Here is a 57,671-nt window from a genome sequence, read left to right on the forward strand (position 1 = left end):
ATCATGCTGCTAATCGCCCTGATGCTTCAACTAACATGTTGGCTTGCGGGCGTTCATGCTCAGAAACAAGGTTGGGACAAGCACTTCCAGGCTAACACAGTCAGAAATCGAAACGTACTCTCAACAGTTCGCTTAGGCATGGAAGTTTTGCGGCATTCTGGCTACACAATAACAAGGGAAGACTTACTCGTGGCTGCAACCCTACTAGCTCAAAATTTATTCACACATGGTTACGCTTTGGGGAAATTATGAGGGGATCTCTCAGTGCATTGCCTCCAATTCCCATAATTTATTACGCCGATAATAACTTGGTGTAACCTTAAAAATGTACTTAAATCGACGTGTAAAAGATTGTTGGGAATCAAATTGATATTTTAATGCGATCTCAAGGATAGTTTTTTTCGTCAACCTCAACTCAACAGCCGCTTTCGTCAAACGACGAGCACGAATATAGCTAGCCAGTGTGACCCCTGTTACTTTTTTGAACAGCCGCTGAAAATACCACTTGGTATAACCCGCTTTATTCGCCACATCATCAAGCAGTAAAGACTGATCTAAATTATGTTCAATCCATAATAGAACATCTTTGATAACCGTTGTATGAAACTGCTTATCATCATATCTTAATTGGATGTTATTAGCTTTATTTTGATAGCGAGAATGCTGTTCAATATACATAAAATAACCTAAATGTTCTTAAGATTGTCACGACCACATCATCATGATACCATAAACATACTGACGGTATGTTATTTTAAATCTATCATGGAAAATAAAAATCATCAACAAGAAAATTTTAAGAGTACCTATCAATCACTGGTTAACTCAGCACGAATATTGTTTGTTGAAAAAGGCTATCAAGCTGTTTCAATAGATGAGATCTCGGGAAAAGCGTTGGTGACCAAAGGTGCCTTTTATCATCACTTTAAAAATAAAAAACAATTACTCAGTGCCTGTTATAAGCAGCAATTAATTATGATTGATGCCTACATCACAACAAAAACTGATTTAACAAATGGTTGGTCTGCCTTAGAAAGTATATTTGAACATTATCTTGATTATATTATTGATAATAATAAAAACCTTATCCCTATCCAAGAAGTGATGCCTATCATTGGTTGGAATGAACTTGAAAAAATTAGCCTTGAATACATTACTGGTAAGGTAAACGCCATTGTCAGCAAATTGATCCAAGAGAACCAACTTAAAGCTTATGATGATGATGTGCTTAAAAACTTACTCAATGGCTGGTTTATGCATATCGCAATACATGCGAAAAACCTAAAAGAGCTTGCCGATAAAAAAGGCCAATTTATTGCTATTTACCGCGGCTTTTTATTGAGCTTGAAAGATAAATAAAATAGATAGGTTTTATTTGAAGCTAAATCTTCTTTATCGTAAAAAATGCCCTCTTGGGTTATCAAGAGGGTCATTATATTTCGCGGAATAACATCATTTGGTGACGAAATAACTAAGCACTTGTCTCCTGTTTACTCCCCTGAGCTTGAGGGGTTAACATGAAGGTCATCGATAGCAGGATAATAATACAGTAAAACGCTAAACCAATAATCCAAATCCAGCCATCCCAAATTGGTAGTGAATGATTATAAATAACAGCAAACAGTAATGGGCCAATAACACCGGTTGCATTGTTAAGGCTCACCAATAATCCCTGTAAAGCACCTTGCTGATGACTCTTTGTTTGGATAGACATCACTCCCTGTAATGCAGGTAAAGCGATCCCACCACCAGCCAATAAAATTAAAACAGGGAAAACTAACCAACCTTCAGATATAAACGCTAAAAAGGCAAATGCACTACTATCTGCAATAAATCCGAGCAGTACTGCCGTTTTTTCGCCCCATTTAGTGGCTATTCTTCCTGCCACAAAGGCTTGGAATACTGAGTGTAAAAGACCAAGACCCGCTAATGAAAAGCCAACCATCATGCTATTCCATCCAAAACGATTTTCGGTAAATAGCACCCACACCGTTGCGGGAATTTGGCCTATCAATTGCGCTGAAAAATAAATAATCAACAAAATGGGCATCGTTTTAAATAAAGTGATGTATACCGAATTCGATTGCGTCTCAACCCCTACTTCGGTATCTGTATTATCACGTGTATTTTTGGTTTCACGGAACCAAAACATAACCACAAGGAAAGTGACAATATTTAGCAACGCAGCGATAAAAAAGGGACTATGCGGTGAAATCTCTCCTGCAAAACCACCAATAATAGGCCCCGCTATTAAACCAAGCCCAAAACTTGCCCCTAACCAACCGAACCACTTCACGCGTTGAGAAGCTGAGGTGGTATCGGCAATGACCGATGCCGCGACAGCCCCAGTAGCTCCTGTGATCCCTGAAAGCAAACGGCCTAAATACAGCATCCAAAGCGCACTTGAAAAAGCCAGCAATAAGTAATCCAGCGATGCGCCTATTAATGACAACAACAGCACTGGGCGCCGACCAAATCGGTCAGACATTTTTCCAAGCCAAGGAGCAAAGATAACCTGCATTAACGCATAAAGTGCAAGCAATACGCCAAAGTGGTTAGCGATATCTTCCGAAGCAATAAATTCACGTAATAACGTTGGCAAGACTGGCATGATAAGGCCAATCCCCATGGCATCGAGTAACGTAATTACCAATGCGATCTTTGTCGAACTATTCATTTCACTTTTCTCTATCACTGATAGGGAGTGGTAAAATAACTCTATCAATGATAGAGTGTCAACAAAAATTAGGAATTAATGATGTCTAGATTAGATAAAAGTAAAGTGATTAACAGCGCATTAGAGCTGCTTAATGAGGTCGGAATCGAAGGTTTAACAACCCGTAAACTCGCCCAGAAGCTAGGTGTAGAGCAGCCTACATTGTATTGGCATGTAAAAAATAAGCGGGCTTTGCTCGACGCCTTAGCCATTGAGATGTTAGATAGGCACCATACTCACTTTTGCCCTTTAGAAGGGGAAAGCTGGCAAGATTTTTTACGTAATAACGCTAAAAGTTTTAGATGTGCTTTACTAAGTCATCGCGATGGAGCAAAAGTACATTTAGGTACACGGCCTACAGAAAAACAGTATGAAACTCTCGAAAATCAATTAGCCTTTTTATGCCAACAAGGTTTTTCACTAGAGAATGCATTATATGCACTCAGCGCTGTGGGGCATTTTACTTTAGGTTGCGTATTGGAAGATCAAGAGCATCAAGTCGCTAAAGAAGAAAGGGAAACACCTACTACTGATAGTATGCCGCCATTATTACGACAAGCTATCGAATTATTTGATCACCAAGGTGCAGAGCCAGCCTTCTTATTCGGCCTTGAATTGATCATATGCGGATTAGAAAAACAACTTAAATGTGAAAGTGGGTCTTAAAAGCAGCATAACCTTTTTCCGTGATGGTAACTTCACGGTAACCAAGATGTCGAGTTAACCACCCTTTAGATTCATAAAGCGAAAATAATGCGGCTCCAACGTACCCACCTAAATGGAAACGGCGTTCACTCCAATCTAAACACGCACAACAGATTTTACGTGAATGTTTGGAAGGAACGTCAATTCCCATTTCATGAAAATATTGAATACCACTTAATGTGATCATTGAACCATTTTCAGTGATCCATTGCTGTTGACAAAGGGAATCATAGATCTTAACGGCAACTTCGCCAGCTAAATGATCATAGCAAGTACGTGCTTTTCGTAAATGCACTGGCGTGGAAACTTTGGCATGTACGCCATGGTTTAAGGAGATCCCCATCATACTTTCCATCAATTCAGCAATATCTTTTCCTGCTAGCCGAAAATAACGATGCTTGCCTTGAGCTACTACTGTGATTAGCTGGCAATCTAATAATTTAGATAAATGACTGCTCGCCGTTGAAGCTGATATATTCGCCACAGAACTTAGCTCAGTGGCCGTCCAAGCTCGCCCATCCATCAAAGCACTGAGTATTTTAACTCGTGAAATGTCAGACATAGCCGCCCCTATCGCGGCTATTGAGGACTCAAAGGTAACCTCTTTTCGTATTAAATTAGCCATCGCAAGTTCACTTTATTGCCCAAGGGAGCGTAACAGATGCAGCCATACTATCATTGTCCGTTATTAATATCAGTTGGTTAGCATGGTCACTGTATTGCACTAAAATATTAATGTTATTCTCCGCCAATACTCGTGCTATTTCGCCAAGTTCCCCCGGTTTTTCCTGTTTTAACTTACGAATTAATGGTGTCCGGATCGCAAGTACTAACAGTCCAGCTTGCTCTAGCGCTATTTTAGCTTCCTTTCCTTGTTCAACAAGAAAATGAGCATGGCATTCATCACCAACCGTAAATATCCCTCCCCCTTCCAATCCAATACCTTTATTACCTAATGTTTTTCCTAGTAATGCTAATTGTCCTATTTGATTATCTAAAACAACGTGAACATCAAACATTATCCTTGTCCTTTTTAAATGAATATTCGCGAGTAATATGAGCAATACTAATTTTGTAAAAATCAAATATTGACTCTCGCCCTTCTTGTTGAGCTTTCGCATGTAAAACATGATTTTTCCATTGCAGAACTGCGTATTCGTTTTCCCACCAAGATAGCGATAACATTTTTCCTTCTGTAGCTAGACTTTGAAAACGTTCAATTGAAATAAAACCAGCTACATGACTTAATAGTGGTCTTAACTCCTCAGCTAAAGTCAAATAGCGAGTTTGTTGGTCGGGTTGTATTTGCACCTCAAATATTACAGCAATCATATTTTTCTCCGTTATTAATCAACAAACAGAGTAATCCACCCGAAAATTAACACTTCGATAAGCAACGAAATATAGAAAGGTCATGCTGCTGTTTTATGTTGTATATCACACTTCTTTAAATTGCTCGGCCTGCGCTTATCATGTTCTCCTTCTCTTATAATTTTGTTTATTATTTATACTTTTTTATTTTTTGCTATCACCGAAAATAGTGCGGATCCCGCATGGTATTTAGGTTTACCCATCATTAAATACCATTGTTGTTATTTTAATCTTTTTAATATTTCATGATTAAGATCACACTAAAATTATGACCCTATTAACTAAAAGTTATGGATACCCTAATAAAACTCATTGTTAAAGATTAGTTAACCAAAGTAACTTCATTTTTCACTATTGTTAAATTGTTATAGTGAAAATTCTGGTAAACTAATAGAGGTAAAAAAATGATCCTAGATGCCAGTTATACATTATTAGTCGCATGTATCGCGCTACTCATAGGAATGTTTGTCGTAAAATTTACCCCGTTCCTACAAAAAAACCACATACCAGAAGCCGTCGTTGGTGGCTTTATTGTTGCAATTGTTCTGTTAATTATTGATAAAACATCAGGTTATTCGTTTACTTTTGATGCTTCATTGCAAAGTTTATTAATGCTCACATTCTTTTCCTCTATCGGGCTAAGTTCTGACTTTTCTCGACTGATTAAAGGAGGAAAGCCGTTAGTTCTATTAACTATTGCAGTAACGATCCTAATCGCCATTCAAAATACTGTCGGCATGAGTATGGCTGTCATGATGAATGAAAGTCCATTTATTGGCTTAATTGCAGGTTCAATTACTCTAACAGGTGGTCATGGTAATGCCGGAGCATGGGGCCCTATTCTCGCTGATAAATATGGTGTAACAGGCGCCGTTGAATTAGCGATGGCTTGTGCAACACTTGGATTAGTGTTGGGTGGTTTAGTTGGCGGCCCTGTTGCCCGTCATCTTTTGAAAAAGGTCTCTATTCCTAAAACAACCGAGCAAGAGCGCGACACTATCGTTGAAGCTTTTGAGCAACCAAGCGTCAAAAGAAAAATCAATGCAAATAACGTTATTGAAACCATTTCAATGCTGATTATCTGTATTGTTGTTGGTGGCTATATCAGTGCATTGTTTAAAGATACTTTTCTGCAACTGCCTACTTTTGTCTGGTGTTTATTTGTCGGTATTATTATCCGTAATACACTGACTCATGTATTTAAACACGAAGTGTTTGAGCCGACCGTCGATGTATTAGGTAGCGTTGCTTTATCGCTTTTCTTGGCAATGGCGTTAATGTCATTAAAATTTGGTCAATTGGCAAGCATGGCAGGGCCAGTATTAATTATCATTGCTGTACAAACTGTTGTCATGGTGCTATTTGCCTGCTTTATCACCTTCAAAATGATGGGCAAAGATTATGATGCTGTCGTGATCAGCGCGGGTCACTGTGGCTTTGGTATGGGAGCAACACCAACAGCAATTGCGAATATGCAAACAGTCACAAAAGCATTTGGACCATCACATAAAGCTTTCCTTGTCGTTCCTATGGTCGGTGCCTTTATTGTTGATATTTCAAACAGTATCTTAATTAAAATATTTATTGAAATTGGTACATACTTTACCTAATAGCTACACACTACTCGGCGTACTTCTCCTAACAATTTATTATAGGGCAGTATGCCGAGCCGCTTTCTTACCCCGTATATTCCCCTAGTCAATCTATTTAGCTTGCACGTTTACGAATTAATTCTCGTGACAACTAAACCAAAATTTGAATTATGACGAGTATATCTGATTATTTATACTTTATTCGTTAGAATAGTCCGTAGAAATAAATAATCAGTAGGCTACATGGAATGAAATTAAGACATCTCGATATCTTTTATGCTGTAATGACTTGTGGTTCCTTAACGCGTGCGGCTGAAGTTTTACATATTTCTCAACCCGCGGCGAGTAAAGCACTCAAACATGCTGAGCACTGAGAGATCCCCTCATAATTTCCCCAAAACGTAACCATGTGTGAATAGATTTTGAGTAAGCAGGGTTGCAGCCACGAGTGAGTCTTCCCTTGTTATTGTGTAGCCAGAATGCCGCAAAACTTCCATGCCTAAGCGAACTGTTGAGAGTACGTTTCGATTTCTGACTGTGTTAGCCTGGAAGTGCTTGTCCCAACCTTGTTTCTGAGCATGAACGCCCGCAAGCCAACATGTTAGTTGAAGCATCAGGGCGATTAGCAGCATGATATCAAAACGCTCTGAGCTGCTCGTTCGGCTATGGCGTAGGCCTAGTCCGTAGGCAGGACTTTTCAAGTCTCGGAAGGTTTCTTCAATCTGCATTCGCTTCGAATAGATATTAACAAGTTGTTTGGGTGTTCGAATTTCAACAGGTAAGTTAGTTGCTAGAATCCATGGCTCCTTTGCCGACGCTGAGTAGATTTTAGGTGACGGGTGGTGACAATGAGTCCGTGTCGAGCGCTGATTTTTTCGGCCTTTAGAGCGAGATTTATACAATAGAATTTGGCATGAGATTGGATTGCTTTTAGTCAGCCTCTTATAGCCTAAAGTCTTTGAGTGACTAGATGACATATCATGTAAGTTGCTGATAGGTTTCCAGTTTTCCGCTCCTAGGTCTGCATATTGTACTTTTCCTCTTACTCGACTTAACCAGTACCAACCCAGCTTCTCAACGGATTTATACCATGGCACTTTAAAGCCAGCATCACTGACAATGAGCGGTGTGGTGTTACTCGGTAGAATGCTCGCAAGGTCGGCTAGAAATTGGTCATGAGCTTTCTTTGAACATTGCTCTGAAAGCGGGAACGCTTTCTCATAAAGAGTAACAGAACGACCGTGTAGTGCGACTGAAGCTCGCAATACCATAAGCCGTTTTTGCTCACGGATATCAGACCAGTCAACAAGTACAATGGGCATCGTATTGCCCGAACAGATAAAGCTAGCATGCCAACGGTATACAGCGAGTCGCTCTTTGTGGAGGTGACGATTACCTAACAATCGGTCGATTCGTTTGATGTTATGTTTTGTTCTCGCTTTGGTTGGCAGGTTACGGCCAAGTTCGGTAAGAGTGAGAGTTTTACAGTCAAGTAAGGCGTGGCAAGCCAACGTTAAGCTGTTGAGTCGTTTTAAGTGTAATTCGGGGCAGAATTGGTAAAGAGAGTCGTGTAAAATATCGAGTTCGCACATTTTGTTGTCTGATTATTGATTTTTGGCGAAACCATTTGATCATATGACAAGATGTGTATCTACCTTAACTTAATGATTTTGATAAAAATCATTAGGGGATTCATCAGTGCTCAGCATAGTTTCTTCAACTACCAACAGTAGACCTGATTAGTTAAAATATCTCGATAAAAGGCGCATTCGAAAAGGCTTGTTTTACTGATTCATATATAAGATCTTCTTTATCTATCCTCGCTTCGATTTCGTCGAATTCTTCAGATATATGTTCCATTAACCATTGCTTTGTAACTGCCCAATTCATCAAAATCTGGCTTGGGGCATTGAGTGTCTGACTAACCCACTCGGCATTAAGTGAATCGATAGGAATTTCTTGCCAGTGTTCAACACGCCGTATATAAGTATCTCCGTCACAATTTTGGTTACTTTTAATACCAATAATTTCACCATCGTCATACCACTGTTGCGATTGTTCAGTAGTCATTTCTACTTGATTTTCCCACCTAAAACTTTCATCAATATCTGTTGCCTGACAAATTTCAATGTAATGGTATAACCTCGTATCTGAAACGAAATTTGCTAGTGGACGTAAAGCTCTTATTAAGTGATTTATTTCAGGTTCCCCTTCCTGATTAGCAACCGTAGTGTAAGCGCTAGTGAGGCAATTAGACTCGTTTTGGAGTTCTTTCATTTTTGGCGTCACATAATCGGTGTCAGTAAACCAAGTGTTGAGTAACTTCTTTTTTTGCGGATCGTACAAAATCGCGCCACAGAGACTATTTTGATCAGAAAAATGTCCAACTATTTCCTCCTTTGGCGGGAGCTCCGGTTGTGTGCCTGTTATTTTTCCTACCGACTCTACGGCCTTGCAGTAAGTTTGAATTGGATATTTAGCTAAAAATATAAGTGAACCTTCCATGAGGCGCTTTAATGCTGGAATGTGTTCTATCAGAGCGATGCTTAAAACTTTAGCTTTAGTAAGTTTTGAACCATCGAATTTTAACTCTTTAATGGTTACTGCACTTGTCGAAATCACTATTACACCCTCGACCTATCCGCGGTCTTCCAATGGCCTTGTACTTGATGTCTGGAAAAATTGAAAGCCTGATGAAATATTTCCTACTAACTCTTTCCAGACATCATGATCAATTTAAAAATAACACAAAAATCTCAACTAAGTGTCTGAATTATCATTTGTTTGTGTTCGATCCAGCTTTGTCTTTAATCTAATATTCAACTAGTTACCAGAATAGCTATCGTTCACACAATCAAATGCACTTAACGCAAATCAGATCACTAATGTCGGTAAAATAGTCTTCCAGTCTTTCGAAGGTGATGTTGCCTTGTCGTTCACTGTATTCAGACTTTTCAGATGCAAATTTGATCGCGCTCGAACCAAAACGACTACGCAAAGCGTCCATCGTAGAGTTGAGCTCCGGTTTGTTGTCACTGGTATCAAACAGCGAGAATTGTTTGTGCTCACAGTCAAGGAGGGCCGGCGCGCCAACTCCTACTTTATAAATCGGTTGTTCATGGAGCGAAGTTGGCAGTAAATCAACCAACCTCTCTCTAAACATTTTTATCGCGCTTGATGTATCACTGAGCCCATATTCCAGCGGTAACTCAATTTTCCGACTGAATGGTTTACACGCCTCGTGTTTACTCGTAGAGACAAAAGCACTGATTGTTATGGCCTCTGACTTTTGCGATCGGACTTTTCTAAAGACCTCTGCAGTGTGGTGCGCCAGCTCCGCAAACAAGTCGTCTTCATTGCGTAGTCGATCTCGATAAGAGGAGGTGCTCCATATCTGCTGCTTCTTGCCCCGCGACTCTGAAATGTCATAAATTGTAATACCATTCAATTCGTGAATGATATTCGCAACGTTGATTGAGTACTTACGTTGATAAACTTTGGGATCACAAACTTTGAGCTGGTATGCGTTAGTAATCCCTTCCATGGTTAGATGTCGGGTCAGTCTGGAGCCAATACCCCATGTTTTACCGATCGGCATTGCTTTCAATACCTGATCTATTTGCGACTGAGTGACTAAGACGCATTGACCGTTCATACCGGCCATGTTCTTTGCTGCCCAGCTTGCGGCTTTTGTCAGTAACAACGTTTTAGCTACACCAGCCCCCGTTGCTACGCCTGTTTCCTTGTAGACTTTGCGCCTCAACTGACTGATAAAATCTTCAATCGAAACACCAATCGAATACAGCTTCTCTATATTGACGAAAATTTCATCGACACTGTAGCGCAAAGTTGGGCAGTGTTGAACTTCTTGCTCAATGACAGTCATAAAGCGATCGCTTAGATAACTGAACGTATTAAAGTTTGCCCTGAAAACAGCGCCGGAATGCAGGCGCAGTCGATCAATTGAATCCCAAATTGGCTCGAATTTGTTTATCTGAAGCTGAGAAGCTCGGCGCGAATTGGCAATGGAAATACCTTGGCCAGCCGTAACCAATACCGGTGCATGTGCGAGCTTCGGCTTATAGATAACCGACGATGAAGCATAAAAGCGAGAGCCATCAATGATTGCCAGCATGAATACCTCGGATCAAACGTAGCGCATATCGAACGACACCATGCATTCGTAAGTAGTCTTTCTCTTGGTTTACTTTGTAGGGTTTAAAAGCAGCGTTGTCTGAATACAAAGTACTGCGCTCTACATCAATTCGCTTACACACTAACTCGTGATTTAAGGCAATTACACATACGTCACCACTGATTGGCGTCAAATGCCGTTCAAGGATCATAATGTCGTCATTGAAGATATAGGGCAGCATCGACTCACCTTTTGCACGACAAAGGACAGTTGAAAGCTCGCGCTCGATCAAAAATTGATGAATATCTAGCTCAACCAAATTCGCATGAACAGGCAGTGGTACCGGCTTGCGATAGTGATGCACCGATAACGAAATTACACCGAGTAAAATCGTCGGGTCGCAGTCTTCAAGACCCATTTGATGTTGTCGATATTTCTTGAACTCAACGACAAAAGTTTCGTCATGGTTTTCGACTAGCACCAAATCAGACATCAATGGTTGCAACGCGGCATCGACTAGCAACCAGTCACCCTTGCAGATCCCGTATTTTTCATAAGTGGCAGGGCTTGGTACCAACTGCATCGAGTGAGGGGAGTGTACGAAAACGTTATTCAAGTTGATCGCATTGTCTCGATGGACCAGTGTTGGGTTTTCAAATGCGCTAATTCCCGCACTCACAGTCAGATTGATCTGCATATTAGACTAAAAAACATACTGTTTATACATACAGTAATTATAGAGCAAGTCTCCATTATCCGTCCATAACACCAATTTCTGTTCGATTAGAAATCGTACAAACCTTTTCGCTTATACAGGCATATCTGATTTTTTATACATGCCAGGAGCAATCATGAAATCGAGCACACGGGAAGACGAGCTGAAAAAAGAAGCGCTGCATCATTTTGTTTTTAGTTTAGTGAGCTTCATGGGATTCATAGTGACACTTTTAATTGGGCCTCCCTTGGCCTCACTGCTTCTATTCGCAACCTGCGCCTATTGTTTTTATCTGGGATTAGACAAGGTCTTCTTCGAGATAGGCCGTCAAGAATACGGCATCCCGACGAGTAAGAAAGAGTGCTCATGTACAGAAAAGAGTGACACACACTCATGAACAAAGACCAGTTTGATACATACCAGCAAGGCTACAACGCCTACTTAGACGGCGCTGATGAAACTTCCAATCCCTATAATGGATTGTCATCGGAATTATGGAGTGATGGCTGGCAAGACGCAGAAGAAGATGAGCAACGTTTCGTTTAAAGGTGCTGCTATGCAAAAAATTTCAAAAGAACTCAGCCTGATATTGGATTTTCTATTAAGCGTACTGATTCTATTAACGGTCTCATCACCCGTTTTAAAGCTGTTCTGTCTTGGATATTTCGCTTCTTGTGGGTACCAATTGTCCAAATTCTATATGGTTCGTAATAAGTCCTAGCCTAGAGCACGCGAAGGTTGGGATTAAATGTAAGGAAATTGATATGGGATACATCGGGAAATTCGGAAGTAAAGACGTTGCACCAGAGTTCCACTGCAGTCACTACGGTACGCCGAGTTGGTCTGGTTTGCATGAATCTAAGGTGACTTCAGAAATTGAGCAAGACATTAAAGCTTTTGTCAGCGTTGAGGCTAGACGTAAGGGCAACAATGATTTCGTACAAAACTGTATGAACGAAAACCAAGCATTTTTCCATCCAGGATATTTAGGGGGATGGGTTCACGAAATGTGGCTGGAATATTACAAACAGGGCGTTGAAGAAGCAAAACAGCGCTTAGGGCGTTAATTGGAGATACGGATGACGAACGAGACACTCGACCCAGGTTACTATATGGAATGCACTGTTTCTCAGACTTGCTTAGACAACCTCTTTAGGCAGATAGAGATTCAGTATGGGGCACTGAACAAAGAAGCTAAAGCTATGATGCGGCACGTAGCAGGCTTCACTGAGATGGTCAGCGATTCAGCTCTGACTAGCACTGAAATTGACTACTTATGGTCATGCATCAACAACCCGATTAGCCACCTCAAATTACAGATTGAAATCTACAAACGTGCTTACAAGACACTAAATATGAATGGTGTTTTGGACTTGATCCGCGCAGACAGTGGGTACAAGCGATACCGAATCGGTTGGTTAAAAGGGGATTCTGATGCTCAATATGTTTGGGCAAAAGGCAACCTCACATTCTTAATTTGCTATCTACAGCTGCGACTTGAAGAGAACATCCATTACGACAAAGTGGATCTTCAATTTACTCCCGATATCGTTTCAACGATGTTGGTATCCAGCTTTGATGTGTGCAGCGCACGACCATCGGACAATGCCTTAGATGTCTCAATTCACGACTCAAGAGAGTTGAACATTAACACTCTAGAGTATCGAGAATGGTTAACTTCAATGGAAGGAGTTCTACCAGATAAACACACAATTCTTGGTCGACTAGGGCCGCAGGCTTTCGACATTGTTGTTTAGGGCTCATCAAAAGGGTAACTGGATGAAGATCAAGATATCAGGCAACGTAGGCAGACAAGAGATCCTTGAAATCGTCTCTGCAGCACTCAAGGAACTAGAGGACGCAGGTGTTGAAGAGTACAAAGCAGTCAACCTTTTCTTCACTCCATACGTTTCACAGGAAAAGGTGGTACCACGAATCAACGGTCAAGAATTTGATTGGACTGTTCCAAGTCTAAAATCACATATAACGTACTCGCGTGATAATAAGGGCGAAATTGTCATGAGTTATCAGAAAGGATTAAATGCAGATTTGATTCTAGACAATAAGATTACGGTGGATGAACACATTGAGCTGGTCACTCAAAAAGTTCATGACCGCCAAGAAACCGAAAGAGCACATAACAAAAGTATGCTTAATCAGTTTACCAATGAGTACAGAGCAAGAGATTAATCTAGTGTGTGAACCCACTAATATTAACGTACCGCAGCTACTGAGTTATTTATTTAAGACCGGCTGGGTAGAGTCGGATACATACCCGAACCATTACACTAAAGGTGGTACTAGAGGGTTAGTCGCCATCGAAAACACAACAGGCCAAGCATTTATCGTTGAGTTTGTAGGTGACGTCCCTTGGTCCAAAATACAGTCATTTGAACAATTTGAAAGGGACGTATCCCATTTACAATAAAGAATCAGTAGGGCCACCGAAATGATTTAACCAAGCTGTATAGTCGAACTGACAGGTAGTAAAGTCGTCGCAGCTTAAAGTCTCCAAGAAAGTGCAAAAAGACACCATCAATCTCTTTACGACTTAGATTGTGCAAATCTTGATACTGCAGAAGTACATCATGAACAAGCGAAGCATAATATGTGATGGGCTTGCCGGTTTTTGGGTCAATCAACCCATCAGGAGTACCTATTATGAACAGGTCAAAGACATTGAACTTAGGGGAACAACCATCCCACGCGTAGCCGGTACACTGCTTGCCATTGATTTGTATTGTCTGAGCATCAACAATCTCGAAAAATCCATCCAATGAGCAACAAGGTGACGAATTTACCGTTACAGGAACCGTTATCCTCGCATTCGTGCGTAATCGAAACTTATAGTTGGTTACTGAGTTGATAGGTTCGATTTTACATTCATTCATACTCTAGCCACGCTCCTTGTTATCCCAAAGGTTTTGTAGTGCCGATGCAGATTTGGCATCGAGTTGTTGAATCAATAGATCAAGCTCTTGAGCACTGTTGATCTCATTCATTTTCTCAGTGAGTGAGTTCGGTACATTAACCTGAGCTATAACAGTTGGTCTAGAACCAAAGTCGGGATATAGGCAAAGAATCAGATAATTACGGCAACGCTTAGTTGATTGTTGGAATGCTTCTATCGCATAACTCTCAGTTTGAGCTCTAGGAAATGATCGCGGCTTTAAGCCCCAAGCAAGCTCCCAGCCACCATCACTGTTCTGTTTGTAGATTTGTAGGTTCATAAGGACTCCAAGTAGAAGTTTGTCTATCTGTAGAAGAACTCTAACAACACTCATGTTCCCGACAAAAGAAAAGCCCATCTTAGTACTCAGCAGGCTGAGTTTTAGATGGGCTTTTTAATTAAAAACATGAGAAAAGGATATTATCAAAGCTTAGATACTATCTAACTGACACGTTTTAATGGCACTCGCAGGATTCTTCCAATTTGAGTCCATCGAACCAGAGTCGAATCATTTCAAAAAACATTGATTGCATGCCAGAAATCAACGCTTCTTTACTCGGCGCTTCTCGCGTAAGCAATTGGACCAACGGTTCGGTCGATAAACTTGGCACCATATCACTCCAACCGTGATCACCAGCTACAAAGGGAACGTATTTGTTTGCAGGTGGTAAGCCTAGTGAGAATAGGGCTTCATCAACACTATCATGGCAACCATTTGCTGCGATGATGATAGGCCGTTCTCCAACGAGAGTTTCAAGCATCAACACATTTTTGCCATTGGTAACAGCAACAATAATGAGAGGCCTAAAATCACTTTCTAGCAACGTCATAGCAAGATAAGTAATCCAAGAACTTTGATTGTCTGAAAAGGCCTTTGTAAGCCCTTTCTCTGTGGGTGTCATCCGCAAGCAAGAAAGGTCAGCAAGTTTGCTCTTACAGCTTTCTACTGCGGAATCTAATCTATTTTTCATTGGGGGTAGTCTCCATGGTTAATTGCCGTTAGGCGGGTAAAAACCTTGGATTGCTGGTGGAGAAACCAGTCACTAATGAAATTTTTAAGACTAATACGGTGGGTAAACTTTAATCTAATACATTTCAGGCGAAAACTAAAGTCCATTTTTTATCATCGTTAGAACGGTAATACTGTCCAACATTTCGCGACGTGCTAGGGTAGAAACCGCAATACCTGTTAAAGAGAACAATTCGTCAATAGGTATCATAAAGGATGCGATATTCCCTTTTTGAATGATTTGAACATTAAGCCCTTTAGATTGCTCAGCGGTAAATTTTAACGTCTTTCCATTGTGAAAAGGTATTTCATACACTGTGTCAGTTCTGACAATGAGGAATCGACACAGTGAAGTCAGCTCTTTTGCTGACAACTGGAAAATTGGTGAATTGGTAAAATCCACCTTACCGTCACGCTTAGGCGCTATCTGGAATCGAAGAGTGAGAAGCTGACCTGACTCTTTAATACAAGATTGAACATGCAAGCAATGGCTTCGATTAAAAAAACGTCGATAGTTCTCGGCACAGAATTGCTCCTTAGATATCATCATTTGCTTAACTCCTTTGTCGCGATGGGAGCACCTTTTAGAAGCCCTTTAAAGCGATAATAAATATCCAAAGGCTCTACAATTAAGGTGTAGTCCGAGGCATTTTTAGTCTTTGGGTTGGTTAGTTTTCTTTCGTCACGATTTTTAAGCTCTTGCTGTAGATCAATATGCTTTTCGGGCACAAACCCTGCTTTTTTTACCTTCTTGCCGATCACAAATAGTGGGGTGTGGGCGCGAAGGTTTTTACGTTCAATAACATCATCACTGTTTCGCCAGCGAACGCTTTGAACAGGTTGTATTTTGATGTCCTTAACCACAACATACTGAATGTTAGGGGTGTAATTCAACGTTAGAACGTCAGCGTATTTTTTACACTCCTCCGTAGTCAACCTCGAATCTAGTACGTAATTTTTGGCATCATCTAGCCCCTCAAAGGGGTGCGTTGAGAGCGCAAGTGGAGTCCAACTGAATGTAGTAGAAGCGATATCGTAAACACTGAAGTTTATCTGGCGTTCAATGGTTTTAATCCAGTAAGTCTTTAACTTCGGATGTTTACGGTAGAACTTACGACGCTGTGCTTCTGTAGCAAACTTGCTATCAATGAGATCTCTATAAGCCTTCTTCAGTCGATTAATTTCGTCAAACTTATCAATGATATTGGTTTCTAATTCAGAATCACCTGCAATCTCAACAAAGCCCAATAAGCGATTATTACCCTCAGAGTTATCTTTACGCTTTGTCGGTAAAAGATTCGATTTGATAGCTTTAATCGTTTCGTCTTTACACTTTGGTGCGACAATTGAAGGTTTCAAATCTAACCGAGTTATTTGGTCACCGTTCTGATCAATAAGGTAAGGCACGACAGCAGTTTGAAGCTGCACCTTCCCAAAATCAGCTTGTTCTAAAAGTATCATTAACTCTTCAACAGCGTTTTCTATGTTAGACACTGTTTGACCGTAATCGTCATCAAATTCCAACAAATCCATATATCAATCCCAATTAGGCTTTAGTAACCATTGTCGACTTAGACTGTTACCCGACAAACCAAAAATATAATACTTAAATCCCCATATAGACGTTGCTACTGAGGATGATATTTCACACTACACAAAGCAAGAGTACCGCGTATCAAATGGTGTAAAGCGCGGAAGTGGGGTAGTAGTAACAGAAACCAAAACTGTTACTACCTCCAAAGCACAATACGGCTAACCCATTAGAGCCGGTATTCGATGGGCAATGTCATTTGGGTCCAGACCATTTGTTTCCTTTTCACGAGTGAGCCAACCTGCGAGCCAATCCTTTCTCGCCCATGCTAACTCTGGAGTATCGGGGTAGGGGTTAAATGATTCATCAAGATTGTTGGCGTGTACCTGATAGCCGTTTTGGAAAGGCAATGACTTTTTCATCTAAAGACTCCTTTGTTGAGGTTCACTACTATTAGCGAAACACTCAAGCAACGTTATGCCACTCTACTCTTACCGAAATAGGTATAAGGATCAGGCAGCCTCAGTCTTCATTTGCATGATTAACTCTTGAAGATCACTCTTCTTCTTACTCACGTATTTGGCTGTAGTATTGACATCGCGGTGACCTAATAAAGCCTGAACTTGAACCAGATTTGCTCCATTAAGCTCAACCATGCTTGTAGCAAAATACTTACGCCAGCTGTGAGTACCCGTCTCTTTGAATCCCAAGTCAGGATGGTCAACGTGAAGCCGTTTTAACAGCCTGTTGGCATATTGGATTGAGATTGGATTTCCACCACTAAATGCATGCTCCGAGGCAAACAGAAATTGAGAATCGATATGGCCATTCAATTCTTCTACTTCATCAATTACTTCCCGAATCCTGTCGTTCGTGAATATGGTCAAAATAGCTTCGTTACGCGCTTTGGCTTCGATATCTTCACTTGAACTGTTGTTCTTGTCTTTATTTTTAATCCGATCAAGAGCTAGGCTATAAGTCTTTAATGGAGTGAACTCAAAATGGGGCTTAAAGTTCCCAGTCACTTCGTCATAGAAGTCATTTCGAATAAGCGTTGAGGCATCACTGTATCTAAGGCCAGTTAGAGATTGCATTTCGAACAGAAGAGAAAGGACTGGGTTGTACAGGTAAATGGTGTCCAGCATCTTTCTGTAATGTTTAAAGCTAGGAGCTTCACTTAACGCACTGCGCTTCTTCAATGCCTTTTCGTTGGCATTCTTGCTTATGCCATCAGCACGACGCACGACCCTATTTTTAAAAGGGTTGCTCTTCTTCAAATTCGTCATTTTGAGCCCTTCAAATTGTAAGCAGTCAACTGACCAATAAAAACAGCAAAAACAAAGACTTAGTAAAAAACAGCCATATTTGCTTTGGGTTATTTTAGTTTCAAAAAGGTGAATTTTTGAAACTAACTATGCCTGTAAGTCTATACAGCAACCTGATATGCTTCAACTCTTAATTTTTCGTAATAATTACAGTGTAACTTTGATCCAATTTGGATCTTTTAAGTTACGCCGTAACTCAATCCGTTTGTCGGTTAACGGAACAATGGTAAAACAGAGCAGGGCAACAGCTTAGAGCACGCAAATGATGAAAGAGCAATTCACGGTAAGACAGGCAAAAAACCAGGAGTCAGTTTTCAAATCTGCGCTATGGCATCTAGAAAGCAAAGGCTATTTTCTTACCATTGCTGAATTAAAGGTCAAGTTAGCTAGGAAAACGGACAATGAAGAATGGATTGATAATACAATAGAAAAGCTATTGGACCTCGTAATAATTAAGAGTGATGAGCAATTCGCTATTGAATATATTGAAAGATCATTTTTTGCAGATTATGGATCTTTGAAAATATCCAAAATACTAAAGAAAAAGATGATTCCTGATGAGGTTATTAGCTCTAGCCTGTCATCGGTTATTTTAGAAAAATCTATCAATGAGCAATCAATTATTAACGCCTACTTAAACAGTTACTACCATGAGTTTGGTATCACCAAAGAAAAACTGATTCGAAATATAGTCAAGCGTGGGTTTAGTAGTAAACAGGCAGAAGAGGCAATTAAGCAACATCCCAAGGCTCATACGCTCAAAACTGATAGGCAGGTAAAGGCTGAGAAGACAGACGTACGAAAAGAGCTTATTAAATATTGTCGAAAAGGCAAAGGGTTACGTTGGATCAGAATGGAGCTTCGATCCAAAGGAGTCAACGTTGACAACATCGATTCTGTAGCATATTCAATGGCTCAATCTGGCGAAATTGATTTCTACTTAAGTTGCGAGAAAGCTTTAGATAAAAAGAGCTTCGACTTATCAGATTATAAAGAGAAGAACAAAGCATACGCCTACTTAAGTGGTAGAGGGTTTAATACAGATGAGATTAAAGAAGCATTAGACAATCAATTTTCTTCTAATTAATTTGTAGTATTTTTCATTAACAATACTTGTCGGCAAGGTTAACACTGTTATTTTCGGTTTGCTTTGACTTTTCAGAAGTAAAATTTTCTACTTTTGAAAATTCATCTATAAAAGTAACCACTTTAATTATGGAGTTGACCTACATGGACAAATGGAAGTATTTGGCTGTTTTGCTGCTTATTGCCTTTAACTCAAAAGCAGACATTGAACTGTACTCTGACGAAACCAAATCAGTTTCAATGATGGGTGAAGTTGATGTATTTGCCGATTTATTCAATAAGCATACTTCGGAATTACCAGAACTCAACAAGGATGAGGATTTCGAGGTGTCGCTCGAAGCTTTTGTTGAGTTTCAGTACACTCATCAACTCAGAGACGGGCTAAATACATTTGCTGCTTTTGAAATTTATAGCTACGAAGACCGCGACAACGAACGACAAACTGAGTTTGATGATATCTATGTCGGTTTAGAGGGAAAATACGGCACACTATTCATTGGCGAGGCAGAAGATAGTGTCGATGTAGTAGGCATTTTAACAGACATTAGTAACGATGGTGTGTATGCCTTGGACTCTCTATATGAGGAAGAAGGAAAAGGAATACGTTACGAATACATCTATTCTGACACCTATCTAGTTTCAGCAGATATGCAGTCTTCAGGTGAAGATAACGTAGACAAAGAGTATTCAATCGCGGCTTCTTACCAGACAGATTATGTAAATCTATCGGCCATGTACACGGAAGCGGGTAAGCGCATGGGGTTAGACCTTAACGCTTATGCCATCGGCGTGGGATTGCGTAATGAAACCTACTACTTTGCAGCCCTGTTCAGTAGCTATGAGGGGCCTTACTCTCAGGGAAATGGATACTTCAATAGTGGAAAGCTTTGGAGTGCAGCAGCGAGCTATACCTGGAATGCATTTCGTGTTTACGCGACTTCCGTCTTCGATTCGGATGATCAGTCTGACAACTCAGCGATTGCCTATACAACAGGTGTCGATTACCTTGTGAATGAGGATATGCTCATTTTTGGTGAATACACCGGTTCTGAGCATGACATGGATAACTGGAAGACAAGCGCCGCCGTTCTTGGGTTGTTTTACAAGTTCTAAGATCTAAAGTTCCATTTGTTTCTATAATAAATTAGGGACTATCTTTAGGTAAGTGATATGGAAATTGAATCAGCAACAAGACGTCTTTCATCTTGGTTGAGTACTGGTAAAGAGTTTAATCTTACGACTGGCCTACCAAAACACCCTGAGTTTTTGTTCCGAATCTCAGGTGAATGGAAGGGATGGAACAATTTTCTCAATATCTCGAATAAACATCCCAATTATATAAGTAATATAGATCAAGATGTTATTGATTACCTAGCTTGGCAGATTTATAGAAGTCGATATGCTCCTTGAGCATTTAAGATGCCTCGATTAAAAAAATATTAGTTTGTTTGCAAACATAGAAACACCGACTATGATTAGAAATGAGCGGTCACATTCCTGCCGAATAGGCAGCTAAGACAATACTGCTGAATAAGTAGCTGATAATACACATTGACATAAAGCCCTAGTGACCGTTCAAACGGCTGTTAATGTCCCTGCTGTGGCTGGAACCATAAGATGACATTTTAGACACAACTGCTGTCATTTTGGACAGATAAGTTGTCATGGTCTACTTTTAGGTTGTAAATTTACTACTTAAGGCTAGGCCATGTACCCGCATACCATTAATAAGCCGCACGCTAAGAAAAATATCTTCAAATTCATTAGTGTGAAATGCAATGCCATCATCATGTGTGAATCATCGCTTGAATTTGATGCATGTTTTCACCTTGAATACCATCCTGACGTTGTCTCTTTTGAGAGTCAGCCGTTTTGCTTAGAATACCAATTAGAAGATGGACCACATAGTTACACTCCTGATTTTCTTGTAACGTTGAAAGATGGTAAGAGATATCTACAAGAAGTTAAAAACTCCAAGTTATCTCTTACGCCTGAATATCTTCATGTTTTCGAAGCAATGCAAAAAGGTAGTAAAGATATTGGACTTCCTCTTCATCTCGTCACAGAAAGACAAATTCGTAAAGGCTTTATCGTAGATAACCTCAAGTTGATACACCGTTATGCAGGTTCAAAGCACATTTGTTCCTTCAAACAATCACTTTTAGAAGTCATTCAAAACCAAGGGTTGTCATCATCAGAAAAGCTCGCTGGTATATTTAATAAGTCCATAGGGTTTATAAACCGAGAATTGTTAGAACTAATTAGTCTTGGCCTTGTTTCTGCTCATCTTGAAGCTTCCATGTTCGATGAGAGCACTACAATTTGGTTGAGGGAATAAGCATGAAAGGGCCATTTGATGACGAATCTAGCGGTGAATTGTTTGATAATGTGGAAAGTGCTTTAGAAACAGATGTAAATATTGGTGATGTAACTAGAGGAGGTTCTGAGCTTTGCTACCAACCCCTAAATGCTGTAACCGTTTACGAACGAGACTTAGACAGTTTCCCTGAAGAGCGCAAAAATGAAGCTTTGCAGCGACTAAAGCTTTTGTCACTCATAGGTAAAGAGCTTGATGGCCCTTGGCCAATTAAGCAGATACAAGCGTTAATCGAAAAGTACAAAGATGACGTTGCTATTCCAACTCCTAGCCCAAGAACGGTTCAGCGTTGGAGGGAGCGTTATGAGAAGAGCAACGGCGATTTAAAATCTCTTGTTGTTAGAAATTATGCTAAAGGTAATCGTAAACCAAAAATCATAGGTGATGAATATTACTTTGATCTAGCCGTGCAAAGTTGGCTCGCCGCTGAAAGACCGAACATTACCCGTGCTTATGAACGTTACTGTGACTCAATTGAAGTGGCTAATGAATCAATTGTTGTTGGTAAAATACCTAGCGCTAGCTACAAATCATTCTCAAGGCGACTTAAACAGCTTCCCCCCTATGCTGTTGCTCTACAAAGACATGGAAAATATTTTGCTGATCTTTGGTTCAGACACAACGCTAAGCACAAACCGCCTACACGTATTCTGGAGCGAGTTGAAATAGATCATACACAATTGGATTTGATGTTACTCCATGATGAGTATCTCGTTCCTATTGGACGCCCCTGCTTGACGATGCTTATCGATGTATTTAGCGGTTGTATTATTGGCTTTCATCTTGGGTTTCACGCACCGGGATATGCAACGGTAGCGAAGGCATTGTTAAATGCAATGAAGTCTAAAGACTACGTAAAAGATTTACCTATAGAGTTAAGCAATGAATGGCTTTGTGAGGGAAAAATTGAAACATTGGTCATGGACAATGGAGCTGAGTTCTGGTCAAAAAGTATTGACGATGCCTGTAAAGAACTCAACATTGCTGTTCAATACAATCCAGTTAAAAAGCCTTGGTTAAAACCCTTTATTGAAAGGTCATTCGGTATTCTAAACAAAACGTTACTCGCCACTATTCCGGGAAAGACGTTTTCAAATGTTCTGGAAAAGGGGGACTATGATGCAGCCAATAAAGCTGTAATGAAGTTCTCTACGTTTGTTGAAGAACTGCATCGTTGGATCATCGATGTTCACAACGCCAAACCTGACTCGAGAAACAATCGCTTGCCTAACTTATACTGGAGCCAAGGTGTCAAGACACTTCCTCCAGCTAGACTCCCGGTTAAAGACAGTGAACAACTGTCTATTATTATGGGCATATTAGTGAAGCGAAAACTCACGGAGAAAGGTATTCAGTACGAAGACTTATTCTATCGAAGTCAAGCCCTTGCCGATTATCGCGCAAGATTTCCACAGACGAAAGAATCAGCGATAAAAACCATTAAAGTAGATCCCGATGATCTGTCCAGAATTTTTATCTTTTTGGAGGAGATTAACGGGTATATCAAAGTTCCCTGTGATGACCCCGAAGGATACACAAAACATCTTTCACTTCATGAACACATCATTATCAAACGAGCTCATAAACAGTATATAAAAGGACAAGTTGATACTCTTTCGCTTGCGAAAGCACGTCTCGCTTTAGCAGCGCGAATGGAAGATGAAACAGAAGAGCTGCGTTCTTTCAAGAGAAAGCGTAACCCCCCAAAAAACATTAAAAAGATGGCTGAGTTTTCGGGAATAAGTAGTGCAGCCTATAAATCGAAGTCACCAGCTTTGGAAAAAGGGTCATTGAAAAAGAGTAAAGCTGCAGAGTCAAAGGATAGTGCTAATTTCTTGGATGATTGGGAATCGATACTTGGAGATTTAAGTGAGGATGAGTAACTCTGTGGAGATTCAGCGCCTTGTTTCCGACTTTAACCAGTCTTTTGCACTGTTTCCTCCATTCGATGCAATTCTTAGTGATCTGGAAAAACTACGAATTAAAAGTTCAAGAGCTGGATTTAAACCATCGATGTTGGTCTTTGGCGATACAGGTGCAGGTAAGTCGGCATTACTTGAACATTTCACTAGGGCAAGCCAATTTAAAACAGGTCGTAAGGTGCTTAGGACAAGAGTTAGGCCTTCATTGCAAGAGACTCTTAGCTGGATACTTCATAGTCTTAATCCCAACCGGAGAAATAATCGATTTGTAAAAAAAGCCTCTGAAATTGGTTTAACCGACATGGTCATTCGCGAACTTACTCAAGCAGATATAGGCATGATGATTATTGACGAATGCCAAGAGTTTGTGGAAATCCGTTCGAATGATGACAAGAAAGAAATCAGTAATCGATTGAAGATGATAAGTGAAGAAGCTTCTGTCTCAATGGTATTTGTTGGAATGCCTTGGTCAAAAGAAATCACCAGAGACAGTCAGTGGGAGTCCAGGTTACGTTTAGTTCGAGAAATCCCTTACTTTAAAGTGATCAATGAGGATGGTAGTAATAACAAAGCAGAGATGAAGCGACTTGCCCTGTGTTTAAAGGCGATATCAAAGCTGATGCCATTAGATAAACAACCTCAGTTAGAGCTTCCTGAGTTCAGTTTACCACTTTTGGCTTACTCACGGGGAGAGATGCGAGCACTAAAAGATATTTTATCCGATGCACTTGAAACAGCTCTTAACGAAGGCGCAAAGGAACTAACCAAGCGCCATTTACAAGAGGCTGCCAACTTTTCTGTCGAAGGGGAAAATCCATTCGATGTAAAAGTCGACACGATTAAAATTCAGACGATTCAGCAGTACACACGTTTTGAGCTAGATGAACAAACTGGCAGAAGAGAGAGGTTTGACCGTGCTTTTACTGCGTTGCAGCATATTCCTATCAAAAAGTTACTAAGTAAACGCTAGCTTTCGCCATATGCCCCCAACTTTGCTATCAACTTTGCTTTATCCTCATCACTTAGTTTATCTACCAAGCATGCTAGCTCGGCACTTAATTCGTTACGACAGAAAAAGTAGTTCAGCGGTACATCTAACGCTTCGGCCATACGTTCAAGGGTACCGATATCTGGTACATGCCGCCCTTTTTCATAGTGGTTCATTCGTCCACTCGCTGAACTTGGTTCCATACCTATTTTCACCCCTAAATCTTTTTGGGTGATTTGGGCTTTTTTACGCGCAGCTTTAAGCCTCTCTGGGATTGGGTTGTGGTTTTGCACTTGCTCATTTCTAACAAACCTATCGATAACTTAGATTGTCTAAGTTTTACTGATTTTTGTATACTTAGCAATCCTAAGTTTTTATTGATTGTTATAGCCAAATGAACAGAATCACCAAAATTAACCCACACATGTTTAACTTATTGATTGATAGAGGAATGGATCATTTCTCTGTAACAGAAGCTAGGGATGCGTTACTTGAAAGTGGTGTAATGTTTCCAAGCAAAGAAGAAGCTCGAAAGTATGTGTATAAGCAACTTCTATCATTTGAAGGTAAAGGATGGCTATTAGCAGATGGGGTGCGCCGGGATAAGCGCTATCACGTTACTGCGGAGTTTAAATCGTTAACAGTAGAGCCCCAAGTCCTCAGTGGTAAAAAAAGGAAAGTGAATTCAAACGCCCAGCTTATGGAATCTGATCTAAATGTGTTAGTGCAAGAGAAGAAGATGTATGAAGGGGAGTTAGCGATTACTTTGGGCGAGGTTGAAGAATATCAATCGTTGTTATCCCGGTTTCCAAGTAGCCAGACAGATCTGCTGCCCCTCTATGATGCAGCAAAAGAACGATCGGCAAAGCTATTGGGAAAAGTCAATGCGCTAAACAACTATGTACATATCGCAAAAGATAAGGCGCAAAAGAAATGCTAAGGGTTTGGCAAAGTGAGTGTGTAACTCAAGTTCTGAAAAAGTTTACGTCTACCAGCCATTCCCATTTTTTTTGTCAAGCGACTCCAGGAGCTGGCAAAACAGTTATGGCGGCAGAGGTTGCAAAGCGATTATTTGAAAATGACATGATTGATTTGGTCCTTTGTTTTTCGCCATCGCTCTCTGTTGCTGAAGGAATGAGAAGTACATTTTCCTAGGCACTAGAATGCTCTTTCAATGGAGGGTTGGGGTCTTTGGGAGGATCTTATACTTACCAATCCATTCGATACTTGGATGATAATTTTTGGAAAACAGTCAGGAAGTATCGAGTACTAGTCGTATTTGACGAGATTCATCATTGCTCATTTGATGAAGATGGCCGTTCAAATTCTTGGGGATTAGAAATTGTATCAAAGATACAAGGGCTGGCACGTTACACGCTGGCGCTGTCTGGTACCCCTTGGCGTTCAGATAAACTGCCAATTGTAATGGCAGAATATTCTGATCCAGATGGTATGGTTGTTTGTGACTATCAATATGGTTTACAGCACGCCGTTGTTGATGGGGTTTGCCGCCGCCCTAAAATCGTTTTAATAGACAACGAGCATCTGAGCATTAATACTGGCAATGAAAATCAACACTTTGCGTCTATTCTTGATTGTCTGAAACAATCTGATCTCTCCTATCAAAGCGTCATTCACAACGATCGTGCTATGAATTACATATTGGATAGTGGTTGCCAAAAGCTAGCGCAGCTCAGGAAAGAGTCACCAAATGCAGGTGGCTTAGTGGTAGCAGCTTCTATTAAGCATGCGAAAGACATTCAAAAGAGACTTGTTGAACAGTTTAATCAATCAGCCTGCATTGTGACTTATCACCATCACAATCCGTTACACGAAATTGAATCCTTTCGTCATTCAGACGTTCAGTGGATAGTCAGTGTTGGGATGATAAGTGAAGGTACCGATATACCAAGATTACAAGTATGTTGTCATTTGAGCGCGGTTAAGACCGAACTCTACTTTAGACAAGTTCTTGGCCGAATACTGAGAGTCAATGACTCAGCTAATCAAGAAGCATGGCTCTATACCTTTGCCGAAGAGAGCTTGATAGGATTCGCTGAAAGAATTGAGCAAGATATTCCTGATAGCTGTGTACTCTCCAAACAGGAGATTAATGTGCAGAGTGTTGTTGATGAACAGCTCGCTCCATCAAGCCCATTAGGTGAAAATGTTCAATCTAAGCATTCCCATTTATCTATACTTGATTGGGAAAATGCTTCAACTGTTGATAAATCAGGCAATCGGGTATCTTCATTAATATTTGACGAACTGCGATTGGGGCACTTTAAACAGCGGGTTATTGCTGCGTTTCTCTAAATTGACTCTGTTTCAATCTTTTCAGGTTTTTTCCAGAAGTGTTTTTCCTGCAATCGGCTCTACTTCAAGGGTAACCAAGTAGAGTCGCTGGCTTGAGGAAGCACTAGCAAACAGAATATCTTCAGTTGCGACAAAGTGAAGGTCTAAAGGAGCTAAAATACCTTTATATTCAAGGCTATTACGTATTTTGTGTAGCCTATGGATAAACTATAAACTAGGTTGAGTTGTGTTCCTCTTGCAATAATCTTTCGCTTTCTAACAAAAGCTATGGGTTAAATACTATAGAACTGAATAAAAATAGCACTTTTATTCATGATTAATTCGGATTTATGTGCATTGATGAATAACCTGAGCTAAATCACAGCTTGCTTCAAAGAGTTTGATTTTACGAGGCTAAAAGTGATAGAAAAACTTAGATATTCTAAGTTTTGTGGTGACATGTGAAGACGGACATTCAACTTTACCCAGACGAGTCTCTTGAAAGTTTTTTATTGCGCTTATCGCAAGATCAAGGGCATGAGCGATTTTCTCATTTTGCTGAAAGCATCTGGTTTGACACAATGAACCAGCATGAAGCGATTCCAGGTGCTTTTCCTCTCGAGCTCAACAGAGTCAATATTTACCACGCACAAACAACCAGTCAAATGCGAGTGCGGGTTCTTATCCATCTTGAGCAACAGTTAAAGCTCAATAAATCCGACGTTTTGCGATTAGTGCTATCTCACTCAAAATCTCAATTTTCTCCTGTATATAAAGCCGTTCATCGTTTCGGTTCTGATTTCCCTTATGCCTTTGTTCGTAAGCGCTTCACTCCCATTTGCCCTCAATGTATCGGTGATGCCCCATACATACGTCAGCAATGGCACTTTATTTCCCACCAAGCCTGTGAGCACCACGGATGTAAGCTGATACATCACTGCCCAGAATGTAAATCGAGGCTTGAGTATCAAGATACTGAGAGTATCAGCCAATGTGAATGTGGTTTTGACCTAAGAAACGCACAGATTGAAGCTGCTGCAGAGTCGGAGTTATTAGTCGCTCGTTGGTTGTCAGGATATGACTCAAACCCCTTGGGATTTTTGAAAGCAGAAGTGAAGTTGTCGGAACGTTATGGCTTTTTACTTTGGTATGTAAACCGCTATGGCAATATTGATGATCTTAGCTTTAAATCATTCGTTGAATATTGTAATGAGTGGCCAAATGCGTTGTGGCGTGAGCTTGATGCATTGAAGGATAAAACTGAGGTTGTCCGAGTCAAAGAGTGGAAGCAACTGTTTTTTAGTGAAGCCTTTGGTGGTTTGTTACTCGAGTGCCGGCAACTTCCAAGCCGGCAGTTAAGTCAAAATACAGTTTTAACTCAAGTACTAGCCTATTTCATAAATCTAATTAGAGATACTCCTGTACAGCTTAAGGGAAACATAAGCGACGTGCTATTGAGCCCGTTGGAAGCTTCTACATTGCTTTCTTGTACGACAGATGAAATATATCGGTTGTATGAGTTTGGTGAGATAAAAGCAGCCATCAGGCCGAAAATACATGCAAAGCTTGCTACCCATGAAGCTGCCTTTACATTACGAAGTGTTATAGAAACGAAGTTGACTCGAATGTGTTCAGAGACCGATGGTTTAAGTGTGTATCTTCCAGAGTGGTAAGCATGACGAAATTAAGCGATTTATTAGCAATAGAAGACGCGAACGTAAAGCAAGCAACGTTAAAGAAGATGTTTATGCCTTACACAGAGAATGTCAGTATCGATGGGTTTGAAAAAGAAGCTCTGACGATTTTACTCAATCTAAGTTCAAGTTATCAAGCTGATAGGTGTTCGAATTGGTTGGATGTTGCCCGTGCTAAAAACTATCTCCAAAACATTGATAATCTGGATGCATCTCTTGCTGAAATCAAATGGTTTCATACTCATAATCTCAAGTTCCCGGATTGTCGCGTCAAAGGACAACGGATAATAGCAAAGGCTCTTTCTACATCTGAGTCATTTATCTCAAGTGTAGGGTTAGATAATGGTTGGGGCTGGTCACATAACTCTGCGTTCTATCGTCACCCGATCTGGTTGTTGAACCCCTTTAGCTGGCGATCAAAGTCAGTGAGTGTCCTGTCTCTCATTCAAGAAGAAAATCAGGATTGGTTATCACTTTTACAAGAGTTTGGTTTAACCGTAACGCAACTGGCTCACATTCAAAACTCATTGTTAGTTGAACTGCGTGATGAGATCTTTCCTAACAGTGTAAGTGCATATAGCAAGCAACTAAGATTCCCATGGAGGGGGGATTACGTATCAATAACCCCAGTAGTGAGTCATGCAATGCAAAGAGAGTTAGAACTTAGATCGCGTAATAAAGAGAGTAAGTTACGGTTTGTATCCTCGTCTTTACCAAACTCTGCGAGCATTGGCAACTTGTGCGGCAGTTTAGGCGGACATATAAAAGTGTTGGATTATCCTTTAGGAGTAAAATCTAACCTAAACAAAACATTAAATGTAAATCGTCAAAAGAGTGGGCGATATTTTGATGACTATCAGGTAACGAACTCTAGGATCTGTCAGGTACTGAATCATCTAATCGGAGTTAGACCACTTAAAACAAAAAAGCAAAGAGAGCGGGCGCGATTGGTTCAGAGTAGGATATTACGAAAGCAAATAGCATTATGGATGTTACCGCTACTTGAATTAAGGGATATTCAGGATGCAGTGCCCAATCGGCAACAATTAAAGCATGATGATTCACTTGCTCAAGCGTTTTTGACATTGCCTGCGTCAGAATTTCCGTCATTAGCTAACGATTTTAACCGACATCTACATTTCGTTTTTCAGGAAAACAGGTTTACAGCTAAGTTTGCGTATCACCCTAATCTTATGAGCGTAGCCAAAGCGCAGATCAGTTGGTTGCTAGAAGAACTTAGTCAACCAAGCGAACCCCAAGAACTAGAACCAGCTGAACAATACATCTACCTATCATTTTTTCGAGTGCAAGATGCTATTGCAATGAGTAGTCCTTATTTATCGGGTATCCCGTCGATGGCGGCCTTTTGGGGGTTCATGCACCAATATCAAAGAGAATTCAATCAGCTTGTTGGCGGTGATTGTAAATTTGAATTCTCAAGTTTTTCGCTTTATGTTCGAAGTGAGAATATAAAGCCTTCAGCAAAACTTAGCGAACCTAACTCAGTCGCCAAAAAGCGAGTTATTTCTAATGCCAAGAGACCAACAATTCTCGGTCAACGGTTGTCTGATTTAGAGATAGATCTGATCATACGAGTTGAAAGTCAAAATAGAATTTCAGATTTTTTGTCGGAGCTTAAAGCTGCGCTTCCAGTAGTCTTAGCGGGAGGTTCAGTCTTTCAACCACTTATTTCATCACAGATTGACTGGCTCAAAACCTTCAGTAGTAAAAGTGAGCTATTTCATGTTTTAAAAGGCGAGCCGGCAAACGGGCGTTGGTTATTTCCAAGCGAAACGCAGCCACAAAGTTTTGACGAACTTGAACAGTTATTAAGTGGAGACTCAAATCGCATTCCCATTTCAATTGGCTACCATTTGTTAGAGTATCCAACAGCGCGTGATAATTCATTAACTGAAAGACATGCTTATGCAGAGAATGCTTTAGGTATTGCTAAGCGTTTGAATCCAATAGATGTTCGTTTTGGTGGACGAGATCACTTTTTTAACCATGCCTTTTGGTCGTTAGAATACAGTGGAGAAGCTATCCTAATAAAAAAATTAAGGGATTAGTTGCTTATGGAGCTCTGCAATCAACTCAGCTATTTACGTTCGCTTTCTACTGGCAAAGCATATTTCTATTCTTTATCCAATGAAGGGACGATGTGCCCAATTGAAATAGACAGAACCCGATTAAGGGCTCCCAAAGGTGGTTACTCAGAAGCATACAAAGGTAACAACTTTTCACCGAAAAATGTTGCCCCTCAAGACTTGTCATATGCAAACCCTCAATATATTGAAGAATGTTACGTTAAGCCAGGTGTGGATGATATCTATTGTGCTTTTTCTCTACGCATCAGTGCCAACTCATTAGGTCCCCAAATATGTAGTGATGATGAAGTGCGTAATAAGTTATCTATGCTTGCCAAAGCCTACAAAAAGGCAGGTGGTTACTCTGAACTTGCACATCGCTACGCTAAAAATATTCTACTTGGTACATGGCTTTGGCGTAATCGAGACGCTCGAAATGTACAGATAGAGATTACGACGAGTGACTCTAATGTATTCGTTATTGAAAATGTTCTTAAGCTTTCCTGGTATGGAAAGTGGGATAAAAAGTCGACTGATATTTTGGAACAACTAACTGACTTTTTGGTTAGAGCATTGTCCGAACCCAAGGCATATTTCTATATGGATGTTAAAGCAAAAATGGCTGTCGGGTGGGGAGATGAAATCTATCCAAGCCAAAAATTTTTGGATAGTAAGGAAAATGATGTTCCTAAAAAGCAGTTAGCAACCGTTGAGATTGAGGGTGGAAGGGAAACGGCCGCACTCCATGGGCAGAAAGTTGGGGCGGCTTTACAGTTAATTGATGATTGGTGGCACGACGAAGCAGATAAGCCCCTAAGAGTTAATGAATATGGTGCAGATAGAGAATATGTTATTGCCCGTCGACATCCTAAGCTGAAAAATGATTTTTATCAGTTACTCCGAAATACCGAGATTTGGATTGAAAGTATGACATCGTCTAAAACTATACCTGACGATGTTCACTTTGTTATGTCTGTCCTGATTAAAGGCGGTCTGTTCAATTGCTCCAAAGCTTAAGTAAGGGTTCCGTTATGGCAAAAAGGTTCTATCTCCTCATACGTTACTTACCAGTCCACGCTGACTATGAACTCCTAGCGGGCCGGTGCATTTCGCAAATGCACTTATTTATGGTTAATAACCAACAAGTTATGAATAAAATTGGGGTGAGCTTTCCTAATTGGGGGGCATCGTCAGTTGGTCAATCCATTGCTTTTGTAGCAGAAGACAAAGACGTGATGATAGGGCTTTCTTATCAGCCTTATTTTTCTTTGATGGTGAAAGAAGGCTTGTTTGAGTTGTCTAGTGTACTCGAAGTACCTGAAACAGTCGGTGAGGTAAGGTTTGTTCGCAACCAAAATGTTGCTAAAAGTTTTTTAGGCTCAAAGAAGCGAAGAATAAAACGCAGTATGGCTAGAGCGGAGTTATCTGGTCGTGAACAAGCTTTACCTGTCGCTAAAGAAGAGCGTGCAATTGGGCACTTTCATAGAGTACCTATTTCTAGTAGTTCATCAGGGCAGGATTACATTTTATATACACAAAAGGAACTTGTTAATAAACGCTCTACAGCAGACTTTAATAGTTATGGATTGTCAACCAACCAAGGAAGAAGGGGAACCGTCCCAGACTTTAACTTTTAACCCTTTTTGGGGAGAGTATTTTTAACTTCATAAAAACAATGTCTTAGCTGTTGGTTTTGTAAAAGGGTATTTTGAGGTTTTGTGACTTAAAGCAATCAAAATCAGAAGGTTAGTTATTATAGTTGATAGTGTCCTGCCGTATAGGCAGCTAGGAAAACTATTGGTACTCGAATGGTTAAGCGTTCTCCGTGTCCTGCCGTGTAGGCAGCTAGGAAATCTATCCTTGAGGAACAAATTTTAGATTTAGAGTGTCCTGCCGCATAGGCAGTTAAGAAAATGTTTAAGAATTACTCAGGTTAAACACCAGATAATCCTGCCGAAGAGGCAGTTAACTTAACTGAACGAAAGAGCTCTCTATTTTTGAGAGCTCTTTATATTTTTTGAAGCCTTATACTCTGATAACACAGAGTATAAGTCTTCAGCACGATTCGACCTCTTTAACTTTCTTTTTACCAAGTATTTTTGGTATTGAGGCTCAAAAATTTATGGTACGCCTGATTAATCGGTACCTTTGCTATTTGAAGCGAATTGAACTGACAAACCATATTCATGACCTTTACCAATCGTGAAATTGCCATTGACCTTGGCAGTTAATGAAGTACTTAAGGGCGAGCTAAGTTCTGGATTTTAATTTTCATAAAGATCGCCAAGGTTGTCCGAACTATTTACTATCTAGCTTGAAAGGATAATGCCCACAATAGTCAATTTCTATAGTAGGCATTTTTAATTTTTCTTTAATTCAGATTATTTTATTAACCCAAAAGCACGCGGCATACTTAAGCTTATTTCAGGGACAAATGTAATAAGTAGTAGAGTTATTATCAGCACCGCGCAAAAGGGCAGGATTGATTTAATAACATGCTCTATTTTCGCTCCACTAACACTACACCCAACAAACAGTGCCGTGCCTACTGGTGGTGTTGCAATCCCGATGCATAAGTTGAATATGATCATCATAGCAAAATGAATAGGGTGCATACCTAGTTGAGTGGCGATAGGCATAAATATAGGAGTAAAGATTAATACTGCTGGCGTGAGGTCCATGAACATACCAACGATTAGAAGTATTATATTCATGAGGATCAAAATGATAATCGGGTTGTCTGAAATAGAAAGCATCCAATCGCTGATTAAGCTTGGTAAACCAGTAAAAGCCATGGCCCAAGACATAATTGTCGAAGCTCCAATTAAAAACAACATAATTCCAGTAATCTCTGCTGTCTCAATACAAATGGTACGTAGTGCAGAAAGACCTAGCGAGCGATAAGCAAGAGACAAAAACAAAGAGTAAAGTACCGCGATACACGCGCCCTCTGTTGCTGTAAACACACCTCCTATAATCCCTCCAATAACAACCAAAACCAGTCCAAGGCTAGGTATCGCTCTCCAGGTGATAGCTAATGCTTCAGGCAATGTCGTGCGGGTTGCTACGCTTTTATACCCTTTTTTCTTAGCAATAAAGTACGCAACGATCATACAGCTTATGCCCATTAAGATCCCGGGAACGTAACCAGCTATAAATAGAGCGGCAATGGATGTTCCACCACTCACTACAGAAAACACAATCAGTGAGTTACTTGGTGGAATAAGTAATCCCGCAGGGCAGGAAGCCACGTTGACAGCAGTAGAAAATGATTTGCTATAGCCTTCTTTCTCTAGTTCTGGTTCTAATGTTTTACCTACGGCTGCCGCTGCCGCTACGGCTGAACCCGATACAGAGCCAAAAAGCATATTTGCAATAACATTTACATGTGACAGTGAACCCGGAAGCCGTCCAACTAATAGCTTCGCGAAATCAACGAGTCGCTGAGCTATTCCACCCCTGTTCATGATGTTACCAGCCAGTATAAAAAAAGGTATTGCAAGTAAACTAAAGCTGTCGATACCGGTTACTATTTTTTGCCCAGCGGTCATAAGTGCAATATCAAATGGCATGATGGTGCACATGATGACAAGAGAAGATAAAGCAATAGCAATCGCGATTGGAATACTAAAAGAGATCAGCAGCATAAATAGACACAATAGCCAAAAGCCGACGGAGATATCCATACAACTATCCTCTCTCATTGGAAGGTGTTGCCAGTAAATTGGCGATATTAAATAATATGTAAATACACATCAGTGAACCAGCTAAGGGCAATATAAAGTATACGTAGGACATTGGTATTTGTAGTGCTGGTGAAAATTGCATAGTGGTTCTACCCATCAGTTGAATTCCACCTTTTATCATCGCCAGAAAAACAAATGATAATGATGTTAAGTGTATTAATATATAACTAGGTTTTTGGTATTTTCTACCAATCGAATGTATGAATAATGTAATGGCTAAATGACCATTCTTACCAAATAAGTAACTAGCACCCAATAGTCCAAACCAGATCATAAGGTAACGCGCAAGTTCATCTGTAAAGGAACTTGGGTCATTCAAAACATAACGACTAAACACTTGCCAGGTAACTGAAGTTACTAAGAGAAAGAGAGCAATACTACAGAACGATAGAATTATTTTATCTAATAGGTTCTTAAACTTTGTTATATGAACGTCCATTTTGATATCCAGAGTATGTGTTTCTATAAATATGAACTTAATAAGAATATCTATAACTATTGTTTTAAATATTGCGACTTAATAATTATGTTTAACTGGGATTACCAAGTCGCTAATTTATCTTTTTATTAAGATTAGAGCTTTTGTATCGCCTCAACGTAGTAGCTCAAGTTAGAGTCTTTTTGAGCTTCTTCAATCATTGGTTGCACTTTATCTCGGAACTTAGACTTATCTACTTCGACAAATTTCACGTCGAGTTTTTTAGCAATGGCCATATTTTTACTGTCAGTTTCTGCCCAGATTTTAATTTCTTCTTCTCTCGACTCGTTAGCAGCTTCTTTTATGATTTTTCTCTCTTCGTTGGACAAGCTATTCCAGGTTGATTCAGAGATCATTATCAAGTCAGGAGTCATCATATGCTGGTCCATTGAATAGTACTTAGCCACTTCGGAGTGCTTCATTTCCACAAGGCTAGAGATATTGTTTTCTGCAGCATCAATGACACCTTGCTGTAGAGCGGTATAGACCTCGGTGAACGGAACAGGAGTAGGCTTAGCCCCTAGTAAACGAACCATTTCCATCATCGTAGGTGATTCTGGTACGCGTACCTTAAGTCCTGCTAAATCGTCTGGAGTCTCAATAGGTTTCGCACTGTAAAAACTGCGAGAACCAGAGTCATAAAATGTAACGCCTATAAATCCTTTCCCTTTGCTAGAAAGCAGTAACTTTTCTGCAGTTTCACTACGCATGAATTCATGCATATGAGTAGAGTCTCTAAACAAGAATGGGATTGAAATAGCCTTAAAGGTAGGTTCGAACGATTCAGCAAGAGAGCCATTTATCTTAGCCATATCGATAGCGCCAGTGACTACTTGCTCAGCTTGATCTCTCTCTGAACCTAACACGCCATTAGGGAAAATCTTGACGTTCATTTCTCCGTTAGACTTTTCGTTCACTTTTTCCGCAAAGATTTTCATGCCAGCATGTGCAGCACTTTCAATATTCATCGCATGACCTAGCATTAGAGTCTTTGCGTTGATAGAAAACGTCATCATCACAGAGGCAGCTGCTAGCGTAATTAATTGTTTTTTCATGTTCTTCTCCAGAATCGTTGTCATTTTTCCAAGGTATAGGCAGGATGAAAGGCAGTTATCAATCCTGAACATAATTTGTACGCCTCGTTTATTTATCATACAATAATTTAATACCTCAAATGTGGCTATCTCCACAAATTATGAAATGAAATGTGTAAGCGGTGTGATGAACTTCGCTTTAGAGAATCATGCGCATCAATATGCTGCCAGGGTTAAAGATTTTGGCCTAAGCAGTTTGTTTCTTAACTGGCCGAGATAACAACTTGCATAAGGGCGCAGGGAGCGGAAGCTGAGGTGGAGAGAGGCGACTGGTTCGGTGGCACTGACAATACTCGAAGTACGTTGTTGCGCTATTTTAAGTTCTAGATCAAGTCGTATAAGTAGCGAAGAGCCGCGTAGTGCGGCTCTTTTCACGTGGTTAATAGCTTATTTGAATCTGATTATGACAATTAGTCACTACCTAGCATGTCTGCAATTTCGAAATTGGTGTCATGTCTAGCTGCTTGAATATACTTATCGCATTCTTCTGTGCTAATCGACCATGAGCCATTTTGGGTTCTAGAAACTACTTGCCGCAAAAACTCTGATTGGCCAGATTTATAATTCCACGCCAAGTCACTACCATACTGCTTACATAACTCGACTTCACTTAAGTTTGAAGCATCTGTTGATGCATAAGTTGATAGTGCGAATAGACATGTACTGAGTAAAATTATTCCTCTCATCTTAGACCTCCTCATGTTCAGTCTACAAACTAAGAATAGTTTCATTTGATGAAAGGGCACTGCTCTTTACATTACTTTGAATTAGGTTTGCCTTACTTTACGTCTGGTTGTTGTGTCTGTTATTAGAAGTAGAATTGAACGAGTCAACGGCTTAACGGTTGATTATGACAAGCCGAGTGTATGACGATTTAGAAGGGAGGAGCTTTGATAGATTTAATATACAAAAAACGCGGCCTTAGAATGGCCGCGCTTTTATAGAGAGAAATTATTAGCTTTCTGTAACTGGTTCAGAGGCTTGCTCAGCACTTGAATCTACGGCTTTAACAAGTAGTAGACCAACACCACCGACAATAGCACCACATAGGATAAAGACTAAGCGACCCCACATTGGGTTAGGTAGTAGAGCCATGAACATCACACCTACGCCTGCTACTGCGATCAGCTTACCAAGCATTTGACGCTGTTTGTTATCTAGTTTCTTCTGTGCTGCAGATTCTGCAACAAGAGGAGTTGATAGGTTGTCAAAGAACTTGTCTACATCTGCTTGACGTTTCTCTGTTAGAGGCTTGTAGAACATAGTCGATAGCATGAAGAAGCCACCAGTCAGAACAATGTGTCCTACTAGACCAAGCGCCACTTTAACATCGGACCATTCACGTTTAGTTAATTCTTCAAGACCGAATGTTGAAGACACCATGTCAGCTGTGATAACAAAGCCAACAACATAAGATACGATACCACCTACAATCAGAGTGCCCCAACCAGCCCAGTCTGGAGTCTTCTTAATAAAGAAGCCTAAGAATGCTGGAATTGTCATTGGGAAGCCGATAAGTGCACCGACATACATCATTGTGTCGAACAGGCTCAAACCTTTCAGAGAGTTAATGAACTGCGCAATTAAGATGATTGCGATACCAAAAACAGCTGAGGTGATTTTAGATACAGTAACCAGCTCTTTCTCAGATGCCTGGCCTTTACGTATAACTGGTTCGTAGAAGTTCTTAACAAAGATACCTGAGTTACGGTTAAGGCCTGAGTCCATTGATGACATCGTTGCTGCAAACATAGCGGCAACTAACAGACCGACCATACCAGCTGGCATGTATTGTTCTACAAAGTAAAGGTATGCGAAGTCACCGGCTTTGCTGCCCGCTTCCGGGTAAGCTGCGGCTAAATCGACACCTTGGCCTGCAATGTACCAAGACGGCATAAACCAAATAAACACACCACCTAGCATCAGAACACACGCAAGCAACGCTGCTTTTTTCGCATTCTTTGAGTCTTTTGCTGCAAGGTAACGGTAAGAGTTCAGCATATTGTTAGTAATAGAGAACTGCTTAACAAAGATAAAGAATGCCCAGATGCTGAAAATGCTTAGGTAGTTTAGGTTGTTACCCGCTACAAAAGAACCGCCTTCTGCTACAGGGAAGTTTGAAATGATTTCACCAACACCACCGCCTTGAACTACTGCAACGACAGCACAGGTAACGGTTACTGCCATGATGATGACCATCTGCATAAAATCAGAGGCAATTACTGCCCATGAGCCACCAGTAACTGACATAGCAAGAACAACCAAACCTGTAATCCAGATAGTTGCTGTCATGTCGAAACCGAAAATGCCAGATGCGATGATAGCCAAAGCGTTTAGCCATACACCTGCTGAAACAACACTGTTTGGCATAGAAGACCAAGTAAATACTTGTTCGTTCGTAGTACCAAAACGCATGCGGATTGCTTCGATTACGGTTACAACACGTAGTTGGCGGAACTTAGGAGCAAAGTACGCAAAGTTCATGAAGTAACCAAATGCGTTTGCCAGGAAGATCATAGCGACCGCGAAACCGTCGTTATATGCTTTACCTGCCGCACCAGTAAATGTCCAAGCGGAGAACTGCGTCATAAATGCAGTTGCGCCCACCATCCACCAAAGCATATTACCGCCGCCTCGGAAGTAATCACTAGTGGTACTTGTGAAAGTTCTGAACATCCAGCCTATTGCGATTAAGAATAGAAAGTAGATGCCTACAATAATAGTATTGAGTTCCATCTTTAGACCTTTTGATAGTTGTTTAATGTCTGTGTGGTAATAGTAACTATCACTGGGTTTTATTTGTAGTACAATAACTCAAAATCGTGACCGGTGATACGGAATAAGAGGCTTAATTAATCATACAAGTGATCATTGTCGGATATTGAATCTTGATTTCTCCAATGAGGCCTTACAAATTAAAGGATTGAGGGAGGTTGTGGCAGATGTAGAATCTTGTTTTTAACTTTGATTCTAATCAAGCTTACATTGAGAATCTTAACATTATTAGCTTTGCTCTGACAAATTGTATGATTTATTTGTAAAAAAAAGCCCACACAAGCCTGTAATGTGTGGGCGAAAACGGCAAGGTTACCGTCTGAGCTAAGAGCTCTGTTGGTTGGCAATAGAACAGTTAAACGAGGTTTGGGTATCACAAGGCAATGCTCGAGGGTGCTTTGTCTTGCGTGGCTGTTCACGTTGCACTGTAAGATCTTCGACAATCATTGCCAATCAGCAGAAACAGGCTCAGTAATGTGTAGTTATGATATGGGAGCAACAAAATTTTATTCAGCTTCTCATGCTAATACTCACTTATTCGGTAAGAACAGCAATAAAACTAAATTGATAGTATTGTAGTACAAATAAATGTAAATGTTTGAAGTCTCAAAGTGTGAAACGAATCATGATTTGTTGTGGCGAATAAATGGCGTGTGTCCTAATTTTGAATTAGTGCAACCATATCAGTAAGTTGCATTTGCTTGGTTTATTTGATCTAAGGTGTATCTACACGCTTATATAAACCCGCATTGGGATAGTTGCTGCTCATCGTGTAAAGGCGCAATATTTTATGATAGCCAGCGACACCACTGGCTATTTATTTAGCAGATACTAGCTTTCTACAATGTACTCCTTACGCTTACTCACTTTTCTTTTCGAAAGCTTTTTCCAGTTGACTGGCATCATGGGAAGGACAATTAAGACTATACCCAGAGCGGTAAATAGATCGGGTATTTCGTCAAACCACATCACACCAAATAGTGTCACAAATGCGAGTCCAGAGTATTCAGCTAGTGCAATTTGACTGGCAGGTGCGCGTTTAAACGCTTTGACCACTAAGGCATGGTAAGACAAAACAAATACATTAATGGCAATAATCCACAGTAAATGTTGCCAAGTGATAGCTGTCCATTGCTGATAGGCCAATAATAACGCAATTGGTAAGGTCATTAACGTTGTCCAGAATAATGTACCAACTAATGGTTGTTCTTTTGGCATACGACGAATCAGAATGTTCCCAACTCCAATCGCTAAAGCGCTGCCTAGGGCAATGATTGCTGCCCAATGAAATTGCTCTGGACGTAATACTATTAGAACACCGCCAAAGCCAAGTACGGTACCCAGTACTTTTCCTTTTGAAGGCGTTTCTCCTAAAAATATTACCGAGAGAGGTAACACCAATAAAGGGCCAACGTAAAAAATAGCATTCGCTGTTGCTAACGGTAAGTGAGTAATTGCTACCATCGCGCAAGCACTGCCAAGCAAAATGAGCTGTGCGCGCCAGAAAGTAATCCAATCACAGCCCATAAGGCGTTGAGGTTTTTCTAATCGCAGCCAAATAGGCAGCAAAAATAATAAGCTGATCAGTTGTCGGATTAAAACGTACTGAAAAGTGGGAACTTCTCCATTCAACATTTTCAGAGACACATCCGACAGCGACGCGACCAGATTCGCCGCGACCAAGAGGAAGATCGCGGTAGAAACATCAGATTTTTTCATAACAGAATACTTTGTGGTTTAAATACTCAGACGGTAAAGGGTACCTATAGTCGTCTTGGCTTGAGGAGTGATGCGGGTTTGTTGAGCGAGTAATAATTCAGCGGTGGCAACTGCGTCTGCAAGTGCGTTATGACCGTTGTATGCAGGGAGTCCATAACGTGCTCTTGTCGCGGATAGTGTCACATCATATCCATCAGGGGAGTTGATCGCTTTTTGTAACCGCTTTTCAATACACAATGTGTCAATCCAAAGCAGAGGTGGTGTATCGATGTTGAATACGCTTAGCAGATACTGGTTGATGAAGTTTGCTTCGACCAGGCATCCGTGTGCAACAATCAGTTTTCCTTCTGCCACTTTAAAAAATGACCTCATCGCTTCATGGATAGAAACACCATCGACGAGCATTTGTTGCGTAATATGATTAACGACAGCGGTTTCTGGCTTAATTTTCGAGTCGCTGTGAACGTACATGTGCTTACTTGTAGATAAGTCAATGTGGCCGTGTTTAACTTCAACCCAACCAATCGACAAAATCACTTCTTCTTCACTATCTAGACCTGTAGTTTCTAAATCCAAAACAACAAATTCTGTCTCCGAGGCAAGTTGGCTTACGCGCAATTGTGGGGAACGTAATAGATTCTTTAAATATGTAGGGAGCCCTCGTTTTTTAGCGTAACTTACTCGTTTACGATTCATTCGCTCAAAAGGGTGGAGGTACTCAACTAAACGTTTCATTAACAACTCCCAAAGCGAACTTTTGCTGCTTCTTGTAAATCGGCAATGATACGAAATGCATCTTTTAAGTGTTTACGCTCAAAGCTACCAAACGAATTTGGATCGATATGGTTATTAGGTTCTTTGCCATTCTTTAAAGCGTCCAATTGGTGTGCAAATCGGAACGAAAGGATGAACTGGTATGCATTGGTAATGTTCTTATAGGAATCATCGCTTAGCATGCCTTTTTCATTAGCGGCCTTAAATCGTTCGTCAGTGGCTGTAAGATCGCACTCTACGGCCAGACCATAGATCCGAGCTAGATCAATGATTAGAGTGATTGCATATTTTTTTATATCTAGCGTTTTTTTGTCTTCACCGGATTTTTGCAATACCAAGCTGTTAAAAATACCCAGTGGCGGGTTCGTATTTACCGCATCATTAACTAGCATAGAAAGAAACTCCCTGTTTCCTCTAATATTTGAGTGCAATTCGTCACGTAATATGCGTTCAAACTCTTTGTTTCCGTACACGGTACGAATTTCCAAAAAGACGCTTATATTGAGTAGTCGTTCATATTCCGGGCTGGCTACCCACTTCTTATAGTATTTTTTCCACACAGTCAGTGTTTGGCACCACTTAGGGGTAGCTGCCATGAACTTGCCTGGACATAACGGATAATTACATTTGTCCAAACCATTACTCACCATCATGGCGAGATGTTTGAAATAGATGCGATCGTTATCTGTTGCTTTTTCTTCTAACACGATTGCACTGTCTTGATCAGATAACATGTGTACTTCATTACGGGCATGAGAACCTGCCACAATCCAAGAGAAATCACAGGGTGGAGTACCTAACTTATCAATGGCGATTTCTATTAAGCGTCGGGTATAAGCGTCCATAATCATTGTCATTACTTTTCCAATGATTTCTGGTGAAACGCGTCCCTCAACTAAAGCTTCAAATATGGCTTGACGCTCTGAAGTGAAACTAGAAAGCGCCTTTACACTGCCGGCATACTTAATTTTTTCGATTAGAAATATCGCTTGAACACGATGATTCTGAACTAAGTGTGTTGTGGTTAAAACGCCAACAACCTTATTGTCTTTAACAAGTGGCAGATTTCGAATGTTATGTTGCATCATAATAGAAGCAGCATGCAGCACTAGATCATCAGGGTGAATAGTTTGGGGATCTGGTGACATAACTTCAGAAATTGGGTTCGTGATGCTTAAACCTTTCGCAATGACTCGTTTGGTCATATCCCGGTCGGTAATCAGGCCTGCAATTTTATCGTCTTGGTATACAACTGCGCAGGGAGAACACTTATCTAACATCTCGTTCGCAACAGCTTGAATAGATTGATCTGCGGTGACAATCGCCACTCGACCACTGGCGATATCTTCTACACGACGAATAAAAAGTCCTTTTTCTTTATTGGACCAGACAACATCTAGTGCTGATTTCAATCTGACTTGAGCTTGAGATGCAAAGTGCTCTGCGCATTCAGGGTAGGCGGTACAAAGCTTTTGAAGTGCCGAGTTGGGTATGACGTAAACCAGTGAATTTTCAATAGCAATCGCTTGGTATTCTTTGCCGTTTTCTACTTCATTACCTAAAAAGGTAAATCCAAATAGATCTTCCGGGCCTAGTTTAGCTCTCAGTACACCATCGGATTTACGTTGTTCGATGGACCCTGTTCGAATGATGTAAAGCGACTTTTCACGTTTGGAAGCTCCCTGATCAACGACTTCACCTTTACTGAGATAAGTAATCTGAACGCAAGACGCCAGTTCACGAAGTGCCGTTTTAGGAATTTTGTCAAATGGGTCTATCTGACTGATGAACTGTAGGATGTTGGGAAGCAATGAATCGGTCATACTACAACGCTATCGAAAGTTAATTTGTATTACTATATATCAAAATATTGGTAAGGTATCACCCATAAATGGAAATAAGTTTCGAATAGTCATAAAAAAAGCACGCTTTAATGCGTGCTTAGTGTGTCTACGTGATTGCTCTTTAAGCTTGAGGTTTAGCTCGCTGCTGGAAGGCGGTGCTTAGACTCAAGTAAGTGGTTAGCAGATGCTTGACGAGCTTTGTCTGCATTGCCAGCCATAATTGCTTCGTAAATTTCACGGTGTTCATTGATACACGTATTGCCTTCTTCAGAGGAGTGAGCAATAAAGTTGATAAACATCGTTGTTAGAACGTGACCAAACGGCAAGAAAAAGTCGTTTCCAGTTGAGTTAAAAATGATGCTATGGAAACGGATATCAACATCCATCCAACGTTTCTTATCCAATTCGTCTTCTTTTGCTACTTCTAACATATCTTGAAATGCTTCAGAAAGTTGGATTCGTTGCTCAGCCGTTGCATTCTTCGCGGCGAGAGCACAAGCCTCAGGCTCTATCGCACGTCGCAAACCTAAAAACTGGTGGCAGAATTGATCGATCTCTGTAAGACCATCCATCCATTCTATTAATTGAGGATCTAAGAAATTCCAGTACGCGCGGTTTATCACCCGAGTACCAACCTTCGGGCGTGACTCTAATAAACCTTTAGAGGTTAATAGTTTTACCGCTTCGCGTAATGCAGTACGACTGATGCCAAACTGCTCGCAAAGTGCCATTTCTCCTGGGAGGATAGACCCTTGAGGAATCTTACCTGACAAAATGCTACGCGCAATTTCGCGAGCTACTTGCACGTGAAGGCTTCGTTTAGAACCTGAAATAGAATGAAATTCGCCAGACATAAAATCACTTAATTTAGTCAAATATGTATTATTTAAGTCGCACTATACCACTCCTAGTGTAGCTCACCAAGCAGATGTTGGCGTAATAGTAGAAGGGCTCACATATGAAACTGAACTATTTATAATGTCATTGTTAGTTGATTACTCATTTATGACTAAGGCTGCTGTCAGAACGCAACAATTTCTCCAAGTTTTTAGAACATAACGGTTACCCAAATAATCAATGATAGTGATTGTCCACACAAAAATTTAAGTGAATATGCCAAATTTAGTTTCGAGTATAGAAAGTACAGTATAAGTGCTTTTACTGAAATTAATGTTATTGTATGATTTATTGGTGGTGTTGGATAGAAACTGCACCACTGATTAATTTCGTTCCAAACGACGAATATACTGACCTTAAAAAATGCCAGTGTCGTCTGGTCTTTTTATTTTTTGGTCATATTAGTCGTGAATGACATAGGTGCATTGCAATGAGGAGCGTAAATGGCAGAGTTTTCACTTGTAGGGAATTCTAACCACAAGATACATGTACAAGTGGCTAGACAGATCGCTCGTAAAATATTATCAGAAGAACTGGGTCAAAATGAAAAACTCCCAAGTGAATTGGAGTTATGCAAATTATTTGGAGTGAGTCGTACTGCGCTACGCGAGTCGACCAAACTGCTTTCTGCAAAAGGGTTAATTCTATCCAAACCGAAAGTAGGTACAACAGTACTTCCGAGAAATCACTGGCACTTTCTTGATCCTCAGCTTTTAGAATGGATTCAGGATTTAGAGGACACCAAGCCATTCTTATCTCAGTTCCTAGGCTTAAGAAAAGCGATTGAACCTGAGGCTTGTGCGTTGGCTGCAATTAATGCGAGCGCAGAACAAAGAAAAGAGTTATCAGTAATTTTTCAGCGTATGTCTATGGCGGCTAATCGCCATGATTATGAAGATTGGATAATTAATGACCACCTGTTTCATCAAACGATATTCCTTTGTACTCGAAACCATTTTTATATCCCTTTTAGCAATATTCTTTCCACTATTTTTAAGCTGTTTATTGATGAATCAGTGGAAGGGGGAAGGTTTTGCCTAGATGAGCACCGCTCTATTTATGATGCCATTATGGCAGGTAATCAATTTCAAGCTCGTCTGGCTTCGCAAACATTATTAAATGACGAAAACCAGAAACTCTCTAAAGTAGTCAATGGATAACATAAACCAATATACACATCGTTTCGTTTATAAATACGTGAAGTTTAAAAGCTACACAATTCGATGTGATTAACTCTCTCCTAAGGCTCAATGATGTCTTCTCAGTCTTATATCAGAAAAAATTTATCACTTGCCTGGCCGCTAGCTCTCAACGCATTACTCATGCAGTCAATGCTGATGATTGATACTTTTCTTGTTACTCCACTTGGTGAAGTATCGCTTGCTGCAATGGGTATCGCGACCACTGTTATTTCATTTGTTTTGGGCACTCAAATGGCCTTGGCCAATGGCTCTCAACTGGTCTTAAGCCGCGCTGTAGGTTCGGGAAAGAGCTTCTCTTTAAACAAAGGATTCTGGGCTGGCTTGAGCATCAACGTTTGTGTCGCGATAATTTTCTGGACGTTATTGGCTGCTTTTGACGATGCACTGATAAGCTACTTAACTAATAATAAATCGCTTTATGCAGAAACTCAGCGATATATTGGAGTAGCGAAGTACATCATCATATTTAACGCTATTACACAGGTGATGATCGCGCTATTCAACGCGTTGGGGAGAACTAAAGTCCCTTTCAAAGGATACCTGATCGAGCTTCCTATTAATGTCGCCATGTCTTATGTGCTTATTCATGGGGCCTTAAGCTTTGAAGGAATCGGCGTGCAAGGTGCAGCGGCTGGAAGTTTAGTTGCTATTGCTATACGATTTTTGTATCTGACAATGTGTATCAAAGTTGATGATTCCATTGTTTTGTCGATGAAGAGCCTCGATGCTTCACTTAAGAGTAATATTCTTAATCACTTCAAAGAAATATTCCCTGTTGCTGCAAATGTGACTATGCTGCAAACGGGTGCCACGATTTATATGTTGCTGTACTCACAGCTTACTCTTAATGCCTATGTGGCGATGACAATTGTAATGCCGTGGGTTAAAGCGGGGACGCAATTTATTACTGCTTGGGCACATTCTTCAGCAATTACCATCAGCCAGGCGATTGGCTCCCGGCAAATGGACGAATTGCGCAAGAATGTTGATATCAGTATTGATATGGCAGTGACGATTTCAATTGTATCTGCGATGTTATTTTTTGCGCTGAGCTTTGTATTACCAGATTTATACCCAGATTTGGCTCCAGACACGTATTTAGCGCTTTCCGCCATTGCGCCGTTGTACATCTTTCTTCCTGTCGTAAGAGGGTACAACACAGTGCATGGCCATATATTAAGAGCACTTGGGAAAACAACGGAAGTCTTTAAGATAAACTTCACGGGCCAATGGATCATATCTATCCCACTGTGTGCGTTGGCGATCTTATATTTGGATCTTTCTATTTTCTGGGCGTTTGCTGTGATGCCTTTTGAAGAAGTTGTTAAAGCATGGCCATTCAGGCATTTAGCTCGTAAAGCGTTAAACGAATTTGACCTGAAAAATGCCGATAAGCTTATGTACGACTAACCAACTTTTCCATTTAGGTAGAACTTTACAGAAGGTTTCTACCTAATCTTTCTAAGTTCTTTTTTCTTAAGAAATTAAGCAAGATCACAGATGTTGTAGAAGCCTCTTATAAATTGTGATCGGTAAAACACATCGTGACATATTCGCTCGAATAGTTCCTTACTTTCCTTACTATATGTATGACAATATTACATATAGTAAGGTTTGACGATGAAACACAACGTACTAGTAGCCGCAATGGCTTTAGCTCTACCTACATTCGCAATTGCTTCTGATTTAAATAATGGCATCGATTACCCAGTTCCAGCTGATAAATTCGACATGAGAAACTGGAAAATCACTATCCCTTCTGACATCAACGAAGATGGAAAAGTGGATGAAATTGAAGGTGTTGCGATGCTGAGTTACTCGCACAAGGATTTCTTTTTTCTTAATGAAGAAGGGAACTTAGTTTTTGAAGTTCACAACAAAGCAGTAACAACTAAGAACTCAAAGAATGCACGCTCTGAGCTACGTGAAATGCCTCGTGGTGCAGACTTCTCTATCAATACCGATGATCTACAAAACCATTGGGCGCTTTCTAGCCATCCTCAAGCGTCAGAGCACAGCCAAGTTGGCGGTACTCTTGAAGCAACACTGAAAGTCGACCATGTTTCCGAGCATGCTAAATTCCCGGAAAGAGGACCTGCGCACTCTGTTGTGGTTGGCCAAATTCATGCGAAAAAAATTGATGCTCGAATCAAAGAAGGCAAAGGGTACGGCCACGGGAATGAACCCATTAAGATTTTCTATAAGAAGTTCCCTGGTCATGAGATGGGTTCGGTATTCTGGAACTACGAGCGTAACCTAGCGAAAAATGACCCCAATCGCATTGATATCGCTTACCCAGTTTGGGGCAATACTTGGGAAAACCATGAAGAGCCAGGAAAAGCAGGCATCGCTCTAGGTGAAGAGTTCAGCTACAAGATTGAAGTGGCTGGTACTATGATGAACCTGACGTTTGAAACTGCACGTCACGACACTGTGACTTACTCGATAGACCTGAGTAAAGGCGTAGATGACAAAGATTTCGAACACGGTTATGCAGAAGACATGTTCTACTTCAAAGCAGGTGCTTATGGACAGTGTAGTGTAAGTGAATCTCACCCAGTATGGGGTACAGGCTGTGCGGGTACAGGTGATTTTGCTATCGACAAGAAAAGCGGTGATTACAACAGCGTTACGTTTTCTAAGCTGAAGCTAAACGGAAAGTAAAATAAACAGCGAATCAAAATAGATTAACGCTATCCTAAGCCTCACCTGACCGGGTGGGGCTTTTTTGATCCTGTTTATCTATTCAGAATAAACGAACTAGGGGATAGGTAAATCAGTAACCCTTTATTTATCAGCACTTTTGCGGTGAATAGACTCGCTGGTTATAGCAACGTTAGGTGTCTTTGATTGTAACAACTCGCTGCTTCAAACTTGTTACTTGCTTTTAATGATGTCCAATCAACCCAATTGAAAGGGTTTAGAACGTTACCATTAGTGAAAGTCACTCTTAGGGTCTATAGCTTTGATGATGAGTTATTTATGGGAACGGTTTAATTATCAATAAAAGATAGGGACAAATAAAAACCAGGCCCGAAAGCCTGGTTTAGTACAGTAGGTTAATAAACGAGTTTAGAACTGCTCTGAGTCTATATTGTCGAAGTACGCTTTAGTAGCAATTCCACTATTATCACCAACATACATAGTGAACTGCGAAGGGATATTATTAGCGTCCAAACCTGTCTCGGATTGTGTCATCTCAACATCAGTTCCATTAATTGAAATAGTGACATTATCACCATCCCAAGCTAAAGACATAGAGTTCCAAGCATCTGTTGTTACTGAGCCGATTTCAATATCATCCGCCCCTGCTTCTGCCTCAACCTTACCGCTGCCTGATAGTCTCAATTCAAAATAGCGATCTGCATTGTTTTTGCCGGAACCAATGTTTATGTAGGTCGTCTTTTCGTTATCTGAAGGAATAAATACATCAAACGATACACTACCACTTGTTATAGCTCCTGCAACGAATTCGCGTGCAACTATAGGCTTCGTCGCTGGGTCCGTATCATCAATTAGCAATGAATTTGAACCGCTTTTCGCTTGGTCATCGCTCACGATTGCTCTCGCTATATCAGTGTTATATTCGATCCAGCTTGCACTTGCTTCACTGATGTTTGTGCCAACAGCGTATGAATCGAAATTGTCTGTTACGTCTCCAGTTGGTGTTTCTGGGCCGGTCTCACCGCCTTCAGATACAATAATCGCTTCGCTAGAGTTGTTATTGTAGACAGTTGAAAGGTCTAAACCTGACGCGTAGCTGTCAAAGTCATCTTCTAGAACTAACTCTTCAGAACCAGAATCACTTGAATAGATGGCTAGGTTGTCAGCATTAAGTTCAAAGTTAGTCGTGTTACCGTTGTCACCTAGTCTGATTGCGATAGTCGTTACAGCGGTACCGTCTGCTACTGGGAAGTTGTTCGCATATTCAACTCCATTGACAGAGAAAGAGAACGCCTCTGGTTCCCAGTTGACTTCTACCGCAAGGTTTTTGCCTAATTCAAAAGTACCGTCGGTTTCGGTTAAGTTCCCACTAGCGTCACGATATTTAATAACGCCGTTTTCAAATGCTACCTCGCCATGCAAGTTAGAGTTTGAAGTCTTCGCTGCATAAAATGAGATGTAGGCATTATCACCTGTACCATCCACGTCTTGCTCTGTTTCTTCATGATGTTGATACGCTAAATCGACTGTTAAGCGACCTGCTGATATTTCTGAAACAGCGGTAGATTCAGACAACTTGATACGAAGTTCACCGGTATCTTCTACAGTTCCACCTTTGTTAGTATCGAGAATTTGTACAATGTTATTGATACCTGCTTCGCTATTCGCTGTTGTTACAGCCGCTGTTACTAACTCGTTTTCTGATTCATCACTTGCGGTAATTTCACCGTTGTTTGTACCGGAAATAGTTAGTACGCCGTCAGAAATTTCGTAAGTACCACTCAGCTCTGTAACGTTGTCCAGATCAGTTTCGTCATAAAGATTGAACGTAAGTGTGTCAGCGTCAGCATCTTCAGTATATGTTGAAGTATAAATTGTGTAGGTACCGAAGTTATCATCATCGTTATAGTATTTTTGTGTACCATCTTTAAAGACATATACATTTGGCAGGTTATTTGGATCTTCCGAAGAAACAGCCGTTACCGGTGACGAGATGTCCCACATACCAGCACTCAAAGTAGACTCTGTTTCTACCGGGGGAGGTGTTGTAGTCGTCGGTTCGTCTCTCAGATCAGTGTTACATCCGGCTAGCAGGCCAGTAGAAATAGCAATTGCTGCAGCAATTTTCGTAATTCGCATGATAGGTACTCACTTTTGTTATACATCCATATTTAATGTCTTATTGTTAGACAATTGAGTTGGGGCATCTAGTGGGTTTAACCAATAGAATGATCTCACTCACACTCAACGCATAGATTACCTGTTGAAATGATGAATAAATCACACAAAATTGATCGTTGTGCAGTATTCGAATTAGAACGGATGTGTTGGTTTCTTGTTCAGTTAGATGCTGTAACTTAGCTGGAGCAGTTGGTTTTAAACGTTAACTCACTATATTTATTAGTGTATTATTTGTGCTTGTTCCGAGTTATGTACAGCGGGAGATTTGTACAAATAATCGAATAGTAATAAATAAGAGAGGATGTTGTTATTTCAGCCATAAATAGATTGGCTTTGCTTGTCATACAATGAGGTGTTGTATTTTTCCGTTTTGGAACTTGTCTAGTGAAATCTGTACTCCTAAAACCAGTTTTCGTTCACACTAGCAACGATTTTATGATCAAAATAGTAATACAATAGCTGGTGGTTCTAATATGAAAATCGTTCGTCTATTGATAGTCAAGATGAAACAAACCATTTGAATATGACTAATATTTTACTGCTCATTACAGCGATGAACGTGTTACTAAATAGAAATATCTTTATAGCCATATGATTCAAGGCAGGTGACATGAAAACATCAGAATGGTTTTGTTCCGGCTTTTTATGGGGCTCGTAACGAGTAGGTACTAGATCGTTGTTTTTAGTACGAGTTGTTCTTTCGCATTTGGAAATCGTGCGGTTGTATTTATGTTCATTTAAATCCAAATAAAAGAATCCATACCCGATCTGGCTCTCGAAATACGTGACTCCGCTTTAATCTAACCGCTGAAAAGAGGTCAAAAACAGGATCTAGCCAACAAAAATAGATATATAATACTACAAATAAGGCTAGGGGATAGCTTTCATGACTGATATCACAGAACTTTCACTGTCACTTAAGTAATATATTTGTCATACATTAATTCAATATGATTTTTAACACTAAGGGTTCTACCCGTACCAAAAAATATACAGAGAGATATATAACCATGAAAGCAGTTACTAAAGTATCCCTATTCGTATCTTCTGCATTGCTAGCAGGTGCCGCTTCCGCTGCAACGCTAGACTACCGTGCAGAGTACAAACACGATGATGAAACATATTCTCAACGCATTAAAATTGGTGGTGGTGCAAAAATCACTGATGATATTAAACTAGGTTTTGGTGTAGAGCAAAAATTTAGCAGCAATGATAATTCAAACTTTTGGGATCAAGTTGAAGCTGGTGATTCTGAGTTTGATTGGGGTGTACGTTACGACATTAACAAGCAGTGGTTTGTACAACCAGGTATGCCATTAACATTTGGTGATGAAAAAACCACTTACAAACCGCAGTTTCGTGTTGGTTACAAGTCCTCTTTTGGTTTAAGCACCGCTTTGCGTTACCGTCACGAGTTCCAGGTTTATACTGATGACGCAGGCAGCAAGACATTGACAGACGGTTCAAAAGTAAGTGTTGCAGGAAAAACGGTTGAGCAGGGCAAGTGGACACTTACCGGTTCTTATGACCTAAAGCAGCTTGATAAAGACTACCTTGATAACATCAAACTAAGTTACGAGATTAACTACAACCAAAACTACGACGAAGTGCGCCTTTCTGACGGTAAAGACTCTGAATGGGACGCTGGTATCATTGTTGGTTACCAAATGGGCCAATTCCGTCCTTACATGGAGCTGTGGACAGTTGATTACGGCTCATCAGCAGAAGATGATCGTCAGCTAAGAACACGTCTTGGTTTGAAATACAGCTTCTAATTAACCTTTGTTAGTTTAATTCTAGCTCCTAGTTTCAACGCAATTAAAGTCGGTTGATATTCGTTATCAACCGGCTTTTTTGCATTTATTTGAGGCTGATTTTTTACTAGATTTTTGCTTAGTGTGAAGTAGAGATAGTAAATCGAACATCGAGCCCGCGACTATAAGACCCCGATCTCATTTATCGCCATTTGGGGTTATTTGTATTATTTTATCATGTAATAATGTATTCAAATCAATGGCAGATAGTTACTCTAAAGCTTGCCAATTGGTTGCTTAGGGACGTCGCACTTTTCCTTAACTCTAAAATTAGATTCATTTAGTACGACATAATTGTATTATTATAACGGGTGAAAGATCGAATGAAACATATTTACCTCAAGAGCTTGTTAGCTTCTTCAATCCTATTGGCTGTTGGTTGTAACAGCACTGCAACTGCGAAGGCTGATTTCCCAAACAATCAAGAAACCGGTGTTGACATTCTAACTCCTGTTGCAATCACGGCGAGTAGCCATGATGGTAATGTGCCTGAGAACTTACTTGACCAAGATATTATGACTCGCTGGGCAGCGAACGGTGACGGTGAGTGGGCAATGTTGGATTACGGTTCAGTTTATGAGTTCGATGCAATCCAAGCGTCGTTTAGTAAAGGTAACGAACGTGTGACGTCATTTGATGTTCAGTTCAGCACAGATGGTGAAAACTGGGTTACGGTTATTGAGGGTGCACAAAGCTCCGGTCGTGCTCTTGGTCTGGAGCGCTTCCAGTTCGAGCCTGCGGTAAAAGCTCGTTATGTACGTTACGTTGGCCACGGCAATACCAAAAACCAATGGAACGCTGTTACTGAACTAGCGGCAGTTAACTGTGGAATCAATGCGTGCCCGGCAAGCCATGTCATTACCGATGATGTTGTTAAAGCTGAAGCGACTATGATTGCTACAATGAAGGCTAAGGAAAAAGCGCAAAAGGAACTCCTTAAAAATAATCGCAAAGGTGATTTCGGAGAACCAATCGTCCGTCCTTGCGAAACGACAGTGACATGTGATCTTTCTAAAGCAATGCCATCCCCAACGCTACCGGCAGCTCCACTAGCTAAGAATGCACCTGGCCAAAACTTTGACCTGACGCGTTGGAAACTGACGACGCCTTTCGATCATAACAAAGACGGTCGTGCGGATGATGTCGATGAATGGGATATGGCTAACGGCTTCCAACATCCTGAAATTTTCTATACAGCTGATGATGGCGGCATGGTTTTCAAGAGCTATGTAAAAGGTGCACGTACCTCTAAAAATACTAAGTACGCACGTACAGAGTTGCGCACTATGCTGCGTGCGGGTGAGAAGTCTCACAGTACAAAAGGTGTAAATCCAAATAACTGGGTATTCAGCTCAGCGCCGGTAGAAGATCAGAAAGCAGCGGGTGGGGTAGATGGCACGCTTGAAGCAACTCTGAAGATTGACCATGCAACCACGACAGGTCAGTCACACGAAGTTGGTCGTTTCATTATCGGTCAGATCCATGACAAAGATGATGAGCCAATTCGCCTTTACTACCGTAAGCTACCAGACCAGCCAACAGGTACGGTTTACTTCGCTCACGAAAAAACCAAAACAGGTACTGAAGATTACTACAGCCTGGTTGGTGATATGACTGGTGAAATCGGTAACGATGGTATCGCACTAGGTGAAAAATTCAGCTACATCATTGATGTGAAAGGCAACACGATGACAGTTACGGTAAAACGTGACGGTAAAGATGATGTCGTCCAAGTCGTTGATATGAGTGACAGTGGTTATGATGAAGGTGGCCGATACATGTACTTCAAGGCCGGTGTTTACAACCAGAATATGTACGGCAATCCAGATGATTACGCTCAAGCAACTTTCTACAAGCTAGATCAATCTTTTGGTAAGTACCAAGGCTAGTCCTATCAATTTTAGTTGATTAACTATCTTCGCCCTTAGCTTTGTAGCTGGGGGCTTTTATTATCTATCGAAGCAAATCCGATTCTTTAAATAGTGAGATACGAGCGTTGTCACTTTATTATGTGTTTTGCGTAACCGCGAACTTTACCAAGACTCATTAGTTTATATCTGCACTTTTCCCCTAAGACTCCCCTAGACGAAATCTTACTTTCCTCAAGACACTTAAGACTAATCTTTGTATTAGTTCACAACTTCTTTATTTGTATTATTTAAATATAAAATATGAGTGTGAGGTGGCGTTTTTTTAACCTCTCATTAAGTATAAATACCTTATTCCTCCGGCATGTTTGGTTTTATTGATTTGAAAAATAAGGCTTTGCATTATTACGTGACGGTTAGGGATGTGAGAGAAGCTATGATTATCAGCCAATTTGTTGGTGATTAATGTTATTTAACTACTAATTATAAGGTTTTGTACATGATTACTATATCGAAAGGGAGCGTTGCTGCTTTAATGCTTGTTAGTTCATTTTCAAATGCTGCGACTTTAAACATTGAGAGCGCATCAGACTGGGGAGGAGCTCATGCTAATTACCCGGCATCTAATGCTATTGATGGGAGTAAAGATTGGAGCTCAAGATGGGCAGCGCTCGACTCTGGCTCTGAAGTTAATTTGGTATTAGATCTCGGTAGTGTTCAGGCTGTATCAGCCGTCAAAGTTGCTTGGGGAAGGGGAGATGAGAGCACAAACAAATTTGAAATTCGTGCTCGGGCTGATGACACAAGTAGTACTTGGGACAAGGTTTACGCTGGTGATAGCAGTGGAACGACTAAAGACTTTGAAACTTATGATTTTTCTACGATCCAAGCTCGATGGCTACGCATAAAATCTTTTAGTAATAGCACCGGAAGTGACTGGACAAATATCACTGAAGTAGAAATCCTTGGTAGCTCCACAGCCAATAATTACAATTTAGATCCGACAAAAGCGCCTTCATCTAACTTTGATTTACTTGACTGGTACCTGAGTGTCCCTGTTGATGAAGGGGATGGTTACGCGACATCCATTAAAGAAAATGAGCTAGCGGCGAGCTACGAAGATGACTATTTCTACACAGGTAGTGACGGTGGGATGGTTTTTTATACACCAGTGAAAGGTTACAAAACATCGGAAAACACGAAGTATGTTCGTACAGAACTTCGTGAGATGCTTCGTCGTGGTGATACTTCAAAATCAACGACTGGTAGTGAGAACAACTGGGCGTTCTCAAGCATTCCATCAAGTAATCACTCCGACTTTGGTGGGATTGATGGTGTTATGGACGCAACTCTTGCTGTAAATCATGTTACAACTACAACTTCTAACCAAGAGCAGGTCGGTCGAATCGTTATTGGTCAGATTCATGCGGAGCATAATGAGCCAATCAGACTTTACTATCACAAACTCCCTGGTAACACGAACGGTGCAATTTACTTTGCTCATGAAACGTCTAAATCTGATGGCGGTGACGAAACTTGGTATAACCTGCTCGGGAACATGGTGACATCTAGCGGTAACCTAAATTCAACAGCAAATCCAAGTGATGGCATTGCGTTAAATGAAGAGTTCTCTTACAACATCACCGTTGACGGCGATACGTTATCCGTTTCGATAAGCCAAGGCGGAAGTCAACTGGCTTACCAGAGTGTAGACATGTCTGGTAGTGGATACGACGATGCAAGTAACTATATGTACTTTAAAGCAGGCATTTATTTACAGGACAATACCAGTAATGACGATGACTACGCGAAAGTGACATTTTATGAATTAAGCAATAGTCACGATAACTATAACTTTTAAAGGCTAACCTTTAGCTACCAATTGAAAAGTCGCGGTTTTTCCGCGACTTTTTTGTTCTTAAAATACATTTCTTTGCGAGGTTGTTATTTTAGCTTTGGGTATAACAGGTACGGTTGCTACGTTTATTTGGATTCTACCCAGCGAGAGTTTCGTTACGAGATTTAAGAACGATAGTCGTGAAAGAGAGTCACGCACGACCGAACCGTCTAAGAGGGCAGTTAGCTTAGCTCTAATGCTTGCACGGATTGTCCTAAGTGATTTTTGGACATTTCCAAGTTACAATCAATAAAACATTCCAACTACTCAGATTACTCCAAGTATGGCAACCTCGGTCAACACACCACCTTAGTTCTAACTATTACTTGCGTCCCATAACTGTTCGTACATCAAAGGTACAGGATTTGTAGTATTCCTTATAGCTTTTACCCATAGTTATGGCTCCAGCTATCTGCTCATGGAACAAGTCATAAGCCTTTGAACGTTCTCGGGTGTTAATTTGCATTGCTGTGACTTTATTTGTGTCCTTAAATACTTCTTCACCACCGATATACATTGAACACTCAATCGCTCTCAATGATCGAATTGCATTCATTCTTGACGCTTCTTTATCATGTGCTTGGGTTAGCTTTAACTGATTTACATTAGCAGTTTGAAGCAAAACTAATCTCATAGCCTCGTCATCTTCGTAGTTCAGTAGTATATATCGCTGGATATCATCTCTTACACCATCGCCATCGGAATCAACACCAGCTAGCGTTCTGTTGTTTTCTGGACCGGGTTCAGGCGGGAGTTTGGAGATTAGTCGACTCTTTTCACTGCTTTTATCTATTGTGACTGAAAAACAATTTCCCGAATAACTAGATGCGGTAAACATTAAGAATAATAAAGAAATAGTCATTTTCTTCACTTAATATTGCTCCGAGATGATCATGTCCCACTATTTAACACTACACATAGTACATAGCTGCCAGTTCCTAGATTACCCTTTCATCTCTGTATATGTACTTTAAAGCTTGAAATCTACGATTTGTCCCTGCGCATTAGATGTTCAAACTATCTATGATGAAGACTTGAACCGCTATCAATAAGTAGGCACAGTGAAACATTACTAAAATTTGGTCAACTTAAAGCTATCAGTCTTCACACTCTGGAACTCTATTAGCTTGGAAAGGGGCAAAAGCTTCTTAGTTCGTACAACACTAACCGCACTTCAAGAACCACCACTGACATTATTTCGGGATAGAAATTACTTAAACCCATATGAAGGTGTAAATCCAAACTAAGAGCCCGAATCAAAGTTCGGGCTCAGTTTAGTGAGATAGTTATACTTTGAAACGATCCATAAGCGAACTCACACTATTATTAAACGTCTTGATTTGTTCAGATTCGTCGACCTGATTTTGGCTTAGCGTATTCAGCCTTAAGACGATGTTTTCGATTTCATGGATATTGTGCTTAATGTTCTGAATCAAGGAGTTTTGCTCTGCTGATGAAGTAGATATGTCATCGTTAAAGCGGCTGACCGTCACCATCCTTTCATTCAGATTGCTTAGCATCTCGACAGCCAATGCCAATTGAGTGCGCGTTTTTTCACAGTTGGACTTCGTTTGGTCTATTGAATCAACCAACCCTGCAGACTTCCCACGTAGGCTAGCGAGGGCTCTGTCAATTTCAGAGGTGCTCTCTTGGGTTCTTGTCGCTAGTGCTCGTACTTCGTCAGCCACTACAGCAAAGCCTCGTCCGTGTTCACCCGCGCGAGCCGCTTCTATCGATGCATTTAATGCCAATAAGTTCGTTTGCTCTGCAATGCCACCTATTACCGTTACGATAGATTGAATACTTTGGGTTTCATTATCCATCGACAGGATATCTTGCGATGTGTTGTCAATTTGAGTTTCTAAATCAGAAATATAGGTTTCTGTAACTTCGTTTATCTGTTTCGTCTCGTCACTGAATGCTGCTGCATCACGTGCGGCTGTGGCGGTGGCATGAGAGCTGTTTTCTACCTCTACCGATGCTTTTGATAGTTGCTCGATAGTTGATACTACTTGCGCTGTCTCATCCGTATGAACCTGTAACACGGTATGTGTATCTCGGCAGCTTGCTTCGATACTTTGAACTTTATCGTTGAGTTTCGCATTCCTTTGTTTCATTTCTTTAATCATTTCTTGAAGACCGCCGATGAAGAGGTTGATGTCCTTAGCGATATTGCCTAAATCATCATTCGAGTTCTCTTTTAGTCGCTGGGCGAGGTCA

The 57,671-nt window shown here is 40.6% G+C and carries 53 protein-coding genes and 4 pseudogenes (2 of these 57 cut by a window edge); 28 read left to right on the top strand and 29 right to left on the bottom strand.

Annotation, left to right across the window (positions count from 1 at the left end):
• On the top strand, positions 1–252 hold the end of the coding sequence (locus tag LDO37_RS29085; protein ID WP_006250222.1) for an IS4-like element ISVsa5 family transposase. The gene continues 957 nt to the left of window position 1, outside the view; 252 of the gene's 1,209 nt are visible here — the last part of the coding sequence; its start codon lies beyond the left edge, outside the window; its stop codon occupies positions 250–252.
• Positions 253–282: 30 nt separating this feature from the next.
• On the opposite strand, the pseudogene LDO37_RS29090 reads toward LDO37_RS29085, so the two are convergent.
• Positions 283–678: pseudogene (locus tag LDO37_RS29090) on the bottom strand (helix-turn-helix domain-containing protein); the annotation flags it as partial.
• An 87-nt stretch (positions 679–765) separates the two neighbouring features.
• Between LDO37_RS29090 and tetC the strand changes: the two are divergent.
• On the top strand, positions 766–1,359 hold the full coding sequence (tetC, locus tag LDO37_RS29095) for a tetracyline resistance-associated transcriptional repressor TetC (RefSeq protein WP_000428546.1): 594 nt from the start codon (positions 766–768) through the stop codon (positions 1,357–1,359).
• 112 nt (positions 1,360–1,471) lie between these two features.
• Here the strand turns inward: tetC and tet(B) are convergent, their stop codons facing one another.
• Positions 1,472–2,677: a tetracycline efflux MFS transporter Tet(B) gene (gene tet(B), locus LDO37_RS29100; RefSeq protein WP_010446567.1), complete on the bottom strand. Its 1,206-nt coding sequence runs from the start codon at positions 2,675–2,677 to the stop codon at positions 1,472–1,474.
• Positions 2,678–2,758: 81 nt separating this feature from the next.
• On the opposite strand from tet(B), the gene tetR(B) reads away from it, so the two are divergent.
• Positions 2,759–3,382: a tetracycline resistance transcriptional repressor TetR(B) gene (tetR(B), locus tag LDO37_RS29105; RefSeq protein ID WP_000088605.1), complete on the top strand. Its 624-nt coding sequence runs from the start codon at positions 2,759–2,761 to the stop codon at positions 3,380–3,382.
• Here the strand turns inward: tetR(B) and LDO37_RS29110 are convergent.
• From LDO37_RS29110 to LDO37_RS29120, 3 genes are read right to left on the bottom strand one after another with little or no spacing between them, the layout of a single operon-like run.
• Positions 3,360–4,046, bottom strand: a complete 687-nt coding sequence (locus LDO37_RS29110; RefSeq protein ID WP_001284954.1) for an ArsR/SmtB family transcription factor — start codon at positions 4,044–4,046, stop codon at positions 3,360–3,362. The genes tetR(B) and LDO37_RS29110 overlap by 23 nt on opposite strands.
• A gap of 7 nt (positions 4,047–4,053) precedes the next feature.
• Positions 4,054–4,440 (bottom strand): hypothetical protein, encoded by a 387-nt coding sequence (locus LDO37_RS29115; RefSeq protein WP_000460651.1) that lies wholly within the window; start codon positions 4,438–4,440, stop codon positions 4,054–4,056.
• Complete coding sequence (locus LDO37_RS29120; protein WP_000562370.1) at positions 4,433–4,753, bottom strand: antibiotic biosynthesis monooxygenase family protein; 321 nt, start codon at positions 4,751–4,753, stop codon at positions 4,433–4,435. The genes LDO37_RS29115 and LDO37_RS29120 overlap by 8 nt, the downstream gene beginning before the upstream one ends.
• 443 nt (positions 4,754–5,196) lie before the next feature.
• On the opposite strand from LDO37_RS29120, the gene gltS reads away from it, so the two are divergent.
• Positions 5,197–6,402, top strand: a complete 1,206-nt coding sequence (gltS, locus tag LDO37_RS29125; protein ID WP_000599531.1) for a sodium/glutamate symporter — start codon at positions 5,197–5,199, stop codon at positions 6,400–6,402.
• A 230-nt stretch (positions 6,403–6,632) separates the two neighbouring features.
• A pseudogene (locus LDO37_RS29130) lies at positions 6,633–6,752 on the top strand (LysR family transcriptional regulator); the annotation flags it as partial.
• Positions 6,753–6,767: 15 nt separating this feature from the next.
• On the opposite strand, the gene LDO37_RS29135 reads toward LDO37_RS29130, so the two are convergent.
• The 4 genes from LDO37_RS29135 to LDO37_RS29150 form a co-directional block, all read right to left on the bottom strand.
• Positions 6,768–7,976, bottom strand: a complete 1,209-nt coding sequence (locus tag LDO37_RS29135) for an IS4-like element ISVsa5 family transposase (RefSeq protein ID WP_001352368.1) — start codon at positions 7,974–7,976, stop codon at positions 6,768–6,770.
• Between the two features lie 151 nt (positions 7,977–8,127).
• Positions 8,128–9,006, bottom strand: a complete 879-nt coding sequence (locus tag LDO37_RS29140) for a hypothetical protein (RefSeq protein WP_126606586.1) — start codon at positions 9,004–9,006, stop codon at positions 8,128–8,130.
• 232 nt (positions 9,007–9,238) lie between these two features.
• Positions 9,239–10,519, bottom strand: coding sequence for a Y-family DNA polymerase (locus LDO37_RS29145; RefSeq protein ID WP_126606585.1), 1,281 nt, complete (start codon positions 10,517–10,519; stop codon positions 9,239–9,241).
• Positions 10,503–11,216, bottom strand: a complete 714-nt coding sequence (locus LDO37_RS29150) for a S24 family peptidase (protein ID WP_126606584.1) — start codon at positions 11,214–11,216, stop codon at positions 10,503–10,505. Before LDO37_RS29150 ends, LDO37_RS29145 begins: the two co-directional genes overlap by 17 nt.
• A gap of 154 nt (positions 11,217–11,370) precedes the next feature.
• On the opposite strand from LDO37_RS29150, the gene LDO37_RS29155 reads away from it, so the two are divergent.
• The 6 genes from LDO37_RS29155 (at position 11,371) to LDO37_RS29180 (ending at position 13,662) form a co-directional block, all read left to right on the top strand.
• Positions 11,371–11,631, top strand: a complete 261-nt coding sequence (locus LDO37_RS29155; protein WP_126606583.1) for a hypothetical protein — start codon at positions 11,371–11,373, stop codon at positions 11,629–11,631.
• The gene (locus LDO37_RS29160) at positions 11,628–11,780 is read left to right on the top strand and encodes a ribosome modulation factor (RefSeq protein ID WP_172622621.1); all 153 of its coding nucleotides are present in this window, start codon (positions 11,628–11,630) and stop codon (positions 11,778–11,780) included. The genes LDO37_RS29155 and LDO37_RS29160 overlap by 4 nt, the downstream gene beginning before the upstream one ends.
• A gap of 218 nt (positions 11,781–11,998) precedes the next feature.
• On the top strand, positions 11,999–12,301 hold the full coding sequence (locus LDO37_RS29165) for a hypothetical protein (protein ID WP_126606582.1): 303 nt from the start codon (positions 11,999–12,001) through the stop codon (positions 12,299–12,301).
• Between the two features lie 12 nt (positions 12,302–12,313).
• Positions 12,314–12,991: a hypothetical protein gene (locus LDO37_RS29170; RefSeq protein WP_126606581.1), complete on the top strand. Its 678-nt coding sequence runs from the start codon at positions 12,314–12,316 to the stop codon at positions 12,989–12,991.
• Positions 12,992–13,013: 22 nt separating this feature from the next.
• Entirely contained in the window at positions 13,014–13,424 is a 411-nt protein-coding gene (locus tag LDO37_RS29175; RefSeq protein ID WP_126606580.1) for a hypothetical protein, read from the top strand.
• A complete protein-coding gene (locus LDO37_RS29180) occupies positions 13,402–13,662 on the top strand; it encodes a hypothetical protein (RefSeq protein ID WP_224056092.1) in 261 nt (86 codons plus the stop codon). Before LDO37_RS29175 ends, LDO37_RS29180 begins: the two co-directional genes overlap by 23 nt.
• A 4-nt stretch (positions 13,663–13,666) precedes the next feature.
• Here the strand turns inward: LDO37_RS29180 and LDO37_RS29185 are convergent, their stop codons facing one another.
• The 7 genes from LDO37_RS29185 to LDO37_RS29215 all read right to left on the bottom strand — a co-directional run bounded on the left by LDO37_RS29185 (position 13,667) and on the right by LDO37_RS29215 (position 18,010).
• On the bottom strand, positions 13,667–14,125 hold the full coding sequence (locus tag LDO37_RS29185; protein WP_126606579.1) for a hypothetical protein: 459 nt from the start codon (positions 14,123–14,125) through the stop codon (positions 13,667–13,669).
• A 3-nt stretch (positions 14,126–14,128) separates the two neighbouring features.
• Positions 14,129–14,464 (bottom strand): hypothetical protein, encoded by a 336-nt coding sequence (locus LDO37_RS29190; RefSeq protein WP_126606578.1) that lies wholly within the window; start codon positions 14,462–14,464, stop codon positions 14,129–14,131.
• 175 nt (positions 14,465–14,639) lie between these two features.
• The gene (locus LDO37_RS29195; RefSeq protein WP_126606577.1) at positions 14,640–15,155 is read right to left on the bottom strand and encodes a hypothetical protein; all 516 of its coding nucleotides are present in this window, start codon (positions 15,153–15,155) and stop codon (positions 14,640–14,642) included.
• Positions 15,156–15,290: 135 nt separating this feature from the next.
• Complete coding sequence (locus tag LDO37_RS29200; protein WP_126606576.1) at positions 15,291–15,743, bottom strand: hypothetical protein; 453 nt, start codon at positions 15,741–15,743, stop codon at positions 15,291–15,293.
• Positions 15,740–16,726, bottom strand: a complete 987-nt coding sequence (locus tag LDO37_RS29205; protein WP_126606575.1) for a hypothetical protein — start codon at positions 16,724–16,726, stop codon at positions 15,740–15,742. The genes LDO37_RS29200 and LDO37_RS29205 overlap by 4 nt, the downstream gene beginning before the upstream one ends.
• 219 nt (positions 16,727–16,945) lie before the next feature.
• Positions 16,946–17,146 carry a hypothetical protein gene (locus LDO37_RS29210; RefSeq protein ID WP_126606574.1) on the bottom strand — a complete coding sequence of 67 codons (201 nt, stop codon included), beginning with the start codon at positions 17,144–17,146 and terminating at the stop codon, positions 16,946–16,948.
• Positions 17,147–17,236: 90 nt separating this feature from the next.
• Complete coding sequence (locus LDO37_RS29215; protein WP_126606573.1) at positions 17,237–18,010, bottom strand: site-specific integrase; 774 nt, start codon at positions 18,008–18,010, stop codon at positions 17,237–17,239.
• 301 nt (positions 18,011–18,311) lie between these two features.
• On the opposite strand from LDO37_RS29215, the gene LDO37_RS29220 reads away from it, so the two are divergent.
• The 5 genes from LDO37_RS29220 to LDO37_RS29240 all read left to right on the top strand — a co-directional run bounded on the left by LDO37_RS29220 (position 18,312) and on the right by LDO37_RS29240 (position 24,404).
• The gene (locus LDO37_RS29220; RefSeq protein WP_126606572.1) at positions 18,312–19,136 is read left to right on the top strand and encodes a regulatory protein RecX; all 825 of its coding nucleotides are present in this window, start codon (positions 18,312–18,314) and stop codon (positions 19,134–19,136) included.
• A gap of 143 nt (positions 19,137–19,279) precedes the next feature.
• Positions 19,280–20,248, top strand: coding sequence for a porin (locus LDO37_RS29225; RefSeq protein ID WP_126607359.1), 969 nt, complete (start codon positions 19,280–19,282; stop codon positions 20,246–20,248).
• 595 nt (positions 20,249–20,843) lie between these two features.
• On the top strand, positions 20,844–21,473 hold the full coding sequence (locus LDO37_RS29230) for a TnsA endonuclease N-terminal domain-containing protein (protein ID WP_126607360.1): 630 nt from the start codon (positions 20,844–20,846) through the stop codon (positions 21,471–21,473).
• A 2-nt stretch (positions 21,474–21,475) separates the two neighbouring features.
• Positions 21,476–23,395, top strand: coding sequence for a Mu transposase C-terminal domain-containing protein (locus tag LDO37_RS29235; protein ID WP_126607361.1), 1,920 nt, complete (start codon positions 21,476–21,478; stop codon positions 23,393–23,395).
• Positions 23,388–24,404: a TniB family NTP-binding protein gene (locus tag LDO37_RS29240; protein ID WP_126607362.1), complete on the top strand. Its 1,017-nt coding sequence runs from the start codon at positions 23,388–23,390 to the stop codon at positions 24,402–24,404. The genes LDO37_RS29235 and LDO37_RS29240 overlap by 8 nt, the downstream gene beginning before the upstream one ends.
• Here LDO37_RS29240 and LDO37_RS29245 read toward each other — a convergent pair.
• Complete coding sequence (locus LDO37_RS29245; protein ID WP_126607363.1) at positions 24,401–24,715, bottom strand: helix-turn-helix domain-containing protein; 315 nt, start codon at positions 24,713–24,715, stop codon at positions 24,401–24,403. The two genes, LDO37_RS29240 and LDO37_RS29245, sit on opposite strands and share 4 nt — an antisense overlap.
• A gap of 101 nt (positions 24,716–24,816) precedes the next feature.
• On the opposite strand from LDO37_RS29245, the gene LDO37_RS29250 reads away from it, so the two are divergent.
• From LDO37_RS29250 to cas6f, 6 genes and pseudogenes are all read left to right on the top strand, one after another.
• Positions 24,817–25,362, top strand: a complete 546-nt coding sequence (locus tag LDO37_RS29250) for a hypothetical protein (RefSeq protein ID WP_126607364.1) — start codon at positions 24,817–24,819, stop codon at positions 25,360–25,362.
• Positions 25,356–26,738 (top strand): annotated as a pseudogene (locus LDO37_RS29255) (DEAD/DEAH box helicase). The gene LDO37_RS29250 and the pseudogene LDO37_RS29255 overlap by 7 nt, the downstream one beginning before the upstream one ends.
• A gap of 440 nt (positions 26,739–27,178) precedes the next feature.
• Entirely contained in the window at positions 27,179–28,390 is a 1,212-nt protein-coding gene (locus tag LDO37_RS29260; RefSeq protein WP_126607365.1) for a TniQ family protein, read from the top strand.
• Between the two features lie 2 nt (positions 28,391–28,392).
• Positions 28,393–30,480, top strand: coding sequence for a type I-F CRISPR-associated protein Csy2 (locus tag LDO37_RS29265; RefSeq protein ID WP_126607366.1), 2,088 nt, complete (start codon positions 28,393–28,395; stop codon positions 30,478–30,480).
• Between the two features lie 6 nt (positions 30,481–30,486).
• A complete protein-coding gene (gene csy3, locus LDO37_RS29270; RefSeq protein ID WP_126607367.1) occupies positions 30,487–31,515 on the top strand; it encodes a type I-F CRISPR-associated protein Csy3 in 1,029 nt (342 codons plus the stop codon).
• Between the two features lie 14 nt (positions 31,516–31,529).
• Positions 31,530–32,135 (top strand): type I-F CRISPR-associated endoribonuclease Cas6/Csy4, encoded by a 606-nt coding sequence (gene cas6f, locus LDO37_RS29275; RefSeq protein WP_126607368.1) that lies wholly within the window; start codon positions 31,530–31,532, stop codon positions 32,133–32,135.
• 354 nt (positions 32,136–32,489) lie between these two features.
• On the opposite strand, the pseudogene LDO37_RS29280 reads toward cas6f, so the two are convergent.
• From LDO37_RS29280 to LDO37_RS29320, 9 genes and pseudogenes are all read right to left on the bottom strand, one after another.
• Positions 32,490–32,748, bottom strand: a pseudogene (locus LDO37_RS29280) (hypothetical protein); the annotation flags it as partial.
• Between the two features lie 131 nt (positions 32,749–32,879).
• Positions 32,880–34,184: a TRAP transporter large permease gene (locus LDO37_RS29285; protein ID WP_126607369.1), complete on the bottom strand. Its 1,305-nt coding sequence runs from the start codon at positions 34,182–34,184 to the stop codon at positions 32,880–32,882.
• 4 nt (positions 34,185–34,188) lie between these two features.
• Positions 34,189–34,683: a TRAP transporter small permease gene (locus tag LDO37_RS29290; protein WP_126607370.1), complete on the bottom strand. Its 495-nt coding sequence runs from the start codon at positions 34,681–34,683 to the stop codon at positions 34,189–34,191.
• Between the two features lie 134 nt (positions 34,684–34,817).
• The gene (locus tag LDO37_RS29295; protein ID WP_126606646.1) at positions 34,818–35,777 is read right to left on the bottom strand and encodes a TRAP transporter substrate-binding protein; all 960 of its coding nucleotides are present in this window, start codon (positions 35,775–35,777) and stop codon (positions 34,818–34,820) included.
• Between the two features lie 993 nt (positions 35,778–36,770).
• Entirely contained in the window at positions 36,771–38,552 is a 1,782-nt protein-coding gene (locus tag LDO37_RS29300) for a sodium:solute symporter family transporter (protein ID WP_126606645.1), read from the bottom strand.
• Positions 38,553–39,422: 870 nt separating this feature from the next.
• Complete coding sequence (locus tag LDO37_RS29305) at positions 39,423–40,310, bottom strand: DMT family transporter (RefSeq protein WP_126606644.1); 888 nt, start codon at positions 40,308–40,310, stop codon at positions 39,423–39,425.
• 18 nt (positions 40,311–40,328) lie between these two features.
• Entirely contained in the window at positions 40,329–41,045 is a 717-nt protein-coding gene (locus LDO37_RS29310) for a 3'-5' exonuclease (RefSeq protein WP_126606643.1), read from the bottom strand.
• Positions 41,045–42,907 (bottom strand): putative nucleotidyltransferase substrate binding domain-containing protein, encoded by a 1,863-nt coding sequence (locus LDO37_RS29315; RefSeq protein WP_126606642.1) that lies wholly within the window; start codon positions 42,905–42,907, stop codon positions 41,045–41,047. Before LDO37_RS29315 ends, LDO37_RS29310 begins: the two co-directional genes overlap by 1 nt.
• Positions 42,908–43,062: 155 nt before the next feature.
• A complete protein-coding gene (locus LDO37_RS29320; protein WP_126606641.1) occupies positions 43,063–43,782 on the bottom strand; it encodes a FadR/GntR family transcriptional regulator in 720 nt (239 codons plus the stop codon).
• Between the two features lie 486 nt (positions 43,783–44,268).
• Between LDO37_RS29320 and LDO37_RS29325 the strand changes: the two genes are divergently transcribed.
• From LDO37_RS29325 to LDO37_RS29335, 3 genes are all read left to right on the top strand, one after another.
• Positions 44,269–44,985, top strand: coding sequence for a FadR/GntR family transcriptional regulator (locus LDO37_RS29325; protein ID WP_126606640.1), 717 nt, complete (start codon positions 44,269–44,271; stop codon positions 44,983–44,985).
• Between the two features lie 93 nt (positions 44,986–45,078).
• On the top strand, positions 45,079–46,437 hold the full coding sequence (locus LDO37_RS29330) for an MATE family efflux transporter (protein WP_126606639.1): 1,359 nt from the start codon (positions 45,079–45,081) through the stop codon (positions 46,435–46,437).
• Between the two features lie 210 nt (positions 46,438–46,647).
• On the top strand, positions 46,648–47,691 hold the full coding sequence (locus LDO37_RS29335; protein ID WP_126606638.1) for a polysaccharide lyase family 7 protein: 1,044 nt from the start codon (positions 46,648–46,650) through the stop codon (positions 47,689–47,691).
• Between the two features lie 408 nt (positions 47,692–48,099).
• Here LDO37_RS29335 and LDO37_RS29340 read toward each other — a convergent pair whose 3' ends face one another.
• Complete coding sequence (locus LDO37_RS29340) at positions 48,100–49,695, bottom strand: hypothetical protein (protein ID WP_224056093.1); 1,596 nt, start codon at positions 49,693–49,695, stop codon at positions 48,100–48,102.
• Between the two features lie 1,187 nt (positions 49,696–50,882).
• Here LDO37_RS29340 and LDO37_RS29345 point away from each other — a divergent pair.
• The 3 genes from LDO37_RS29345 (at position 50,883) to LDO37_RS29355 (ending at position 55,415) form a co-directional block, all read left to right on the top strand.
• Complete coding sequence (locus tag LDO37_RS29345) at positions 50,883–51,647, top strand: oligogalacturonate-specific porin KdgM family protein (RefSeq protein WP_126606636.1); 765 nt, start codon at positions 50,883–50,885, stop codon at positions 51,645–51,647.
• Between the two features lie 362 nt (positions 51,648–52,009).
• Positions 52,010–53,575 (top strand): polysaccharide lyase family 7 protein, encoded by a 1,566-nt coding sequence (locus LDO37_RS29350; protein ID WP_126606635.1) that lies wholly within the window; start codon positions 52,010–52,012, stop codon positions 53,573–53,575.
• 478 nt (positions 53,576–54,053) lie between these two features.
• Positions 54,054–55,415: a polysaccharide lyase family 7 protein gene (locus tag LDO37_RS29355; protein ID WP_126607543.1), complete on the top strand. Its 1,362-nt coding sequence runs from the start codon at positions 54,054–54,056 to the stop codon at positions 55,413–55,415.
• A gap of 358 nt (positions 55,416–55,773) precedes the next feature.
• Here the strand turns inward: LDO37_RS29355 and LDO37_RS29360 are convergent, their stop codons facing one another.
• The gene (locus LDO37_RS29360) at positions 55,774–56,322 is read right to left on the bottom strand and encodes a hypothetical protein (RefSeq protein ID WP_126607542.1); all 549 of its coding nucleotides are present in this window, start codon (positions 56,320–56,322) and stop codon (positions 55,774–55,776) included.
• A 415-nt stretch (positions 56,323–56,737) separates the two neighbouring features.
• Positions 56,738–57,671, bottom strand: partial view of a methyl-accepting chemotaxis protein gene (locus LDO37_RS29365; RefSeq protein ID WP_126607544.1) — the end only. Its footprint extends 938 nt past the window's final position; the window shows 934 of its 1,872 coding nt (coding positions 939–1,872); the start codon falls outside the window, past its right edge; its stop codon occupies positions 56,738–56,740.

This window comes from Vibrio penaeicida (assembly GCF_019977755.1).
Classification (GTDB): Bacteria; Pseudomonadota; Gammaproteobacteria; order Enterobacterales; family Vibrionaceae; genus Vibrio; species Vibrio penaeicida.

What these genes read in the sequence shown, in the direction of transcription:
- LDO37_RS29330 (WP_126606639.1), top strand. Translation starts at nt 45,079, where the DNA reads ATGTCTTCTCAGTCTTATATCAGAAAAAATTTATCACTTGCCTGGCCG.
- LDO37_RS29305 (WP_126606644.1), bottom strand. Translation starts at nt 40,310, where the DNA reads ATGAAAAAATCTGATGTTTCTACCGCGATCTTCCTCTTGGTCGCGGCG.
- cas6f (WP_126607368.1), top strand. Translation starts at nt 31,530, where the DNA reads ATGGCAAAAAGGTTCTATCTCCTCATACGTTACTTACCAGTCCACGCT.
- LDO37_RS29120 (WP_000562370.1), bottom strand. Translation starts at nt 4,753, where the DNA reads ATGATTGCTGTAATATTTGAGGTGCAAATACAACCCGACCAACAAACT.
- LDO37_RS29205 (WP_126606575.1), bottom strand. Translation starts at nt 16,726, where the DNA reads ATGGATTTGTTGGAATTTGATGACGATTACGGTCAAACAGTGTCTAAC.
- LDO37_RS29225 (WP_126607359.1), top strand. Translation starts at nt 19,280, where the DNA reads ATGGACAAATGGAAGTATTTGGCTGTTTTGCTGCTTATTGCCTTTAAC.
- tetC (WP_000428546.1), top strand. Translation starts at nt 766, where the DNA reads ATGGAAAATAAAAATCATCAACAAGAAAATTTTAAGAGTACCTATCAA.
- LDO37_RS29295 (WP_126606646.1), bottom strand. Translation starts at nt 35,777, where the DNA reads ATGAAAAAACAATTAATTACGCTAGCAGCTGCCTCTGTGATGATGACG.
- LDO37_RS29135 (WP_001352368.1), bottom strand. Translation starts at nt 7,976, where the DNA reads ATGTGCGAACTCGATATTTTACACGACTCTCTTTACCAATTCTGCCCC.
- LDO37_RS29350 (WP_126606635.1), top strand. Translation starts at nt 52,010, where the DNA reads ATGAAACATATTTACCTCAAGAGCTTGTTAGCTTCTTCAATCCTATTG.
- csy3 (WP_126607367.1), top strand. Translation starts at nt 30,487, where the DNA reads ATGGAGCTCTGCAATCAACTCAGCTATTTACGTTCGCTTTCTACTGGC.
- LDO37_RS29345 (WP_126606636.1), top strand. Translation starts at nt 50,883, where the DNA reads ATGAAAGCAGTTACTAAAGTATCCCTATTCGTATCTTCTGCATTGCTA.
- gltS (WP_000599531.1), top strand. Translation starts at nt 5,197, where the DNA reads ATGATCCTAGATGCCAGTTATACATTATTAGTCGCATGTATCGCGCTA.
- LDO37_RS29110 (WP_001284954.1), bottom strand. Translation starts at nt 4,046, where the DNA reads ATGGCTAATTTAATACGAAAAGAGGTTACCTTTGAGTCCTCAATAGCC.
- LDO37_RS29170 (WP_126606581.1), top strand. Translation starts at nt 12,314, where the DNA reads ATGACGAACGAGACACTCGACCCAGGTTACTATATGGAATGCACTGTT.
- LDO37_RS29300 (WP_126606645.1), bottom strand. Translation starts at nt 38,552, where the DNA reads ATGGAACTCAATACTATTATTGTAGGCATCTACTTTCTATTCTTAATC.
- LDO37_RS29235 (WP_126607361.1), top strand. Translation starts at nt 21,476, where the DNA reads ATGAAAGGGCCATTTGATGACGAATCTAGCGGTGAATTGTTTGATAAT.
- LDO37_RS29220 (WP_126606572.1), top strand. Translation starts at nt 18,312, where the DNA reads ATGATGAAAGAGCAATTCACGGTAAGACAGGCAAAAAACCAGGAGTCA.
- LDO37_RS29175 (WP_126606580.1), top strand. Translation starts at nt 13,014, where the DNA reads ATGAAGATCAAGATATCAGGCAACGTAGGCAGACAAGAGATCCTTGAA.
- LDO37_RS29315 (WP_126606642.1), bottom strand. Translation starts at nt 42,907, where the DNA reads ATGACCGATTCATTGCTTCCCAACATCCTACAGTTCATCAGTCAGATA.
- LDO37_RS29285 (WP_126607369.1), bottom strand. Translation starts at nt 34,184, where the DNA reads ATGGATATCTCCGTCGGCTTTTGGCTATTGTGTCTATTTATGCTGCTG.
- LDO37_RS29185 (WP_126606579.1), bottom strand. Translation starts at nt 14,125, where the DNA reads ATGAATGAATGTAAAATCGAACCTATCAACTCAGTAACCAACTATAAG.
- LDO37_RS29265 (WP_126607366.1), top strand. Translation starts at nt 28,393, where the DNA reads ATGACGAAATTAAGCGATTTATTAGCAATAGAAGACGCGAACGTAAAG.
- LDO37_RS29310 (WP_126606643.1), bottom strand. Translation starts at nt 41,045, where the DNA reads ATGAAACGTTTAGTTGAGTACCTCCACCCTTTTGAGCGAATGAATCGT.
- LDO37_RS29155 (WP_126606583.1), top strand. Translation starts at nt 11,371, where the DNA reads ATGAAATCGAGCACACGGGAAGACGAGCTGAAAAAAGAAGCGCTGCAT.
- LDO37_RS29180 (WP_224056092.1), top strand. Translation starts at nt 13,402, where the DNA reads ATGAGTACAGAGCAAGAGATTAATCTAGTGTGTGAACCCACTAATATT.
- LDO37_RS29145 (WP_126606585.1), bottom strand. Translation starts at nt 10,519, where the DNA reads ATGCTGGCAATCATTGATGGCTCTCGCTTTTATGCTTCATCGTCGGTT.
- LDO37_RS29340 (WP_224056093.1), bottom strand. Translation starts at nt 49,695, where the DNA reads ATGTGGGACATCTCGTCACCGGTAACGGCTGTTTCTTCGGAAGATCCA.
- LDO37_RS29150 (WP_126606584.1), bottom strand. Translation starts at nt 11,216, where the DNA reads ATGCAGATCAATCTGACTGTGAGTGCGGGAATTAGCGCATTTGAAAAC.
- LDO37_RS29115 (WP_000460651.1), bottom strand. Translation starts at nt 4,440, where the DNA reads ATGTTTGATGTTCACGTTGTTTTAGATAATCAAATAGGACAATTAGCA.
- LDO37_RS29160 (WP_172622621.1), top strand. Translation starts at nt 11,628, where the DNA reads ATGAACAAAGACCAGTTTGATACATACCAGCAAGGCTACAACGCCTAC.
- LDO37_RS29250 (WP_126607364.1), top strand. Translation starts at nt 24,817, where the DNA reads ATGAACAGAATCACCAAAATTAACCCACACATGTTTAACTTATTGATT.
- LDO37_RS29165 (WP_126606582.1), top strand. Translation starts at nt 11,999, where the DNA reads ATGGGATACATCGGGAAATTCGGAAGTAAAGACGTTGCACCAGAGTTC.
- LDO37_RS29200 (WP_126606576.1), bottom strand. Translation starts at nt 15,743, where the DNA reads ATGATGATATCTAAGGAGCAATTCTGTGCCGAGAACTATCGACGTTTT.
- LDO37_RS29320 (WP_126606641.1), bottom strand. Translation starts at nt 43,782, where the DNA reads ATGTCTGGCGAATTTCATTCTATTTCAGGTTCTAAACGAAGCCTTCAC.
- LDO37_RS29355 (WP_126607543.1), top strand. Translation starts at nt 54,054, where the DNA reads ATGATTACTATATCGAAAGGGAGCGTTGCTGCTTTAATGCTTGTTAGT.
- LDO37_RS29215 (WP_126606573.1), bottom strand. Translation starts at nt 18,010, where the DNA reads ATGACGAATTTGAAGAAGAGCAACCCTTTTAAAAATAGGGTCGTGCGT.
- LDO37_RS29290 (WP_126607370.1), bottom strand. Translation starts at nt 34,683, where the DNA reads ATGGACGTTCATATAACAAAGTTTAAGAACCTATTAGATAAAATAATT.
- LDO37_RS29210 (WP_126606574.1), bottom strand. Translation starts at nt 17,146, where the DNA reads ATGAAAAAGTCATTGCCTTTCCAAAACGGCTATCAGGTACACGCCAAC.
- LDO37_RS29230 (WP_126607360.1), top strand. Translation starts at nt 20,844, where the DNA reads ATGTACCCGCATACCATTAATAAGCCGCACGCTAAGAAAAATATCTTC.
- LDO37_RS29325 (WP_126606640.1), top strand. Translation starts at nt 44,269, where the DNA reads ATGGCAGAGTTTTCACTTGTAGGGAATTCTAACCACAAGATACATGTA.
- LDO37_RS29240 (WP_126607362.1), top strand. Translation starts at nt 23,388, where the DNA reads ATGAGTAACTCTGTGGAGATTCAGCGCCTTGTTTCCGACTTTAACCAG.
- LDO37_RS29335 (WP_126606638.1), top strand. Translation starts at nt 46,648, where the DNA reads ATGAAACACAACGTACTAGTAGCCGCAATGGCTTTAGCTCTACCTACA.
- LDO37_RS29190 (WP_126606578.1), bottom strand. Translation starts at nt 14,464, where the DNA reads ATGAACCTACAAATCTACAAACAGAACAGTGATGGTGGCTGGGAGCTT.
- LDO37_RS29195 (WP_126606577.1), bottom strand. Translation starts at nt 15,155, where the DNA reads ATGAAAAATAGATTAGATTCCGCAGTAGAAAGCTGTAAGAGCAAACTT.